Below are 57,671 nucleotides of genomic sequence, written 5' to 3' on the forward strand. Positions count from 1 at the left end.
AAATCGCCCGCTACGATAAACATGTAATGCCCTTATATTCCCCCACGTAATAGGCTCAACAGAACATTAATCGGAAGATATGCACGAAAATCCGCTTGGCTCTTGCCGTGAAAATCCTTCCTGTGAAATAACCCCCGCGTGACGAAAATGATCGATACGTCTGTTCTGGCTGCCTTCCTTGAGTACTCTCCGAATCCCACTTGGTTGGCAGATTCCGATGGCCGTTGTATCTACGCAAATCAAGAGTTGAGAGAAATCGCAGCCCTGAGCGCGGCTCAGCTTGGAAACTTGAATTGGCTGGAACTTGTAGCGGAAGAGGACAGACAAATGTCTTCCGGATTGTGGCAGGAAGCGAGGATTCATCATCAGCCCTATCGCGCTCGCTTCACTCTCCGTGCCAGAGATTCTGCACGAGGCGGTGCGGCAGATGTTGTTGGAACGGAGCATATAGCTCCCGACGGCTCCGAAGCGTGGCTCTTCACCGCCGTCGTCTCAGCATCGTGCGGCAAAGCGCTTCCGTCTGTCGAGGCTAATCTTCAAGTGACACTGAATGCTCTTCCGGCTCAAGCTTGGTACGCTCGAGCCTCGGGGGCTCTGGCGTTTGTCAATGGCGCTACGGCGGATTACCTGGGCCTTCCATCAGATCACCGGCTTCGGTTTGCTGCAGATTTCGAAGCACCGTGGGACGCACATTTGATCTTTCTGCATCCTGAGGATCACCTCAGCTCAAGCAAAAATTGGGCAGAACAAATGCAAACGGAACGCCCGCGAGATGATCAGTTCCGCATATTGGGAGCAAACGGAAAATACCGTTGGTTTCTAACGCGAGCGGAGCCTCTCAGGGATTCGGATGGTCAGGTTAAGTACTGGGTTGGCGTGAACATCGATATCGATGACAAAAAACGAGCGAGCGAGGCTCTCGACGAAGCGCGGGAGCGAATCGGTCGTGCTACACAGTCCGCAGCAATTGCCGAACTCTCGGCGTCCCTTTCTGACAAGATTGTGCAGCCACTAGCGGCTGTCGTAGCCAACGCGCGAGCAGCGCTCAATTGGCTTTCCTCTGACAACCTCAACATCTCCCAGGCAAATGCCGCACTCGAAGGAGTGGTTCGAGATGGAATGTCCGCTGGCAATATCGTTCACGAAATGCGTCAATTCTTCGATAATCGTCGGCCCAGACCACGAGCAATCGATCTAAAGATTTTGATTGAGCAGGTGCTAAGCCTTCAGGCCCCGGACGTTCGAAACAAGGGAATTGAAATTGAATGCGAATTGAATCCCGATCTTCCGGCCGCCTTCGCAGATGCTGCCCAGATTCGCCACGTGCTGTTCAATTTGGTGGTGGACGCCTGCGAAGCCATGTATCGATTTGAGGAACCGAAGAAGCTAACTTTGAGAACTGGTTTCACCGACGATCACGTTAGCCTCGAAGTCGAAAACAACGGTGGTTGTATCACAAGTGTGGAACATATGCTTAAAGCGGTTGTTGCGGATGGGTCAAGGGGGGCAGTAGTTGCCTTAGCAATCAGTCGTTCCATCATCGTGGCACAAGGGGGCACGCTCGAAGCTATTCGACGAGAAGGAGGAGTGACATGTGTCCGCATCGAGCTACCTCGCTTCAGCCCGCTGCAGGCCGCGGCCCCGTCACGTCACGGCAGCTAGAGACATGGAAACCTCAAACCGAACCTGGGACATGGGAATTCCTGCATCTCGGCTGTGGATCGGACCTGGGCAGGCAGGACTCATCAGAAAAATCGGTGCCTTGCGCTGAGTCCGTCAATCAATCCCCGATTGTGTAAAGTCGATGACGACGGACCTGACACGCGCGATCCTGGAAGGAACTTTGAAGCCTTCGCCGTTCCATCTCGCTTTTCGCACGGAGGACGATCGGGGGACTTATCTATCGGAGCTGTATAGTTTGCCTTTGAAGAATTATGTGCCCCTGAACCAATACACGAATATGTAATGGTTTCTGAACGCTGCCATTTCTATGATGGCAGGATGTTTGAGCTTCGGCGTGGAGCGAATTTCCGAACTGAAGAGAAGGCAATGATGTGGATTGACATTGCGGTAGCCGTGCTGCTATCTCTCCGCATAACCCTGTTCAGACCGGTGCTTCCGCAGCTAGTGGATCAGGATCATGTTGCCTGGGTACCAGAGGAAAAAGATGAAGGGCAGGACTGACTCTTCGTTGTTGCTGAGAAATAAAGGGACATTCCCCTCGAAAGTTCTGTCAGGAACGCGGGATTTCGCAATTACATATTTATGTAATCAATGATTTGATCGTGAGTCAATGACTTAGGCGTGCCTTGTCATTATAATCTCTCACAAAGGTGCGCTTATAAGCGGTGCGCCGTGCACTTTGAGGTTTGGGAACAATGACGCGCGCAGCTATCAGTAGCCCACTCTGGGAGGGGATCGTGCCGTCAACCGAAATGATCTACATCGTTGATGATGATGCCAGTGTTGTAAACGCTCTCTCATCGCTCCTGCGGGCCAATGGCAAGCAGGTTCAAATATTTACTTCAGGACAAGCTTTCCTTGACTTCAAGCGCCAGGACTCCTGCGCGTGCCTGATTCTCGATTTGAGAATGCCAGGATTGAATGGATTGCAGGTGCAAGAGTCGATAGGCGCCCAGACGACAATCCCCGTCATCTTTATTACCGGACGCGGCGATGTTCCGTCCACTGTCACAGCGATGAAGGGAGGAGCGATGGACTTCCTCACCAAGCCTATTGACGAGGCGGTACTACTTGCCTGTATCGAAAGAGCGCTCGAACAGGATCGGAAACTTCGATTGGCCGCATTAGAACGGAATAGTCTACTCGCACGTTACGGATCGTTGACTCCAAGGGAACAACAGGTGTTACCGCTGCTGACACGTGGTCTTTTAAACAAGCAGGCCGCCTGGGAATTAGGAATCACGGAGTATACCGTGCAGATACATCGTGGGCACATAATGCGGAAGATGGGAGCCGATTCTTTCGCGACCCTGATTAAACTAGCCAGCAAGCTAAATCTCGAGTCTTTCAGAGCATCCTAGATTGCAGGGAATGATTTTCTATGGATCGTACCAGAGGGGCGGAGGTTTCAATGGGCATGCAGGCCCGAACGATCGCAGTCATTGATGATGATCTCCGAGTTCTCGAGTCGCTGATAAACTTACTGGCCTCTTCCGGATATAACGCTGAAGGCTATGGCTCGGCAGAGGAGTTTCTCGAGTCAGACGGTCTGCAAAAGAGCTCTTGCGTCATCACGGATGTGGAGATGCGGCAGATGAGCGGTCTGGGCTTGCTTCAACACATTAACAGTACTGCTAGCTCATTGCCAGTCATTATCGTCACTGGAAAGCCTTCTGAGAAGTCGGAATTGTTCTACCTTGAAAAGGGAGCAGTCGGCTTCTTCCGCAAACCGGTTGATGGCGATGCCCTGATTGACCTTCTAAAGGGAGTTTGTGAAGGATAAATCTCGGATTTATCTGCGCCACGTCGCTCGTTCGTAGACTTCGCGAAGTTACGCCCTGCACTTCAGCGCGAATCGTTCAGGCGATTCTGCATACTGCTCCAAAGTAACTGATTTGATTTGGTCAATGCTCTTATTCTGAGCTTTGCCTCAAAGCTCTTCTTGTACTCCTGATCCCAGCCAACTCAGCGGCAAGTCTTTCGCCAGTAGACGCGTTAAAGGAAGAGGAACTGGACGTTGACGTTAAGGGATGCTAAAGCGCCACGAAGAAAAGAATGTGGGGATTACTCTTGCGGTAGCCATCGACCTTTAAGGGTGAACTAACATTTAAATGCAAAGTCAATATCTTGTTCACCGTATTTCTCTACAAGTTTCTTTACAAACGCTCGGCTCGCTCTAAAGACGCTGGCAGATGCAAATAGCCTGATCCGATTCACTAGCGATACATCGCAACAGTCTCATCAAGTTTTCCAGACTTCGCGAAGGAGGCTGTTGCGTAGCAAACCGTTCCTGACGTATGAACTCTGAGTATTGATCTTCGCGCTGAACCATTCGCGATTGCTCAGCTCTCGCTGAGGCAGACTTCGTTGTAGGACGAAGTTGTTAATGACCGGAGTTGTAGCGCAGATTACGGACCCGCCGAGCGCAGTCAAATACTGATTAGGTCTTATCCATGGAGTTCATACCTGCTTTGATGTCAGAACCGTTTGGTACTGACATTCTATTGCGGCATCTGGCCGAGCGCTCTCTTCAAGTCTGCCTCGGCCAATGAGAGGCCGCAACTTGCTTCCACCAAGGATGCGGTAGCGCTCGCGAGGTCAGCGTGACTTTGATTGCGGACGGAACTGAGCGTCGCAGTCTGCTCAAACTGTCGATCGGCAAGCCTGGCTGCTTCTGTTCGGACCTTCACGACTTGTCCGGCAACATCAACCATCTGCCTGAGTTCGTCGACTCTGTCGTAAATGCCTTGCACCTGAATATCAATCTCAGACTGCACCTTGTCCAAGGCAACTTCCGCAGAGCGCACTTCGCTCTGCGCCTCCCGAACTTTGGCTTCGCGCCGGCCGCCATCGAAGATGTCGTAGCTGAGCGAAAACCCGAATGTTCCGAAGTTATGGACGAGAAACGGCACTCCACTCTGGTAACTGTACCGGGAGAGCGCTGTCACATCGGGGATGTAGGCATCCTTGGCCGCGGCGAGTCCCGCTCGGGCCTTAACGAGAGTCTGTCGAGCCGCTCTGATGTCCTGGTTGTGTTCGAGCGCGATCCGTATCGCGTCAGCCCGTGTTGGAACGTCAAGCGCAACAGGGGCCGCTCCAGGATCCAGATCAACGGGGGTATTGACTGGGAGTCCAAGAATGTCCGCCAGCTGACGCCGAAGGTCGTTTCCTTGCAGGCGTAAAGTCAAGCTCTCCTGCTGTGCCTCCAGGATGGTTGCTTTGCTCTGAAGAGCCGATATTTCAAGGGCGTTTCCCCTTGCCACGTCGCTCCGGTTTTCCTCATCCCTGATTTGGGCTGAGGCCAACTGGTCCTGAGATGCCTTCAGCTTTTGTTGGTTGATCAAAATGTTGTAAAAGAGCTGGCGGACTTGCAGCGCAATCGCATCCTGCGTTTGATCAAGCTGTGTTTTCGCGACAAGCAGATCCTGCTTTGCTGCAACGTTAGCTTGGTGGATGCGAAACAGCTGAGTAAGGGGCTGCTCTAAACCCACTCCCCCTATATACCAAGTGGCAGAGCCTTGATCGATAAAGAGCGGCTTCGATGGTACTGGTCCGGTTGATGGTGAACTCCCAAATGCGCCTGCTGGTATTGCAACGCCTTCTAATTCGGTCACGTGGAGAACACTGCCACTCGTCTTGATTTGAGGCAGATAGTTGGATCTTGCTTCGTCTTTTTTGCTTTGCATCTGCTCGACGGAAAGACTGCGAAGGCGAACAGAATGATTTTGCTTCAGAGCAAGACTGATCGCCTGCTCAAGTGTTAATTGCATCGGGTCCGCAGAGGATTGTTGTGCCACTGAAGTCGCAATGAACGTCGAGCCCAGGAGTGCCAAGGGCAGGCACAGCTTGGCTGCTGCACGAAATTCTCGCCGTGCGGCGGGGGCTGATGTCATAATCTGTCCCCCTTCATGGAGTGTGCTTCTCATTTAGCCTCCACTGGTGCAGCAGTGACCTGCCGATACTGAGTTGGCACTGTTCGACGCTTCATACCATCCGATCCGTCCGCCAGAACGATCAAGCGACCAATGCATGTCGCAATCAGTGCGTAAAGGAGCCCGCCGGCAACTCCAAGCACCCGGCGTATTGTCGCTGCCGGGCGACCATCTTGCGTGTTGGCATCAGGACCTGTCATTGATCGCCATCCTATCGTCCTCCAGCCTTGCCGGTACGAACCGTAACGACTGCCGAGAATCCAGGCCGGAGCCGATCGAGATAAGGCTGTCCCGGAAAAAACACAATTTTGACAGGTACTCGCTGAACGACCTTGGTGAAGTTTCCAGTTGCATTGTCAGGCGGCAAAAGAGCGAACTGAGAACCGCTGGCGGGAGAGAGTTGCTCGACCCTCCCGTAAAACACTCGGTTTGGGAAGGTATCGATCCGAACATCTGCTGTGTCGCCAACTCGCATATTGGTGAGTTGTGTTTCTTTGAAGTTTGCCAGCACCCAGATTTCGCTCTTAACCAGATCAATCACTTGTGTTCCAGGACCGACCAATTGCCCGGCAAGGGCGTGACGTTCCCCGACTGTTCCATCCGTCGGGGCCGCGATTCGCGTGTACGCCAAATTCACTTGAGCGACGATAATAGCGGCCTTCTTCGCCGCTATATCAGCTTTGTAAACATCATCTTTTGTGTTCAGCGCCTCCCGTTGGCGCCTCGAAGCCTCAAGTTGACTTTGGCTCGTGGCCAGGGCTCCCTCGGCACGCGCAAGATCCGCTTTACGCCCGTCAACCACGCCGCTGAGCTGGCCCTGCTGAGCGGTAGCCGTTTCCAATTGCTGGTGAGTTGCCGCCCTCGAGTCAAACAGAGCCTGCTGACGATGCAACTCAGTCATAGCACGATCAAGTTCGGGTGAGGCCGAAGCAATGGCGGCTTTGGCAGCGTTGATAGCAGCCTCTGCCTGGAGGATCCCCGCCTTCGCTCCGTCGATTTGTGCATCCTGTATTCTCTTCGCCGCTTGATTGTCCGCCAGCGAGGCTTCAGATGCGGCGAGGGTAGCCTGGGCTTGACTCAAAGTCGCCCGATAATCGTCGTCGTCGAGCTCGATGAGAATCTGGCCCGCCTTAACGCTCTGGTAGTCATTGACGTTCATCTTGCGGACCGTCCCGGAAATCCGCGTGCTCAAAGGCGTCATGTCCGCTCTCAGGTAGGCGTCGTCCGTTACCTGGTCGTGACGGTTTCCTTGCCATCCCGTCAAGTGTCCGGCGATGGAGAAGAGTAGACCCGCAGCGACGAGCACGACGATCAACGGTATGATCAAGGATTTTTTACTCATCCGTAAAGCCTCCGAAGCCTAGATTAATTTCGACTGAAATACTCGCCGCTCTCGACCGCCCGCTCAATGCACGCCGAGCACGCTGCAGGGAGCTTCCTGGGCGAGGTCATAGACGGAACTCCAAAGGCGGGATAAATAGAAGTCGTGCTGATGAAGGCCAATGACAAGCAGATCGGCGCGTTCCTCTTTGAGGAAATGAAGTATAGCCTGCACCTCCCGCCCCTCTATGATCGAGCCCTTCGCGTGAACTCCATGCTCATGGGCTAACAGCGATGCCTTCTGATGCAATTCACTTTGGGTTCGCCGCCGGTCTTCCATCATTGCGTTGGGAACAGTTGGATCGACGATGATGGTAAACGAGCTGTAGGCGGGAAGATCTCCCAGGATAGACACCGTTGCGAGTTCCGCACTGGTGACTCGCGCGAGTTCAATCGCTGTGCGTAGCGCACGCTGCGACTCCGGTAAATCATTCAAAGCAACAACGATCTTGGAGAACATAAAGCCATTCAAGTGGAATCGACACGGATTTATCGTATTGTTTCAACTCGAATAGCCGCTATTACATATTTCTGGTAGCTCTCGTATGTCCTTGAAGAATGGACGAAAATAGCGGCACGGAAGATGGCCATTTCATCTAGGTCTGGCCTAAGCGTCCATATACATCTGATCCGCGAAGTCCTAAGTATCTCCCGCCGAAAGAGCATCACCTATTTACAGGACGAAGTGGCGTTTCTTTCATGTGAAGCGAAGAACAACCTGACTCGGTGCACGATTCACTCAACCCGCCACTGGCAAGAACGCTTGATCAACCATGACGAAAAAAACGTGCGATCGTGCCGCAGCTCTCATCTATAAAGGATATGTAATTTGTCGGGGACCTGTTGGATTGTTAGGATAACGTTGTTCGCCGGCGGGAGTGGCTCTTGAATAGTAAAAACTGTCTTAGCTCGCCACCATCAAAATGGTAAACGCATCGCAGAGGCCACATTGATGGTCTCTGTGTAGGTCTGGCATTTGGACAGGATGCCGCCCGGGATGTAGACAAAGCTGCAACCAAGACCGGTGATGCTGTCAAGCATGGGGCTAAGAAAGCCGGCAGAGCCACGAAGACTGGCGCCAAAGACGCTAATCATGGAGTTGAGGTTACGGCCAAAGACGCCGGGAAGGTCTCAAGACCGATACAGAAAAGACCGGCGACGACGAAAAAGGCGGCTACCAAGTAGTCAAAAAAATGATTGCCTGCAACCCGGTGAGAGCAACTTGGCCCATCAGGATTTTAAATGTAAATTCAATGCCGAGAATCGTTGGACGTGGAGCTAGCGAACCTCGGGTTTTGACAACATGGGCAACGCTACATTGAAAGTGGCACCGTCGCGGTCAGGATTGTTCTCTGCCCAGAGTCGCCCACCATGGGCTTCGACGATAGATCTTGAGACGGTCAGACCAATGCCCATGCCTTTTTCCTTGGTTGTCATAAAGGCATCGAATATCTTTTCGGTGTCTACGAGTCCCGGGCCACTATCGATGACCTGGACTATGACCTCGCGTTTCTTTGCGATAAAGGCTTTCAGCAGAATCTTGGCTGTATTTGCACTCCCTCTTGTTGCTTCAATGGCATTTGAAATTAGGTTGATCAATACTTGCTGAATTTGAATACGGTCGATACAAATTGACGGCAGACTACCTTCGATGGACAGGTCAATTTGAACCTCGCGCTTGTTGGGGTCTTCATGGATGAAACGTAGAGACTCTCGAATGACGTCCAGAACGCTCTCGTCCCTCTTCTTATGTGGTTCGCTTTTAAAAAGAGCACGGATACGCTGCATGGTCTCATCGGCTGAGCGGATATCTCTTAAGATTCGCTCAATCGAGGCGTTTGTTTCGCTTAGATTGGGCGGATTGGCTGCCAACCAACGCTTGGCAGCTTGAGCATTTCCAAGCACAGCCATAAGCGGCTGGTTAAGTTCATGAGCAATCGATGCTGATAGCTCAGCTACGGTTGCGATCTTCGATGCTCGGCTAAGCTCTACACGCGTATCCCGAAGGTGGTCTTCTGCTCGTTTCCGCTCGTCGATGTCAATTGAGAGGCCGTACCACCGCAAGATTCGGCCGTGAGGATCACGCAAGGGTTCACCCATTACGTGATGCCATCGGTACTTTCCATCTGCGCGTCGCGTGCGGTGTACTGAGGTGAACGAATCTCCAGTTTCGATTGCACGGAAGAATATCTTCGCGAGCTCTTCTCGATCATCGGGATGAATGACGCTCATCCAGCCGCGATTAACGAATTCTTCGAAGGGAGCACCAAAATATTCAAGAAATCTTTTAGAAAGATGCGCTGGCTCCCCTGTCGGCAATAATGACCAAAGCATTGAGGGGATTGTTTCGATAATGTCAACGAGCTCACGCTCTCGCATCTGAAGAGCGTGTTCAATCTCCTTCAATGCATCGATGTTCGTAAGAGTCCCGTACCACTTAACAACATTTCCCCCATCATTACGGAGAGGGAGACTACGATACAGGAACCAGTGATAGGTTCCATCCGCGCGCCGGCAGCGCAGTTCATGCTCGACGGGCGCTTCGGCGGCCAATGCTGCCCGCCATTTGGCCACCACTCGATCAAAGTCTTCGGGATGTATCGCGTCCCCCCACCCCCAGCCCGTCCCCTGTTCTCTGGAGAACCCCGTGTAGTCCAGCCAACTTTGGCTTATGAAATCGACCGATCCGTCGGGCATAGCGGTGCCCACAAAGGCGGGGATTGCCTCAACGAGAGCCCGAAGCTCTCTCTCGCTGAGCCGGATTTTCTCTGCCGCCGTTTTTGCCTCGGTAATATCGATGACCGCTCCGGCGAACTCGATGTCGTTGGAGTCGGCTCTCAAAGGCCTCGCCAGAACGTGAACATACTTGACGCGATTGTCGGGGAAGAGCAAACGATACTCGTAGTCAATAGCGTCGCCGCTTGTAGAAGCTCGTTCTACAGTTTGAAGAACGAAACTACGGTCTTGAGGGTGAACGCGGTCCACGATCATGTCGAGCGTGATTTTCACCGCCGGATCATATTCGAAGATGCGATAGGTTTCGTCCGACCACACATGCTCTTCGCAGCCTGGCCTCCAACCAAAGCTGCCGGTGTGACTCAGCCTTTGAGCTTCTGCCAAATAGGCTTCGCGACGCCGGAGTTCCTGGGTAAGGAGTTCGTGCTCTGTTACGTCTATGGCGCTGCCTACGATCCGTTTCAGAGATCCGTCTTCTATAACAGGGGCTCCTACACAACGAATATGCCTCACCTCGCCGTCAGGTCGCACAATACGCTTGGTGACATCGCATCCCAATCCTTCGACAAGCATTTTCTTGATCAGCGATGCCATGAACTCACGATCGTGCTGATGAATGCGTGCCAGGTATTCCACAAGGGTAGGGGGAGGCTTGCTGGGATCAAGACCATATATCTGAAAGAGCTCGCGCGACCAGTGGCCGAAACATCCTGTAGGCTCGAAAACCCAGCTGCCAATATGCCCTAGACGTTGCGCTTCTGCTAGGTAGAGTTCATTTCTCTGTAGCAATTGGGCGCGGATGTGAAGTTCTTCTTCGGCCTGCTTGCGTTCCTCGATCTCGATGCTCGATCCAACCCACTGGACCACAACTCCATCAACGTCACGTCGTGGCACCTTGCGATGGAGCATCCAACGATAGGCCCCATCAGCTCGCCGTACTCGTACGGCTGTTTCGAAGCGCTCTCCTGTAGCGATCGACTCTCGCCACCTCTGCACAAAACTATCGGCATCTTCAGGGTGAATCCAGGAAATCCATTTCCATCCCAACAGACTCTTCGGCGGCTGCCCAACGAAATCCAACCAGGTCTGATTGAAGAAATCGAGGTAACCATCCGGCCGTGCGGTGTGGATCATCGCAGGAGCCGAGTCGATGATCTGGCGAAGATTCAAGTCTTGATCGTCCACGGAAGTATTCTCGGCTGCTCCCATGGTGCAGATGGTACACCCAGAAGGATTCAACTATAAAGGCGTAAGCCAGACTGCGCGAATGGAGGGCACAGTCTGATCAAACCGCGGGGATTGGATGTTCAGCCGGTGCGACGACGATTCTCCTGATATACCAGAAAGATGTAATGGACGCTGAGGCAATGGCCCACTACATTGAATCGCAGAATAGGTAACTGTAATTGGGCGATTGAGGCTTACCAGCTTTTGTAAGTCTGCGGAACCGCTGCAATTTGAATCGTAAGTCCACCTTCGGACATATTTAGCTGATCGAGCGAGCTTGATTTGGAACTGGTCACTCCGCAGCTATTTACGAGGAATCCGGGGAGGCAATTGTGATGGGAGGATTTCAACATTGGAATTTTAGAATCTTGGGTTAGCCTTGGCACCCGCGATTTTCGCCGCACTTGGCGCCACGCAAGGCTCGATCTCGATGGGTCATTTTCCGCAGCCGGGCCAGGCGGTGGGAGAAGCAGTAGGGTTTGGGAACCACTATGGAAGGAGGGCTATTTATGAAGTGGGCGGATGCCGGACCCCGAAGGGATTCTCACGGCTAACGAAAGGTCCGGAAGGCCACAGGCGACATTATGGACTTCACGAAGCCCTAAGTTAGGGGGAACTCTCACTGGAGATCGATTAAATCCAAGGTATCGAATAGATGCAAGACGCGGTGAAAAATCTACTCTTGGTTCTCGTGACACTCTTCCCCATTGTGGATCCACTCGGAGGTAGTCCTTTTTTCCTGGCGCTGACTAGAGAATACTCGCCGGAAGAGCGAAAAGCATTGTCCTGGCGCATTGCAATCAATAGTTTTTTCTTGCTGGTTGCGACGTATTTTGTCGGTACTTATGTGCTCGCCTTTTTTGGGATTTCGCTGCCCGTGGTGCAGGTCGGCGGAGGTTTGATCGTCATCGCGACAGGATGGACGTTGCTGAAGCAGCGAGACGACGAAAAACAGGAGGTACAGAAAACCGTCCAGCCCCAGGACTCAATCCGTCGGGCGTTCTATCCCTTGACATTGCCACTGACCGTAGGCCCTGGATCAATCTCTGCGGCGATCACACTGGGTGCGAACGCCGCTCACCATCATGCATACCATCCTTTGACAATTTTGGCGGCACTCATTGGATTGGTATTGATAGCAATTAGCATTTTGCTCTGCTATGGATTTGCCGACCGGGTGGCGCGAATCCTGGGAGCAACGGGGATGACAGTGATCACACAATTGTCGTCTTTTTTCCTGGTTTGTATCGGGGTGCAGATTGCATGGAACGGGATTAAAGCATTGTTGGAGTCAATGACGCTGCACGTTGGCTGATCAAAGACCGGAGCGCTCAAATTCAGCGACTATGATTGGGGTGTTCGTATGATCGAGGATGACAGAGGAGGCACGACGAACCTCTTAGATCGTAAAAATGCATGGACCGATGCGAGCGGCGCGCTCCGCATACAGATCAAGAAGAAATCGGGTATGTGGTCGTGTGCAGAAATATTCTTAAATCGCGCTCTCGGGTACAGCACATACTCGGTAACAGTACGTGATATTTCTCATCTAGAGCCTACTACGGTCTTCAGTATGTTTAGCTTCGACGAACCCAAGCGGCACTTTCGCGGAATTTACGTTGAGGTCGGCCGCAGGGGTGACGTTGGGAGTAAGAACAATGCAGAATATGTAATTCAACCGTTCTACAATAAGTCAGAAGTCACCAAGCGCGGACGGGCACGACGCGTTTTGGTGTTGCTGAGCTTGCTGCTCGTAGCGCAGCTTCCCTCGGATCGTGACGGAGATCGATGATGTCGCGCCGGCACTTAATCGCACACACCACAACATTGTCGGCGCTGCTAGCGTACTTTGTGCTGACCGGATGTCGCTCTTCATCAAAAAATCCAGTTCCGACAGTTGCTTTCAGCAAGGTCCCCGCCGCCTATCAAGAGGATCCCTATAAGACAGACATATTCGAACGTGATTACAAGACAGGCACAATCGAAGGTCGTGCCATAGGAACTCGCCCAGCGCAGCGAATAGTGGTATACGCAAAGACGGATGGACGATGGGGCGTGTGCCGGCAATCAGATCAGCCGTTTACGAATATCGAAACTGACGGCAAGTGGAAAGCCGCGGTCCACCTGGGAATAGAATATGCGGCTCTGCTGGTTGATCCAACCTACAGTCCGCCTGAACAAACTGAATCGTTACCGGTCATCGGCAACGGCGTGGTGGCGCTGGCGGTCGTGAACGGAGAAGGTCCAGCGCCGGTACTCCCGCCGCCCAAGACATTGGACTTCAGCGGTTATGAGTGGACGGCGAGCAGCGGGCCAATTTTTCACGCTGGGTCAAGAAACTTTTTCGATCCAGCGAACGTTTGGACAGACGAAAAAGGAGCACTGCATCTTCGCATCTCTGGGAGCCCGGGAAAGTGGAATGCGGCAGAGTTGAAGCTCACGCGCAGCCTGGGATATGGAACGTACCGGTTCCAGGTGCGCGACACCTCTCATCTCGAACCTTCTGCTGTTCTAACGCTAGTCACATGGGACGGCGCTGGCACAGAGAGCAACCGGCGCGAGTTGGACGTTGAATTCGGTCATTGGGGATACCTTGATAATGACGACGTACATTATGTTGTGCAGCCTTACTATGTTCCAGCTAACATTGTTACCTTTCGGGCGCCGCCGGGTGCCTACACTCACTCCTTCCGCTGGGAACCAGGGCAAGTGACATTTGCGACGGTGGCAGGATCGAGCAAAGCTGGTGGTGGCCGAGTCATCAACCAGCACGTCTTTACCTCCGGTGTGCCTTCTCCGGAAAGCGAATCGGTGCGCATCGCCCTGTATGTATTTCATCAGGGGCATATTCCCCTAAAAAGCGAAAATGAGGTCATAATCGACAAATTCGAGTACCTCCCGTGATCCGCTGGTTGAAGCAAACTCGATGGACCCTTATTGGCATTGTGCTAGCAGGCCTTGCCGCCGATGCACGTGCACTCGATCCTAATCGTCTGCCTTCGCAGTACGTACGCGAACAATGGACCACCGACACCAGGTTTCCCGGAGGCGCGGTCAACGGAATCGCGCAAACCGCAGATGGATACCTCTGGATTGGAACCGAGAGAGGTCTGATACGTTTCGACGGCTTTAATTTCAGTCCTGTCTCTTTTCCTTTTATCGACACCGCTTCGAACGTTCCCATACTGCAACTGCTTACGGATGCTGGCGGAAACCTGTGGATTCGTCCACAGGGCGCCGATCTGGTACGCCAAAAGGATGGCAAGTTTGAGAGTGTCAGACATGGTCAAGACGCAATTACCGCTTTGTCAAAAGATAACAACGGCGGAGTACTGGTTTCGAGCATTGACCAGGGTACATTCCGTTACATGGCGGACGACGTTCAGAAATTGGGGCCCTCTTCGCCGCCAGTGATCTCCATGACAGAAACAGCCGAAGGCAAGATTTGGATAGGCACACTCGGCGATGGCCTCTTTTTTCTTTCGGGCGGTCGAGCTACCCAGATCAACGCAGGATTGCCCGACCGAAAGATAAATTGTCTGCTGGCGATCGGTAGTGACGAGTTGTGGGTCGGCACCGGCACGGGCTTGTATCGCGGAAACGGCACAGGCTTTAGTCGGCTCGAATTGCCGTCGTTCCTGGGTAATGTCCAGGTTTTGAGCCTCCTGCGTGATCGTGACTCGAATGTCTGGGTGGGTACGACGCGCGGGCTACTGCGCATCAATGGAAAAGGCGTTTCGTTCTCCGAAGAAATTGAGCTTCGCGGAGATGGCGGTATTAACGTTCTGTTCGAGGACCGCGAAGGGAATCTCTGGGTCGGAGGTGGGCGCGGGCTAGGCCGCATTCGGGACAGCGCGTTCGTAACGTATTCCTCTGTCCGCGATCGTCGTTTCGAACACAATGGCCCCGTATATGTCGACCCGGAGGGCCGCACCTGGTTCGCTCCCGCTCAAGGTGGGTTGTATGTTCTCCAGAACGGCCGCCTTCAACCCGTTACATCGATACCACCACATGAGGTCGTCTATTCCATCAGTGGACGGGCAGATGTTGTGTGGGCCGGACGTCAACGCGGGGGACTGACCCGTATACGATTTCGCAACGGTGCGACAGAGAGCCAGAGTTATACAGAGGCAAACGGACTGGCCCAAAACAGTGTCTATGCTGTCTATGCGGGCCGCGATGGCTCTGTGTGGGCCGGCACACTAAACGGCGGCGTCAGCAAATTCAAAGATGGGCACTTCACCACGTACACGACGACCAACGGCCTCGCTTCGAATACCGTCTCGTCCATCCTCGAAGCCCGTGATGGTGCAATGTGGTTTGCCACACCTGGCGGGCTGAGTTCTTTTTCAACCGGCCAATGGAGGACCTATACAACGGCGGAGGGTTTGCCTTCGTCAGAGGTGAATTGCCTTTTTGAGGATTCATACGGAACTCTCTGGAGTGGAACATCTGCTGGTCTTGCCTCTTTTGTCTCTGGTCATTTTAGAGTTCCTAATGAGTCGCCCGACCTTTTGTGCGAACAAATCTTCGGAATGGCGGACGACAAGAGTGGAAGGTTTTGGATCGCGACCTCACATCATGTTTTGCGCGTTCAGCGCGACAAACTGGTAAGTGATGTTGTAAAGGCTGTCGATGTTCACGAGTATGATCGGGCCGATGGTCTCGCCAGCACTGAAGGGGTGAAGCGGAGCCGATCGGTGGTCTCGGATTCAGCGGGTAGGATCTGGTTTTCACTCAGCAGTGGCTTGTCGGTTGTTAATCCATCCCAGATCAATGACAATTCCGCTCCCGCGTTGCCACACATCGAGGCGATCACCGCCGATAACAACATCGCAAATCTCGGGGGCGTCGTTAAGATTCCTCCATCTCCCAGGCGAATCACATTTGAGTACACGGGGCTGAGTCTCATGGCTCCCGGGCGGATTCGCTTTCGATATCTTCTCGAAGGTTTCGACAGTAGCTGGAGCCAGCCGGTTGCAGCGCGAGAGGCTGTTTACACGAACCTTGGGCCCGGCCCCTATCGATTCCGGCTAGTTGCCAGCAACAGCGAAGGGTTGTGGAACGGACCAGAAACTGCAATCGCTTTGAACGTCGCGCCGGCCTACTATCAAACCTACTGGTTCCGGCTGTCGTGCGTAGCTGCGTTTTTGGCGTTCCTTTGGGGGCTGCATCAACTCCGAGTGCGACAGTTACGGCGTGAGGAAAGAAAACTTAGCGAAGCCATTGAGACCATTCCTGCGATGGCGTGGATCGCTGGACCCGATGGGAACGTTCAGTTTGTGAATCGACGGTGGGTTGACTATACCGGCCTGTCCCAGTTAGGAAAAGCGGAAGAAATTGGTGAAATTGCCATTCATCCAGAAGATTTAGATCGAATTGTACGGCGAACGAGGGCGTGCTTTGCCAGTGGTGAGCCGGTTGAGGTGGAGATTCGCTTTCGCGGCACCAACGGGGAGTATCGATGGTTTTTGGGCCGCGCCGTGCCGCTGAGGGACAAACGCGGAAAGGTCATTAAATGGCACGGTGCTGCGACCGACATTCAAGATCGGAAGCGTGCGGAACAGCTACAGACCGACCTTGCCCACACGAATCGGGTTAGCATGCTCGGAGAACTCGTTGCCTCCATCTCGCACGAACTCGCACAGCCCATCACGGCCACAACGAATCATGCCAAGGCATCCTTGCGATGGCTTCAACGCGACCCACCCGATCTGATGCAAGTTCGCAAAGGGACGGAACGAATCGTCGAAGCGGGCACCTTTGCCTCGGAAATCATCAACCGTCTCAGATCGTTGTACAAGAAAGCCCCTTCCAAACGCGAGTTGGTCTCGATAAATGAGGTCATCGGCGAAATGGTCCTACTGCTGCGGGGTGAAGCCAATGAGTATGCCGTTTCGATTCGTACGGACCTTGCCGCCGATCTTCCCAAAATCACGGCAGACCGGGTGCAACTGCAGCAGGTATTGATGAACCTCATGCTCAATAGTATCGAAGCGATGAAGGAGACAGGCGGAGTGCTCACCGTCAAGACGGGACAAGGCGAGGGCAGTCATTTGCTGATCTCAGTCAGCGACGTCGGAGTAGGATTGCCGGCCGAAATGGCGGACGAGATATTTAATGCATTCTTCACCACCAAACCTCAAGGCAGCGGCATGGGGCTGGCGATCAGCCGTTCTATCGTGGAATCGCATGGCGGCCGTTTGTGGGCCGGTTCTCACCACGGACGGGGCGCGACGTTTCATTTCACTCTGCCAACCGCAATCATGGAAGTATCTGCGGCGCGATTCTAGCGCCCAACTGAGAGCTGGGCGACACTAGTCAGAATTGTTTCCGTCACGTGCGGATCGTACGCAGCACCTAGCGGTTCGGGACGGCGCGCCTCATCCGAACAATCACGAAACTTTTCTTTATCGGCGCACAATCGACTGAACCGCGGCATCAAGAGAATCTAGATTTTAGTAGTCATCAGAATAAGGTTTTGAACTGCGCGTCGCCCGGTAGCGACGGCTTTCTTACTATTGGGTACCGGCGTCTTCATAGGTGTACGCGAAGGTCAACTCGTCTCCAATCGGGTCTTTTTTTAAAAAGCCTAATGTATGACTGATGCCATCCCATAATTTGCTCGCGCTAGCAGTCCTGGGCGATCAAAATCCGACCCAATTCCAACAAACAGATCCGTGCTCGTCCCACTGGGAGCTTCGCCCTGCTTGGCTGATGACTTGGTAGCTCCGCCCTCATTTTGAGCGTGGGCCCATGATGTCACACATCCAAGAACAATCGAACAGATCCACAACGCGATCGCGTGACCTGGCCGCCGATTTTGCCGCGTCATTGATTCATGCCTTCCTCGCACAACTTAGCTGGGGAAGTTGAGTTATGTGAGAAAAAGCCCATCCACATTGCCCGGCAGATGCGACCGCTAGTGCCAGATAGCACCTGACATTAGTCTCTGGATGAACTTTATAAGCAAGAACATAGCCGTGCGATACCAGCTTTATGTAATTGGCGGCTCTTAAGCCGATGACTAACATCACGACAAGCTTGAAACGTAGCGAGAAGTCGTCGTTCTACGTGATTGGCGGGAACCCACTATGGCCGACCCGATAGGAGTCATACAAAAATGGCGCTCTACACCGCGATTACTCAAGAAGGTACTGTCTCTTGAGACAAGGCCGGACTGGTATGTGATAGGCACAGCACGATCAGAACCTACGATTTACACCCGCTGAAGGTGCAAAGAAAGGCCGGATGAACAATCTAAGGGGCGGAACGACCGCAACCCTGGATATAGGGATCGGATGTTTCGTAAATGGAACTGATCGGTGACGGAGACTTCCTAAATGACGACTTCAGAGACCCCAGCTCAATCTCCCCCCCAAATATCGGTTCCGCCCCAATCCACCACGAACCCCTATGTGGGAATTTTGGCGGTCTTTCTGGGCGCGGCCCTCGCTACGCTGACCAGCCGATTACTGAGCGTCGGTCTCCCCGATCTGCGAGGCGCTCTCGGCATCAGTTTCGATGATGCATCCTGGCTTCCAACCGCGTTCAACATGGCGACGATGTTCAGCGGCGTATTTGTCGTGTTTCTCAACGCCTTTTGGGGTCCGCGCAGAATTTTGCTACCCGCTGCCGCGATTTTCACGACCGCATCTTACCTGCTACCGTTTGCGCCGAACTACCAGGTGATGATGGCGCTGGTAGTCGTCGCAGGTCTCGCGTCAGGCACCTTCTACTCACTCACGATGACCTTCGTGTTGACCAACCTTCCGAAGCGGCTGGTCATCTTTGGCATCGCAGCCTATGCCGCGGACATCGTCTTCGTCAGCAACATTGCCTCGTTCTTGGAGGGATGGTACATCGACCATCTTTCCTGGCATTGGATCTTCTGGACTGCCGCACTGTTCACTCCATTGATGATGGTCTGTGTTCACTTCGGAATTCCGCGCCGGACCAATGCAGACCCCAAGCCGAGTTGGCACGGGTTCATTTACTTCAGCTTAAGCCTTGCTCTTTTATACGGGGCTCTGGATCAAGGACAGCGGCTGGACTGGCTGAACTCCAGTACTATCGTCGGCATGCTCGTCGCGGGACTCTTTCTGTTTGGGGCAGCCATACTGAGACGTGTCGTCCAGCCCAATCCAATCGTAAACCTCAAATTTCTGAGCACTCGGAACATCATCATTCTCGCCACATCCATCTTCGTGTTCAAGTTCATGCACCTGTCCACGATTGTGCTCGTACCAGGCTTCCTCGGCAACATCCAACATTACCGGGCGCTGGAGACCGGACAAACGCTTGTCTGGGTGGCCCTGCCGATGTTTACGGTGGTGTGGCTGGTGGCCACAATCATCATCTACACGAGCTCGCGGCTGGTCCTGGCGCTTGGGCTCACTGTGGGCGCGATATGCTGTTGGATTTGGTCCCACGTGGATACTTCTTGGTCGGGAAATACCTTCGAAATAGTGGAGCTTCTGCTGTCCCTCGGCTTGGCAGGCGCATACATCGGTTTGGTGAGCAGCATTGTCCTGGAAGCGCTCGAATCGGGCGCCCTCACAAGCGCCTCTAACATCGCCACATTCTCCGGATTCATGCACCTGATGCGAATCTTCGGCGGCCAGATCGGCGTAGCTGCTATGACTCGCTTCATTGCCGTGCGGGAGCAGTTTCACTCCAACATGCTGGGGCTCTACGTCCAAAGGGGCAGTTGGCTCACCGATCAGCGACTGCGGATGCTGGCAGGCGGAGTACGGTCGCGGTCCACCGACGGGCTAGAGGCACAGCAACGTGCAGCCGCTATTCTGGGCCTGCAAGTGCGGGCGCAGGCGTACACACTTGCGACTTCAGATGGATTCGTCCTCATCGTGTGGGTGGTGATTGCTTATCTCCTCCTAATGCTGCTTCTAAGGCCAGGCAAAATCACCTTCAACGACCTTAGCAAGATGCAATGAATTCGAGCATCGATATGACCGAAACACTTAAGGCGAGCGAGTTGCTCCGTCTGCGTTGGCGGTCCCTCGATCATCCAGACCGCTCTGCCCCTTAGGGATCGAGAAACCTAAATATTTGCCATGACAGAAAAAGTCGCTCGACACCTTCTTTAACTGGTTGTACGAGGACGTGCACGATCAGGTCACTATGTATTCGGGGCCTGATTTCAAGAAGTTCATCGAGATAGATGTCCCATCTTGGTCAAGAAGGGGTGCAAAGGATGGGCTGCGGTGGGGTTCGGTCGAGGAGCGAGCTGTTAGAAATACGGCGTTGAATGCATCCAGCTTGAGTTCAAAGAGAGCATCACGCCTAGGCGACTCGGATCTAGTAAACGATGTAGCAGATTTCAACAGCGCAATATAGACCGCAGCGAAATTGCTTGTCTTACAACCTTGACAAAAACCGTGACAGTAACAAAAAGTGAGGCCAGCCGATTAGGGCTGGCCGTCTCGTATCTTATTGAATCTAAGGATTGGTGCGGAGGAGGGGACTTGAACCCCTATGCCTTGCGGCGCTAGCACCTCAAGCTAGTGCGTCTGCCAATTTCGCCACCTCCGCGCTATCTCTCAACGCCTGGTGAGCGCGAGGTGCGGTAAGCAATCCGAAGGTAAGTATAGCATCCGAAGGCGGTTCTTGTAGCTGTGGATTTGGGCTGTGTCCAAGCAGTGTTGCAGGAAGGAGGCGAGCGGGCAAAAAGAAACTGCCTCTTCTGATTGAGAAGAGGCAGTTTGCGGTTTCGTTCCGGTGACTACTGAATACGTTTCGGTGACGCCTTGGTGAGGACGCTGTCGAGTGCTTTTCCTGAGGCGGTGATGGTAACCGCTCCATCCCGGACGATCTGGGATGCGGTGACGGGTTTGCCATACACAACAGCGTTGGCGTCATCGTCAGTGTCCATGGATGCGCTGGCGATTGAAGCGCCGGCGAACAATCCACCCTTGGCTCGGGAGTATGTCAGGACGTCGACGTTCGGATCGTTGGCGGCGACTGCCTTCGCTCCGGTTGGGCCGGCGACAGCGGTTGCATCCGCACCGAGCTTGAGTTTGCCCGAGAGGATCTTCGAGGCACCCACATTGGTCTCGACCACGAGAACATAGTCTGTGGAAGAGCTACCGAGCTGCACGCCGAGGCTGCCGACGTCCAACTTGTACATCGCAGGGGCCGACCACTTGCCGTTAAAGTCGGCGCCGGAGCGGCAGGCGATCACGCCGCGACCATAGGTTACGCCGAGGCCGATTCCGACCTTCTTTACGGCGGGGAAGACCAAGACGCAAGCTGATTTATTAAGGAGATTTTGAGGTATCCCGTCGGTTTTGGCGAGGAACTGTCTCAGGACTTCGGCCGAGTCGCCCAGACGATTGTCAATTTTGTTTTGGGCAACGGCCGGTAGGGCCACCGTAGCGCACGCCAGAGCGAGAAGCAGGCATTTCTTCATCGTAACGACCTCTTTTGGTTTGTTTTCAGGGCGCAGCAGCGGTTGCCGCGTGTCAAGTTTGCTGCAATCAAGTTACCGTTCATTCGGCGCAAACGGTACTAGTAGAAATACTAGGCATGGGGTTAAAAATGAGTTGGCCACCAATGCCATTAGGAGAGAAAACGGCCTCTACTATAAAGCAAGAAGAGGCCGTTCGGGTATACGTTTTTGAACAGTCAAGAGATTACCTCTCTGAACCGAGCCCGTCCCCGGGACTGACCGGCGTGGTGGAGGTGGTGGCGCGCTTTTTCTTCTTGACCGGCGGTGCTGCATTTGGTGGACGCTGCTTTCCGTGGCCGTTCCCGTTCTTCTTCTTCCCGGTGGACTCGATGACCGCGCGCATCCAGTAGTTGCCGTCGGAGTCGACCTCGATGCCGTGAACCTCACGCTCAAAGCCGGGGAAGCGCTTGCCGAACTCTTCCATGGCGAGGATGAGCTTGATAACTGGGCTTTCGGAGCTGCCGAGACGTTCGCCAGGCATGGACATGGGAATGCCTGGTGGGTAGGGAACCAGCATGACTGCGGCGATGCGGCCAGCCATCTCGTTGAAGCGGATCTTTTCGGTCTCGTGACGCAGGAGTTTCTGGTAGGTCTGTGCCGGGGTGAGGATAGGATCGAAGTCTTCGTCACAGGCGTCGTTGACGAGACCCGAGAGATTGAGCTGAACCATGGCCGCGTGCATCTCGTCCGAGAGTTCTTTGAGGGTGACATTGCGGTAGCGGGTCGGGTAGCGAGAGACGAGCTCGGGGAGGGCCTCTTCGAGCTGGGCTTCGGAGTCGTAGAGGCGCTTGAACTCGAAAAGGTTCTCGAGCAGGGCGCCCCATTTGCCCTTGGAGGTGCCGACCGAGAAGAGAACGAGCACCGTGTAATCGCCGGTGCGGGCGATTTCGACGCGGCGACCGTCGAGGAACTCGGTGACGATGGCTGCGGGAATGCCCCAGTCGCTGATGACGCCCTGGGCATTGACGCCAGGGGCAAGGATCGTAACCTTGGTGGGATCGAGCATGCAGTAGTCGTCTGATATGTCCTCATCCTGGTAGCCATGCCACTCCTCGCCGGCCTTGAGAGTCCAGGCACTGGAGCGGTTGGTGAGGAGGCCGTCGGCGGCTTCTTCGAGAAGGTAGGTCTGACCGTCGAGGGGATCGAAGACGTACTCGGGCTGGTAGAGGCGGAAGAACCAGCCCTGCTCGGCGGCTCGGAGGCGGTGGCCGATCGACGACATCGCTTTGCGGAAGCTGATAGCATCCTGCAAGGTCTCGCTCATCAGAGTGGGGCCAGCCGGTTCGTCCATCATGGCTGCGGCAACGTCGAGTGATGCAATGAGGGGATAAAAGGGCGATGTGGTCCCGTGCATCATGAAGGATTCGTTGAACTGATCGAAGTCGAGGTTCGCGCGAGGGCTGAGCTTGACGTGGATCATGGAGCCCATGGAGAACGCGGCCAACATCTTGTGCGTCGATTGGACGGCGAAGATGGTCGGGCGATCAGGCATGTCATCTGGAACGCCCATGGCGAAGCGGCCTTGATAGATCTCGTGAAACTTGGCATAGGCGTACCAGGCTTCGTCGAAGTGGATGCGCGGGACGGACTTTGAAAGCTCAGTGACGACACGATTTACGTCGTAGCAGAGACCGTCATAGGTGGAGTTGGTGACGACGGCGTAGGTTGGATTCTGGTTGGGGACACCGGTGGTGAGGGGGCTCTTGTCGATGATGCCGCGGATGAACTCGGGGCTGAAGCGTTTGATTGGCACGAGGCCGATCATGCCATAGCCGTTGCGCGTGGGCTTCATGTAGACGGGGCGGGCGCCCGTCACGGTGAGGGAGTGGCAGATGGATTTGTGGCAGTTGGCGTCAGCGAGGACGATGTCGTCCTGGGCGATGACACCGTGGCCGACGATCTGGTTGGAGGTCGACGATCCACCGAGGACGTAGAAGGTCCAGTCGGCGCCGAAGATTCGGGCGGCGTTGCGCTCGGACTCGCCGGGAGGTCCGAGGTGATCGAGCCACGAGCCGAGCGGCGCAGTGGAGATGCCGAGGTCCGAACGCATGATGTTTTCACCGAAGAACTTGTGGAACTCCATCCCGACGGGGTGCTTAAGGTAAGCGACGCCGCCCATGTGGCCGGGGGCGTCCCAGGAGTAGGCGCCTTGATCGTTATATTTCTTGAGCTCGCGGAAGTACGGGGGAAGGAGTTGCTCGTGGTAACGCTCGACGGCGAAGTCGACGCGGTTGGCGATGAAGGCGGGGGTGTCGCCGAAGAGGTGAATGTACTCGTGCACTTGTTTTACGACTTCGAGGGGAAGCTCGCTGACGAGGGTGCGGTCAGCGATGAGGAAGATTGGAATTTTTTTATTGCGGCGGCGGACGGCGCGAAGAATGGCCAGTGCGGCACCCTCGGCGAACTGGTTCTCCCCTTCGAGGTCCCAGTCCAGAAGGATCGCGCTGTACGACGGATCGGATGTGACCAGAGAGAGACCATCCTCCGGCGTCGAGGTGCGGACGACCTCGTAGCCTTCAAGACGGATTGCCTCGACCAAACGCTCCATGGCGCGATCCGAGACCGAATCCGTGCCACCAACTTCACTCGCAATCAATAAGACCCAACGACCTTCGCTCATACACCTCTCACGACTTCTTTATTCGACTCTTAGATGTTACAGGGAAGTTTTGCGGGAGGTTTTTGGGTTGTGAATGTTCTGCGAAATATGTCAGGAAACTAGAGATTTGTCACGGGCAGGTGCAGTTGACGCAGGTACGTTTGGCGCAAATGCCACAAACCAGAGCTTGCTCGCTTTCCGAGTGCCTTACGAGCGCGGTGGATGCGGACTGCTGGTCGGTTGGTAGCTCCGAACATACTTTTACCCGAGATTTTTAGAGATTGCTAATACGCGAATCTTGGCGATGGCCATCCGTATGCAGATTGCATCGTGACGAGGGGGCGTGCTTTGGCAACGATTGGGCTGTCGATGATCGTGAAGAATGGCGGGGAGGACCTTCGTTACTGTCTTGAGAGCGTACGATCCCTTGTCCATCAGATTGTCATCGCAGATACGGGATCGACAGACAACACGGTGGAGATTGCAACAGAGTTCGGCGCGACCATCACTCGAATCCCGTGGGCCGATCATTATGCCGAAGCGCGCAATGCCGCACTGGAAAAGGTGACGACGGATTGGGTATTGTCGCTCGATGCCGATGAAGAACTCTCAATCGAAGCCGCCCGAGGCATTCCGCAGTTGATTGAGCAGAGCGGCGCGGACATAGGTGGATATCGGCTACCGATACGAAATTACTTTGCTGACTCCCTCGCCGGCGTGAGTGGGATGCTTTCGCGCGTGAACAACGACAGCAACCCGCGGGCAAAGAATGCGAAGTCGTACGCGGAACACATGCTCGGTCGCCTGTTTCGCCGCGAGCCGAGGGTCAAGTTTTCCGGGCGAATTCATGAGAGCGTTGAGCTCCAGATTCTTGCTGCAGGGTATAAGTGCGTTGATTCGAATCTGAGGATTCTTCACTTTGGGACTCTCGCTGGGCAGGAGAGTTATCGGGGGAAGCAAGCCTACTACCGCAAGCTTCTGTGGATGGCAGTGAAGGAGACTCCCCATTATCCGCATCTGTGGGTGCAACTGGCGCTTGAAGAGGCGAAGTACTTCGAAAATCCGGATGTGGCGCTGCGATGCGCGGAAGAGGCTGTAACGATTAACGCGAATGAGTATGAGGCGTGGTCGATGATTGGTGCGATCCATCAGGGACAAAAGCGCTATGAGCTTGCAATCAAGGCGCTCAACCACCTTCCGGACTCAGGCGATTGGGGAATTACCAAGATGCGTTCGCTTGGGGATCTACTGTATCAGCTTGGACGCTTGCATGAGGCGCGGACGATGTATCTGCTGGCTCAGGAGAGAGTGGAGATAAGCAGTTGCGCGTACCCGGATGCTTTGAAGGCGTCCGTAGAAAGCCGATTGGGCTATATCGAAGTGCAACTTGGGTTGTGTACGGCGGGATTTCGCAAGCTTCACCATGCTGCAGATATATCTCGTGACGGGATGGAGAATCACGAACGGCTGGTGAATGCGTATGTCCTGCGAGAAGACAATCGTTCAGCCGCTGATGTGGCTGAGTCAACGTTACAGTACATCGCGAATGAAAAACTATTTCGACGTGCGGTGGCCCTGAGGGCGCGGCTCAACGAGTATGACCGCGCTGCAGCTTTAGCTGATGCCGGTTTGCAGATGTTTCCTGAATCGATCGAGCTCCAGAAGATGAAGATGGAGATCAGAACTCGATAGCTGGGATCGTTCGCCACCCGTTTTTTTCGGCTAATGCGGTTCCTCGTCCTCACTGTTTTTAGAGATGCTTAATCTTCGCGCGAGCGCATTGGGCGTTGACTTGCAGACTGATCTATCGCGAAGGGAGGTGTGGATTGGCAACGATCGGTCTGTCGATGATTGTGAAGGATGGTGGCGAGGGCCTTCGTTCGTGTCTTGAGAGCGCGCGGACACTCGTTGATCAGATTGTTATCGCCGATACCGGATCGGCTGACAACTCCGTCGCGATTGCGAGAGAGTTTGGAGCAACCATTGTGAATTTCCCATGGTGCGATGACTTCGCGGCAGCACGGAATTCGGCGTTGACGCCTGTCACGACCGATTGGGTTCTGGTGCTGGACGCAGACGAGGAGTTGCCTCCGGAAACCCTGGTGGAGATAAGGCGTCTGGTGGATTCGGGAGAGGACACAGGCGGATACACGCTGTGGATCCGCAGCTATGTTCACACCCCTTTTGTTTATCTGGAAGGGACTTCCAGCCAAAAAAATCACGATGATGCTGAACGCGCGAGATCGGCACCTTTTTATAAGGAATTTGCATGCGTGCGACTCTTTCGGCGACATCCCCAAGTCTTTTATACGGGGTGCGTCCATGAGATCGTCAATGAGCAGATTCGTGCGCTCGGTATGCAGATAATGGAATCGGCCGGGAGGATACGGCACTACGGACGTCTCTGGGACGAGCAGACCCGGACGCGCAAACAGACCTACTACCGTGAGCTTGGGCATCGCAAGGTACAGGATGAGCCGCTGAATGTGAATGCGTGGTATCTTCTCGGACTTGCTGAATTTCACGAGGGCAATGACGAAAAGGCGCTGCGCTGCATGACGGAGGCCTTCACTCTGTCGCATCTCGCTCTGCCTCTCTACTTCATCGCTGCGATTCTTTATCGCCAGGGGAAGCTGGAAGATGCGCTCAAGGTGCTGTCCAATCTGGACGACGTCGGAGATATCGGGATGCAGAAGAATCACCTCAAAGGAAAGATTCTTCACGACCTGAACCGCCTTGCCGACGCACGAAGCTCTTATCTGAAAGCTCTTGAAGTCTGTGAGAGAGACCCAGCTCTTAGCGTGTGGCGATCATCGTTGGAGAGCCAGCTGGGATATGTCGAGGTACGTCTTGGAAACCACTCTACCGGCATGGAGTTGCTGCGCCGCTCCATCGCCACGGCTCCTGACGTGGTCGAGTCTCACGATCGGCTGGTAAAAGCATGCCTCGTCGCAGGAGATGAAGTCGCTGCGGCAGATGCAGCGGAGGCAGTGTTGGAGAACTTCGTTGGGGAGAAGCTATTTGCTCGCGCAGCGGCTTTACGCTTTCGAGTTAAACAACCACATCAGGCCCAGAGACTCGTCGAGTCCGGCCTAACTCTATTTCCGGAGTCGACTTCGTTGCGAAAGATGCAGGCGTAGCCGGAAGAGACACGCCAATCCCAGTTAGATAAGGAAGAACATGCAAAATTATGTCATTACCGTCATTAAACCTGAAGGCTACATCCATAGTGAATGTTTTCGGGAGATCGCAGAGACATTGCAGTTCGGATTGCGCAGCCTCGGACATGAGGCTCTAATACTGGACAATCTGGTGGATCCGAATGCAATTAATATTATTCTTGGGGCTCACCTGCTGGAACCACATGAGGAAAAGCTGCTGCCTGCTGGCTCGGTCATCTACAACCTCGAACAATTGGGCGCTGCACCGCTCTCTGCAAACTACTTGGATCTAGCGAAGAGATTTAAAATCTGGGACTACAGTCCGCTGAATATCGTGAAGTGGATTGAGGTCGGCTGTTCATCTCCTCCGCAATTGGTGGAGGTTGGATATGCTCCGGAGTTGCGGCGAATCGTATCGCGGCCGGAACAGGATATTGACGTCCTCTTCTATGGTTCGATGAATGAGCATCGGCTGAGTTTACTGAAAGAGCTGCGGAAGGCAGGCGTTAAGGTGCATGCGGCCTTTGGTGTCTATGGACGAGAGCGCGACGAGCTGATCTCTCGGTCCAAGATTGTCTTGAACATTCACTGCCTTGAGACGAAGCTCTTTGAGATCGTTCGAGTCTCGTATCTGCTGGCCAACTCGAAGGCAGTCGTCTCGGAGCCCTCGCCGGACATGGGCGCCTATTGCAATGCTGTCGCCATTTTTCCCAGCGAGACCCTCGTTGAAGGATGTCTGGAGCTTCTTCGTAACGATGAGAAGAGAAGGGAACTGGAGCAAAGAGGGTTTGAATACTTTTCTGGACGGAGTTTAGCGCAGATCCTTGGCCGGGTGATTCCGGCACAGCAGTTGATAGACAGTTCTGCTGGAAAGACGAAAGAGCTGCGACGTTTGTATCTGGATATGGTGCAACGGTGCGTCATCAATCTCATCTATGAAGATCCGAACCAGGACCATTGGTCGCCTCATCAGTTCAACAGGGCACTGAGGGAGCTGGGTCGCGACTGGCCGCTGCAGGCTCATAGCATGATTGGGAATCGGAGGATGTCGAACCTGCGCCAGATCTCGGAGTTTGTTATTGAGAACGAAGTCCCGGGAGATTTAATGGAGACTGGGGTGTGGCGCGGCGGGGCTTGCATCATGATGCGCGCCGTGCTGCAGGCACATGGCGTGAACGATCGCAACGTCTGGGTTGCGGACTCATTCTGTGGATTGCCAGAACCTAAAGCGGAGATCGCGGCCGACTCCGGAGACAAGCATCATACCTTTGCTGAACTTGCGGTCTCAATTGAGAAGGTAAAATCAAACTTCAATAAATATGGTTTGCTCGATGGGCAGGTTCGGTTCTTGCAAGGCTGGTTTTCTGATACGCTTCCACACGCGCCAATTGACAAGCTGGCTGTGCTCAGGCTCGATGGGGATATGTACGAGTCCACGATGGACGTTCTCAGAAACCTCTACGATAAGGTCTCTGAAGGTGGGTTCATCATCGTGGATGACTTTGGGGCCGTACAAGGGTGCCAGACAGCCATTCTTGAGTTCCGTGCGAATCGAAAGATTACTGATCCTATCCATCCGATTGATGGATACGGCGTGTTTTGGCGCAAGTCCGCGTCGCTGCAAGGGACAAAGGCATAGCTCTAGGAGATGAGGATGGCGACGATCGGTCTCTCTATGATTGTGAAGAATGGTGGAGGGAATCTGCGCTCCTGTCTTCGAAGCGTGTGCTCTCTGGTCGATCAGAGTGTGATCGCAGACACCGGTTCAACCGACGATACTGTGGAGATTGCCAGGAATTTGGCGCGCTTGTCGTTACATGTCCGTGGACGGATCACTACGCCGAGGCCAGGAACGTGGCTCTCGCGCCGATCAGCACAGATTGGGTGCTTGTATTGGACGCGGATGAAGAGCTCACCGTTAAGGCGAAGCGGATGATTTCCACATTACTGGAGTGCAGCGAACGCATCAGCGGATATACGTTGACCTTCCGAAATTATTTCAAAGACCGCATCACAGGTATGCTCGGTTCCTTGTCGCGAGAGAATAAGGACAGCAGCCAACGAGCGAAGGTTGCTCTGTCCCACGCGGAACATTGCAACTGTCGGCTCTTTCGTCGCCACCCGCAAATCTATTTTGCTGGACGAATTCACGAAGGGGTCGAGTCACAGATTCTTGCTGCTGGTTTTGAGTATCGTGATTCTAATATCGACGTTCTTCACTTCGGTACCGAGGTTGCGGCGAAGCAGGAGTACTACTACGCGATAACGAAACTGGCGGTAAAAGAGGCTCCGAACAACCCGCACTTATGGCTTTGAAGCACGACGCGACCGAGGCAGGCTGCGGCATTGCGATTGAGCCTTCAGCAGTCGAAGGTCGCGAGACAGATTGCTGTGACGGGCATACTGCGTTTTCCGAACTCCGACATGCTTCTGAGGGTGCATGCTTCATCGGCTTAGGGCGAAATCGCTGGCGGCATGGCGGTGCTATTCAAAAATGACTTGCCAAATCGGCGAAGGTGGCGAGTTCGAGTAGATGCCGCCCTGCAGGAGGCTGGTTAACGATCTCGTGTTCGAGGACCCACGTGAAGTCGTGAGGGATGAAGATGGCGTTCAGTCCTGCACTGAGGGCAGGGTTTATGTCGGAGCGTGGGCTGTTGCCGATCATCCATGTATTGCACCCGTCGCATCCGTGGTTGGTTGCGAGGGATAGGTAGGCTTCGCGATGTTTTTCCGGAAGTACCTCTACCGCGCTGAAGTGCGGGGCGAGTCCGGAGCGGTGCAATTTGTCGATCTGCTCGTCTTGGTCTCCCTTGGTGACGAGAATAAGGCGATGGCGAGTGGCGAGGTTGGCGAGTGTGGTGTCGACGTTCGGCAGAAGCTCTATCTCCTGATCCGCGATGGACTGGGCGAAGCTTTCGATGCGCCTGTGCTTTTCGTCGGTGATTGGCGCGTCCGTGAGTTGCTCGAAGCAGGTGACGAGGGAGCGGCGAAAGCTCTGGAGGCCATAACCGTGTGACTTGACCGTGTCGTGCTCGACGCGATTGAGATGTTCGCGAACCTCTTCTGCGGTGTGAATGCGGTGATCGAGATAAGAGATGAAGCTGGTAATCGCTCGCTCGAAGTAGATGTTGTTTTCCCAGAGAGTGTCGTCAGCGTCGATGAGCAGTGTCTGGCGTGCGTGCCGACGAGTAGTCTCGGAAGATTGGGCGGTCTGGTCTGGAGCGGTCACAGGCTGATTATAAGTTGTGCGGGGAAGCCATGTATTAAGGCGTTTTGGACGACGGTTGGCATACAGGTATGGCACGGTTGGGGGATGTCTCCCTGTTCTTTGGTATGCCAGATTGATAAGAATGGGTAATGGGTACGACTCAGCATTCGTGTACCGGATGCCAAATCCATCCCAATAATCTACGGGCCCAAAGTAGTGTGGTTGTCGAGTGTGGAACTTTGCGATGTAGTTCTGCAAACCTGCAGGTGTTGCCTTTATGATGAAGTTATATAGAGGTTTATCCGCTTGGAAGCCACTCAATAAAGTGCCGGATAGAAGGCGAACCAGAGGCATGATTCCAGAAGCTGGCCAGAGGTTCGGACCGTACGAGATCCTGGGCAGACTGGGCAGCGGAGGCATGGGCATTGTCTTTCGTGCGTGGGATGAACGTCTGCATCGCGAGGTTGCGGTAAAGATTCTGCAGGACAGCTATAAGATGCCAGGCATGCGCGAGCGCTTCCTGCAGGAGGCCAGGGCCGCTTCGGGATTGAATCATCCAAACATCTGCACGATCTTCGATATAGGCGAACAGGATGGTGATCCCTATCTTGTGATGGAGCTGCTTGAGGGTGAGACGTTGAACGACCGCATCGCCCGCGGAGCATTATCGGCCGACGAGATCGTCCGGTATGCCGTGGAGGTTACAGATGCACTGACGGTCGCGCACGCTAAGGGCATTGTGCATCGAGATATCAAGCCAGCAAATATCTTCCTGGTGAAGATGCCGAATGGAAAGTGCCAGGCTAAGGTGCTGGACTTCGGGCTGGCGAAGATCGGGCTCGAGATGCGTGGGGGATGGGAGTCTCGTTCGCTGGATCTGACGCTGGCGGGTGCGACCGTGGGAACGGTGGCGTACATGTCACCGGAGCAGGCAAGAGGCGAGCCCCTGGATCTGCGGTCCGATTTCTTTTCACTTGGCGTTGTGATGTATGAGATGGCAACTCGGCGGATACCGTTTGAAGGGACAACCAGTGCGCTTGCTTTTGTGCAGCTCTTCAATCAGATACCAGACCCGGTGCGTGACTGGAACGATTCGATCCCACGTGATCTTGAGCGGCTGATTCTGAAGTTGATGACGAAGGATCGGCGAGCAAGATTTCAGACGGCGCCGCAGTTGCACGATGCATTGATAAGAGTTGGCGAGAAGGTTGCGCGCGGAAGATGGCTTCACAAAGGAGTGATTTCAGCGGTTCCCCTGGTTCGCACAGCCGATCCTGTGGCCCGCCGCCGGAGACGCAAGGCTGGGCGGGCACTCGGTGACGCGCAAGGAGAGAAACAGTCCGCGATGAATGCCTCCGCTTCGAGTTTCGACCGTAGAGATCGGTGGGAGGCCGTGACGGAGAGAGACCGTGGCGCGGCCGAGCGAAGAAGTTCGTCTTCGGCGGTAGGGTCTGTAAAGGTCGAGAGTGGCGAGACACAGCCGCATATATTTAATCCCGCCGCCGGAAGTAGCGATCCTTCTATCAATGCCGCAGAGGAGGATACCGATGGCGATCCTTTGGTTGCGGGGCAATCGTGGGGTTCGCGATCTCTCATCAGTCAGGTTGAGTATGGTGTGAAGGATGGTCTGCATTTTGCTTCACCGGGGTCCCTTGCGGATGCCGATGAAATCAGAGAGTTGGTCGAGGAGCACGCCGGAAGAGCGCGGGCGCGGATACGCATGGGACTTGCTGTATCAGCAGCTATCGTCGCCGTTGCTGGAGTTTTTTTACTGGCACGTAGCGGATTCTTTCGACCTATTGTATTGGAATCGAACGATCGTCTGTTGTTGACGGTGATCCAAAATAAGACGTCCGACAAAGCTCTGGATGGGACGGTAATGGAAGGGCTTGAGATTGCGCTGCGACAGTCTAAGTCTCTGGATTTGCTTGGCGGCGAGGCCTACCGCGCCGGGCTTCGGCAGATTAAGGCCGAAAGCGGCAATGTGACAACGATGCCTGAACAGCGAGTTGCGCAAAAGGTGCGCGCAAGAGCATACCTTTATGGTGAGATCACTGGTCCCCAGGCGCCATACACGATCAGCGTCGAAGTGTTGGAGGCCGACTCGAACGATCAAGTTGCGAGCCTGGAGGAGACGGCTGCCAGCAGGGAAGAGATTCCAGCAGCGATTGGCAGACTGGCAAAGGCGGTGCGAGCGGAGGTAAGTGAGGATAGCAAGGCAGACCTACGGAGGAGCGTTTCTTTGGAAAGAGATGCGTCGCCGAAGGTCGATGCACTGCACGCATACGCGATGGGCGAAGTCGCGATGCGAGACGGACGATGGCGCGATGCTCTGATGGCATATCAACAGTCTGCAGTGCTCGATCCAGGTTTTGTGCAGGCGCAACTGCGTCTTTCATGGCTTTATCACGATGAGAAGGCCGAGGTGGCGGCGGCGAATGCGGCTACTGCGGCACGAGACGCGTCAGTACATGCAGACGAAAAGGTAAAACTGCTGGCAAAGTTCAGCTATGAGATGAATGCCAGTGGAGACACAGACCAGGCTGCAAATACGATTCGTAACTATATTGCACGATTTCCTCTTGACGTTGACGGGATGAAGGGAGGCGCGCTGGTTCTGCGTACACAAGGCGATCTGCTCAAGGCATTGAAGATGGCTCAGCAGGGATATGGGAGAGATCCATTCGATGCGCAGACTTACGCTGAGGCCGAGCTTGCTTTGATCGGACTGGGCAGGTACGACGATGTGTTGAAACTGGAGGCGGAGGCTAAGAGAGCCGGAGTCTTTGGAAGTGCAAATGCGTTGACGGCTGGGTATCTGGTAGGGAGAGACGACTTGGTCGCTGGACAGGTCGATGGGATGCGGCATGCTCTTAAAGAAGAGGCGCCTGCTGAGACAGGCGCGCAGGTTTCGTACGCTGAATGGAATAGCTACGGTCTTTACATGGACAACACGGGGAGACTGAGCGAAGGAAGGGAGATCTGGAGAACGACGGCCGCTTCAGCAAGTGTTGTGCACGATCTCGCAGGAACACAAGCATATCTGTTAGCACAGGGAGCGTTAGATCGAGCACTCGCGGAGAGTTGTACCGCGGCATTGCAGATGGCCGATGAGGTTAGAAGCCTGCCGAAGGGCGTTGTTGCGAGCTTCAATGCAGGAATGGCGGCTGCTCTCTGCGGCGATGAACCGTATGCGGAGAAGACGATAGTCGCGATGACGCAAAGTTTTCCGCAGAACACCGCAGTGGCTCAGTATTACGTGCCGGAGTTGCAGGCTGCCGCTAAAATTGGAGTGAACGAGCCGGCAAGAAGTATCCAGACTCTGAATGATCTAAGTAAATATGACGCGATATCAATGACACCTTATCTGAGAGGGGTGGCTCACGCGGCGTTGGGACAGACGTCGCCGGCCATTTTAGACTTTCAAGTTGTGCTGGCACGCCATGGTAGCGCGTGGGCTCTGCAGGGCAATATCTTTCCAATGGCTGAGCTCGGAGAAGCGCGTGCTTATGCAGCAAGTCGAAATAAACCCGAAAGCGTCAAGGCGTATCAAGAGTTCGTGAGGTTCTGGGACCACTCGGATCGAAAGCAGGCGCTTATGAACGAGGCATCCGTTAGAAGCAAGTAGCTCTAGCGATCTTGTTGCTAATCCTGGCGATAGTTCAGTGAGCAGACACACCTTTGGCAGGTTGCGTTGGTTTCAACATCGAGTGATTGGCGAAACTCCCGAGCCGCGGTTCCATTGACAACCTCCTCCAGTGTTGAGGCAGTTATATTACCGACGGAGCGGTGAAAAAAACATGGCCGCACGGAGCCGTCGATCTCAACAACAGAGGAGACCCAGGGAGCGTTGCAGACCGGAGCTTCCGGATGGATTTGTCCCAGGTGTTCGCGGAAGTGCCGCGAGATTCTCCTTAGTTTTGCAGGAGATTCGACTATGAATTTGGATCGAATGTCGGTTTCGTATCTTTCGATGAGTAGTTCGATTTCAATTTCAAGAGCGGTCGCCTCCTCATTACTTAGACCTATCTGACTCTGCTTTTCGCCAGGCCATAGGAGCGGGCGGTTGAAGGCCTCTGATGTGAGATCGGCGGCCAAAAAAGAGACAGAGTCCAGTCCTAGCTCCTTTACCGCATCGACGGTCGCGAGCAAGTGACGATGGTTGGCCTTCTGTACGGTAGTCCGGCAGGTCATCGGAAGTGACGGGTTGTAACTGCGGACGGCAGCCACGCCTCTTCGGATAAGATCGTAGGCTCCGTTGATGCGACGGATACCGTTATGAATCTCCTCCGGCCCATCGATAGAGACAATGACATCGTCGAAGAGTGCGGCCACCTCCTCGGCACGCTTTAAAAGTAGAAGACCCGTGGTCAGGAGGGTCAGGTGAATCTTCTGATCGCGAAAAAAGTTACAGAGCGCTGCAAGATCGTTGTGCAATAGAGGCTCACCACCGGTGAGAACTACGTGTCTGACTCCAAGGTTCTGCATGGAGGCGCGATGCCGCTTGAGATCCTCCGCTCGAATCTGCTCCTTCTTCTCGCGCTTCCAGATATCGCACATGACACAGCGGCAGTTACACAAGCTGTGGGCATTCAGGATGAGAATCGGCAATGACGCGATAGTAGACGCAGGCCTTGTTGGCGAGGACGCCGCGGCTGTTTCATGCAGAACCGGCATGATCCACCCTCTTTCCTCCAAGACGGAGATCTCTGCCTATCGATTTTCTAGCCTGAGCCAGTAGATCTTCGACTGGAGCGCGGAGCCATCGCTCGTGACCCTCAATGACGAGTAGCTGTAGCCCGGCCTTCAACGAATCGGGAAGACGTGCATAGAGGGGCGCACTTGCAAGCTGGACTCGTCCACCCAGAATGACCAGCTCGACCTGGTCGAAGGTGAGGTGAGCAACGGTTTGAGCGGGAGTCAGGCCCTTGTCATGGACGGCAATGAGATCCGCTATTGCACCTGGCCTAAGGCGCCCTTCTCCACTGCGGAGACGCAATACACTGGCCGATCGTGCAGTGACCATTTCATACAAGGAGTCCACATCGACACCAATCTCGTTACGGGCGAACTTGATCTCATCGAGAAGGTCGCCTGCCGAAGTAATTGGAGAGTCGCTGCCCAGAACAACTGAGTTGAGCGTCTTAATCAAGGTGGAAGAAGGTGCGCTCTTAAAAAGAAATTGATTCGACGTTGGACAGACCACGAGAGCGGAGCGGCGCTGATTGAGCAGAGCCATAGCTTTTCTGTTCAACGCGAGGCCATGTACTAGTATTGTGCGGTCATCAAGTACCTGCATGCGGTCCAGATCGAAGATCTCCTGCGCACTCTTTGCATCAACACCCTCCGCGGCATGCAAGATGAAAGGCAGATTCGGCGGAGTGTGGTCGTAGTTGTGTAGAAGATCCGGATCCATCGCAAGCGAGTGTGCCCAGCCAAACCGTGAGAGTACGCGGACAGGAAAGTCATTCGCAAGTAGCTCCCGTGTGAGCGGGTTATGATGACAGACGGTCGTTACGCCGGAGACTAGATTACGGATCGCTCCCCACCACAGGCGAACAGGCTTTGGTACTTTGCGATGACGTGCGATGACCGCCGCACATGTTCGGTGAATCTCTTTTGCCCACTCCGTAGAGTTTTGATAGGGCCCGGCGCCCAAGTTGGGGAAGAGAGCAAACTCAAGATGATCGTGCGCATTAATGAGTCCAGGTAACAGGAGATATCCGGGTAGATCGATGCTGTCGCTCAAGGATGATGAGGTTTCTACCTGTTGGCCAGGTCTGCTTGAGATAGAACGAATGTGGCCGCGCTCGATCGCGATAGTTGCAACGGTAGAAGCTTCTGAACCGAGCGCGTAGCTGGCCCCGGAAAGACAAAGAGGCTCGGGCCTCTCGGTCTGATTTTGAGCGCGTGGAACTACTGTCACTTTCTTTCGTAGTTGGAGGATGTAGATGGCAGGGAGATCTACGGATGCCTCGTAAGATTCGATCCTTCCGTTTTGCTCGAAGACCTTCTTTTCCTGCGACTCGAAGTGCGGCTCTATGAGCGTTAGTAACTCGAATCCCCAGGCTTGAAAGGTCGCAATGATCTGTTGGATGAAGTGACGATTGGCAGGTATCTGCTCTTCTGTGGCATTTACCCTGAATGACCTCTTCCAATTACAGGAGATAGCAGTGTCGGGGTGCATGTCACTTAGAAACACGTTGGAACCTGGACGAGTAACTCGGTGAAGTTCGCGTGCGAACGTATCCAGATTCTCAAGATAGCTAAGAACAAAAGAGGCGATGATTAAATCGACAGTGGCATCCCGAACCGGCAAAGCGGTACAACTGCCGAGACGTATATCTGCTGCCGGACCAAGCTTGGTTGCAGCACGGTGCAGCATCTGGGCGGATGCGTCTACGCCAATTAGGCTCCTGGGGGCATGAGATGCCAGAAGCTGCAGCCACCGGCCAGTGCCGCAACCAACATCGAGCACGTCGAGGCCACCGACGTCTGGGAGCATCTGGCTGAGAAAGCGTTGCTCCAGCAGCAGCAGCGGATTCGGCTGCTCGTCATAGACCTGCGCCCATGTATCGAAGGCTTCTGAAGGAGAAACCGCAGCCGCATTCATAAACTTTCTCGCTTTGGTTTGCGGAGATTAATCAACTGGTTGGCCCACTGAAGTTCGACTGGAAAACGATAGATGCGCAAAGCGTAACGCCAGGAACTCAGGGCCTTCAAGAGTGCCCGGCTCCATTTTGGAGCGCGGATGTCCTGGACTGTGGGCCAGCGTGACCCAACGACAATCTCGAAGTTGTCGATAAGATCTTTTGTCTTGCGTTTCAGCCAGGGAGCCTGAGTGTCAATGCGCAAGGTGAAGTCCATCCATTGTTTGCTGGCCCATTCGGCTGGCGTGGATGGCCAAGCAATCTGGCCGTCAATATCGCCATACATGTTTCCTGGTTGAGGCACCGGCGTGTAGTGATAGATGATGATCTCAGAGTCGGGATTGATCTTCTTCAGCTGGCGGATGAAGGCCAGGGTCTCGCGTGTGTCTCGTTCAGGGTCGCCGGGATTTCCGATGACGAAGGAGAACTCTGGAATGATGCCGAACTTTTTCGTTCGTTCCGCTATCGTCACGGTCTGATCTGTCGTGATACCTTTCTTCATCTCCTTGAGGGCCCAATCGGAGCCGGACTCCGCTCCGAAAAAGATCATGGTGCAACCGGCTCGCTTGAGGGCGGCGAAGGTTTCATCGGAGTAGCGTGACATCACATCGACACGAGCCTCGCACCACCATCGAAGATTGAGGTGTTCGATACGTCTTGCTAACTCGAGAGCGTGATCCTCTCTGAGAAAGAAGTTCATATCGTAAAACTGAACGGAGTCGGCACCGTAGTTCGTCACGAGATGGGTGAGAATCGCGGCGGTACGTTCCGGGGACTCCATGCGCTCTTTGTTCCCATAGGCTGCATGCACGCCGCAGAAGCTGCAGTTGAAAGGGCAGCCGATACTGGCATGGTGTACTGCGGTGCGCTTGCCAAAGAAAGACGGACGTAGATACTTCTCCACCGGAAGTTTATGGAAGGGCGACCAGGGGAACTCATCCGGCCCCTTCATCGGGCGTTCCGCGTTGTTCCTTGGCAGGCCAAAGATGTCTTTGTAGGACAGGCCGAGGATCGATTCAAAGGTGCGTTTTCCACGCATCGCGTCGAGGAGCTCGAGAAAGGTATCTTCCCCTTGCCCGCGAACGATGTAGTCGACATATTTTGCATTCAGCGCCGCGTCGGGATAGACAGAAGGGAAGTAACCTCCCCACACAATCTTGACGTGTGGATGAACACGACGAATCTCGCGCGACGCCTCCATCGCTGCGACCATCTGCGGGCCTGGCATTACGGAGACGCCGAGCAACTCGACATCGTGTTGCTCTATGAGTCGAAGAATAGTGGCGGTCGAGTTGTCATCAACGTTGCCGTCAACGATTTCGTAGTCTTCACGACCTTCAAGCACTGCTGCGATAGCCAGTACAGCGAGGGGGAGACGGCGGTTGCGCGGTCTAGTAGCACGCGGGTTATAGAGAAGGATCATTTTCGGACCTTGGCAGTGTAGATTCGGAATCGGGATGGCTCGCGCTTCCCGCGTAGCTTTGCAAGCAGCGGCCGCATTGACCAGCGAACTCCGTAGTTCGGAGTGAGTGTCTGCCAGCGGATGCCGAAGCATGCCTCGGTTCGCTGTAGTCGCTGATCCGTAAGGTATTCGAGGCTTTTGAGTCCGTCAGATGGAAAGCCATATCGCTCGGTGAAAACCAGACGACGTTCAGCGACCATCTGCTCGCCGCTCTCCTCATTGCTGTACCAGGGTGTATCAGCAATAAGAACCGTTCCACCAGCGCAGGTGCAGCGCAGGGCCTCCGCGACGGTCTTTTCATAGTTCTCGGAGTAATGAAATGAGGCGTTATAGATGACCAGATCAAATTCATCGTCGGTGAAGGGGAGTGTGTCCAATTCGGCTTGAAAACGTGGGAAGAGCGTTGGAAGATGCTTCCTGTAATGCGCAGCCGCGCCGAGGCCATCGCGGTCGTTGGTTAGCAGATCCACCGCAACTGGTGAGTGGCCATCGAGTGCAAGACGATAACTCATCCAGCCGTTACCTGCACCGAGATCCAGGATCTTCAAAGACCTCTTCAGGCTTGGACGCAGACTGGGCAGGATATTTCGTTTGATGTAGAGAAAGGTCTTGGCCCGTATCGCCCATTGCTGACTATTGCTACCCGATAAGTCACGATAGGGCAGGTTGAAATAGTATTCTGCATCCGCGCTACCGCGATTTTCGGCTGATCGTATAAATTGATAGTCCCTGATAAAGCGCGAGAAATGATCAGCGCGCTCGGGCAGTAGCGATCTCCAGATACCCTGCTCGCACTCTAACTTCAAACAGCAGTCTGAGCAGACAAAGGTTGTATCGGCAGCGTTTGTCTTTGGGAGATGGCCGATCCATCCACTGCAGCGTGGACATTGCAGACACAAACCTTTGTGCTGAACAATGGTAGCGGCGGCGGCTTCTGAATGACTTGTCATAATCATGCCTGCACTCTCTCAAAACGAAGGAGCATATGATCGCCAAGTACACGAAACCAAGGACGAGTTGCGACGATTGCGTCAGTTGCACGCAAAAAACCTAACAGTCTGGGATGCTTGCAAATCCAGCTCTCGACATAGGACGGCGGGACGGTAACGCCGATGCCCGTGACTGATTGAAGTGTGAAGCAAGGAGAGAATAACTCCCGAAGCTGCCGCACGGTTGGGTAATAGACATCCACGGTAAACTGGCCGACTGTAGCGGTAGCGTGGCCGAAGCATCTCCGAAATGCTTTGCGGAACTCTCCGTGAACAAGAAACCAGACGATCTCGGAGATGCAGAAACGTGTCGAAAGGCAGATCAAGAGTGGAGCACCAGCAGGTAACAAATTCGCAAGGTCCCCAGCTGTCTGTCTTAGATTAACGACACAGTTCAACCCCGAGAAGTTTGAGAAAGCGCCGTCAAACATAGTTGGACACTCAATCTCGCTGAGGTGCTCCGTCGGCAGCAGGCTGAACTGCACACTCGTATCCAGACCTTCCACAGAGAGACGTTGGCTGGCAACTTGAATCATCCGCTCGGACGCGTCACAGGCAAAAACAGAGATGCCGTTGCGTGCAAGGAAGAGAGCATCTTCGCCTGTGCCGCAGTTGAGCTCAAGGACGTGGTCACCACTCTGGAAGATCTGTGTAAGTACATTCCAGACGACAGTTCTCTGAGCGCGGCCTATCAGTGATTTCGTAAAAAGGTCATCATAACCTTCAGCTAGTTGATCAAATGCCTGGATAGCTTGCGGCTGAGCTGTTGCGGCAGGGCTCATGCTTCTACCTCCATGCGGGTAGAGTGCAGGCCTGAACGAGCGAGTTGGATCTCTCGGCGCAGGCTGGCTGCGACGTCGGATTCAGCCGCTGGTGTGCCAGCCAAGCGAGCCAGCTGAACTTCATCCTTCAGGAGTTTGTCTGCGTAGCTATAAAACTTTTGCGAGTGTCGTCCCTTGATCTTGATCTCGCGGTCGGAACTTGTTCCCCATGGCTTGAGTTGGACAAGTCGATCGGAGATTTTCTTGTAGTAAGGTGTGCCTTTGATGGGATAAGAGACAGTGGTGAAGAAGATGTCAGGCTTCGAGACGCTGACGTGCTTGATCGTTGCCTCGATATCGTCCAACTCTTCGCCTTCATAGCCCCACATGAGAAACATTCCGCTCTCGATCCCTCGTTCGCGGCTCATTGCGACTGCCTGTTGCACCTGCTCGATCTTGACACCACGATCCATCGAGTCCAGGATGCGTTGCGAGCCGCTCTCTGAGCCAATCCAAATACGGAAGCAGCCAAGCTCGGCAAGGACGTCGAGCATCTCTGCGTTGAGCCGATCGGCACGTGAGATGCACTCGAAGGGAATGCGCAGGCCGCGTCGGCGCATCTCTGCCGCGTAGTCTCGAAGCCATTTGTGGTTAATCGTGAAGACGTCGTCTGAGACCCAGACCATGTCAGGCGTGTAGGTTTGAAGCAGCCACTCCACTTCGTCTACAACGAGGAGCGGATCACGACGACGATGTGTCTGACCAAAGACTTGATGACTGCACCAGCGGCATTTGTAGGGACATCCTCGGGCGGTGATGAAGTTCACGGAACCTTTGCCGTGTGCATCGCGCCAGGTCTTGACATAACGTCCGACATCAATGGCATGACGTGCAGGCCACGGTTGACTATCGAGATCGGCTATCTGGCTGCGCGGCGCTGTTTCGTGCATATTTCCGGCTGAGTCGAGATACGCGAGTCCCGCAACACTAGTAAAAGAACTTGCATCACCGGCGCGAAAGGCTTCGAGTAGTTCCTGCATGGTGAGCTCACCTTCGCCAAAGACGACGTAGTGCGCTCCTGCCTGCAGATATTCCAATGCGTACGCGCCCGGTTCCGGGCCACCGACGATGGTCTTCCAGCCTGCTTCCCGCGCCACCTTCAGTGTCTCCACGACGTTGCTGCGCGTCATAAGGTTTGCGTAGATACCAAGGACAGACGGCGTCTCAGTGCGGAGATGTTTGAAGAGTGCTTCCCGGCTGGAAAAGGTAGTATCGAATACATCGACATCGAAGCCCTGTTTCCGAAGATGAGAGCACAGATACAAAATTCCAAGAGGGGCATAGGGCTTGAGGATTTGAAGCTCCTTCGGATCCTCGTAGAGAAAATAGCCGTGGGTGAGGAGAAGCTCGGCCATTTAGATTTGCCTCGCTGCTGAAGTTAAACTCTGGATGGGAACAAACGTTTGGTCGTCGCGGTCTTCTTTCGTTTCATCGAAGGAGATTGTGGTCGCTTCGGGGACTCTAGTTATCGGTTCGAGGTCGTATACCTGTTGCCAGAGAGAAGCTAGATCAGCGCTCTGGTATGAAGGGTCGCTGTTTTTCCATGAGTCGACTTCTGCATGGAGTGCGTTTCTGAGTGCTCTATAAAACTCGTCTTGATAAGCCGCAGAAAACATAACGCAGAGATCATCGCTGTCGGTCCAATTCCGTTTTGCGCCAATCTGTGCCTGAACTCGCTCGTAAAAAATGGTGCCGGGGAGTGGATACGAAAACGAGATGCCAATGTCGTCCGGTCGTGTATTCCGGACGAGTTCGATGGTGTGCTGTATATCTTCCCATGTCTCTCCCGGATAGCCGAACTGTAGAAAGTAGCATGCGCGGATGCTATTTTCAGAGAGACGAGCTCGCGCAACGATAACGTCGGGAACACGTAATCCCTTGTCCATCGCGTTAAGCACTTTTTGAGAACCAGATTCGACGCCCATCCAAATCTCCGCGCATCCCGCTCGCTTCAGGTTTGCCACGGTCGTTTGAGTCATAAGATCTGCGCGAGACTGGATTTTAAACGGCAAACTGCACCGCATCGATTCAATCTCATCGGCAAACTCCTGTACCCAATGATGATTTAGAGCGAATACATCGTCTCCAAACCAGATGTGCTGCACACCGTACACCTCTTTCAACTCGCGTATCTCAGCTGCGACAACATGTGCGGGACGGATCTGGAACTTGTCTCCGGAGATTGGCTTGGCGCACCAGTTGCAGCGGTAGGGACATCCACGACTGGCCACAACGTTGGTGGAAAAATGACCATGTGCCGCGCTCCACGCCTGGCGATACGGTTCGAGATCGATAAGTTCGCGAGAGGGCCTTGGAAGTGCGTTCCATGAGACGTTCTTTGGCGCCTTACCCTGACTCTGCACGGAGTTCCCTGCAGGGTCGAGATACACAAGGCCTGGGATGTCTGAATATGGACAATGAGAAAGAAGCGCGGAACAAAGCTCGACCAGCGTCTGCTCGGCCTCTCCCAGCAAAACAAAGTCGACTCCGTTGCGTAGATAGAGTTGAGCTTGATCGGTTGCGTCGGAGCCATGTGCAATAACGACGGCCCCGGCACTCTGCGCCTCGCGCGCAAGTTGCCATGCGAGCTCACGCATTCGAGTCAGGCACATCTTTGAGAGAAAGTTGAAGTCATCTTCGTAGATGACCACGAGTCGAGGCTGTTGCTGTTCAAGAGCCGACGCAAAGCGGACGTCAGGATCTTCGAGCATTGTGTCGAAAACGGAGACGGAGATGTTCCCAGCTTTTAGAGCGGAGGCCGCGTAAAGCGTACCCAACGGCGGATACGGTTGCATCTTACGTACCTGCTTGGGGTCGTAGGGGAGATGGTAGGAGTGGGTGATCAGTACATCTGCCACAGATTACCTCCTTCTCTTGTTGGGCTAGCAGGCACTGGCAGGCTCCTTTGGAAGTTCCTGGCCCGTTACCAGTGAACGACGAAGCACAATTCGCTCAGAGAGATTTGAGAGCCAAAGTTCCCAGGGAAACGCATAGTGGCTGGAGCGAAGGCGCCAGCGAATCGGGGTTTGCACAATAAAACGTACGGCGTGCCGGAGCCGCGAGTAGTTGTTTTGCTTTCGGTCAATCTGACTATTCAGCAGAAAATACTTAAGCATTCGTTGCAGTCGTGAAAGCTCTTTTCCCTTGAGCCACGGCAGCATATTTGCGCCTAAAGGCATATCCATCCACTCGCGGAGGTTCTTCGGCTCGGGGACGCCCAACTCTCGGAGTTGCGGCCAGATTGGGATGCCCGGATAAGGGGTGAAGATATTTGGTGAAAAGCTAACATTAGGGAACTTATGGCCGATGTCGCTCATTGTCTGAAAGGTAATGATGCGATCAGCCTCTGTCTCACCCGGGTATCCGAAGATCAGGTTGAATGTGACACGGATTCCGCCAATTTGCGCCTTGCGCGCCGTCTCGTACATCTCGTCAACTCGCTGGTGACGTTTGTTCATCAGCTTCAAAACCGACTCAGACGTAGATTCAGTGCCGAAGCCCATGTGCGATACGCCGCTTGCGCCAAGCAGGCGTACATCGTCTTCGCTCATACGGCAAAGGAAGTCGGTGGAGGCTTGAAAAGTCCATTTGAACTTCACGCCAGAGTCAATGATTCCGCGTGCAATCTCGAGCGCGCGTGGGAGCTGAACCGGAAAGTTCGAGTCAAGTAAAGCGACCTCATCAATGCGATAGCGGGTGACGAGGTCGAGCATCTCAGCGACAGTACGGTCCGCAGACAGCGCGTTGAATCTTCGCTTGTAGAAGACCATGTCCGTGCAATAGTTGCACGCGTAGGGGCAACCAACACTGGTTGCATAGGCGAGCTTTCGGATCCCGGAGAGCTTTTCGTACGCGTCGAAGTTAGTGAGATCAAATGCGGGAAGGGGAAGGGAGTCCAATGGCTCCACCTTGCGGTCCACATTGTGAGTTCGTTGCCCGTTTTTCTTCCATGAGAGCCCGGCTATGCCGCCGAGCGGCTTTTTCCCCGCCAGGGCCTGAGCGACTTCAACGATTGTAATTTCGCCCTGGCCGCGGACAACCATGTCAACAAAGCTTTCACTTAGAGTCTCATCGGGTAGAAGCGTGGGGTGCCATCCACCAAAGATGATTGGAAGCCACGGTGTCTGGCTCTTTACAGCTGTCGCCACCTCGATGGCGCCCCCGATCATAGGCCCTGTCAGTACGGAGATTCCGACACACAGCGCATCTACGCTTTCGCACTCTATTCGTGTCAGGTAATCGGGCTCAATCGCAGCGTCGATCATTACTACGTCGAAGCGGGCTTCTCGCAGTGATGCCGCGAGAGCGAGCAGGCAAAGCGGCGCCCCCAGAGGAGGGCCATCGTAAGCCGGGTAAAAAAGTACAACCTTGCCTTGGCTCAGCATGCGGCCTCAACTGGCTCAGGGTTGGGCTCCAGGCGACGTGCGTCCACAACAGGCTTGAAGCCGGCAGTTCTTTCCTTGAGCTTGTCATTGACCCAAAGTTCCACTGGAAAGCGATACAGACTATGATCAAGCCGGAAACGAGCGGGAAATGAAATACATTTTTGTGCCAGTCGGGTAATCCGAGTGCGCCGGTCTACACCTATCGGGATGCGATCGAAAGCTATGCGCAGGTAGTCGCGCATAATTTGTAACTCTTCGTGATCGCGTCCGTTCAGCCATGGCAGTTTCGTGTAACGCGGGAAGAACTCGGCCCACTTTTCGAGAGAGTCTGGGGCTTCGATGCCAAGCTCATCTGCCCGGTTCATAACATTTGTTCCGGGGTATGGAGTGAAGATATTGGTCCAGAATTCGGTGCCAGGAAAACGTCGGCAGACATCCATAATGAAGTTCATGGTCTCCCTCCGCTCTTTTTGGCCTTCTCCTGGATACGCAAAGATGATGTTGAAAGACGGACGCATGCCTGCTGCCAGGCAGCGCGCCGCGCTCTCGTAGATGTCCTCAAAGTTCTGAAAGGTCTTGTTCATTGCCTTCAGAATCTTAGGCGATCCCGAATCCACGCCCTGACAGATCTGATGTAGGCCGCTGCGGCGTAAAAGCTTGAGATCCTCAAGAGACAGTCGCGAGGTTAAATTTGTAGTTGCCTGAATGCTCCACTGAAACTCTGCTCCGGCACGGACCAGACCTTCGCCGATTGCGCGGGCGCGATCCAGATCGACAAGAAAATTGTCGTCCACAATCCAAAGCATATTGAGGTTGTAGCGGCGACTGAGATCGACAGTCTCCTCCACAAACTGCTCCGCCGGAAGCGCATTCCACTTGCGTTTGTAGACCGCTCCATTGGTGCAGTAGGCGCAATCGAATGGACAAGCCAGGCTGGAGGTGTACATCGCCCAACGCCTGCCGCACATACGCTCATACGCATCAAAGTCTGCGATGTGGTAGGCCTTCGGAAGTTGATCGACGATGGGTTTGAGAGCCCGTTCTGGAGTGAAAGTGAGTTTGTTATCTCGCTTAAAGCCGATGCCGGACACAAAGTCTGGCGCGGAACGATTCTCAATATGGCCTACCAGTTCGAGAAAAGAATCTTCGCCCTGTCCGCAAACGACATAATCGATGTAAGGTGCCTGTAAGGTCTGCGTGGGAAGAAGCGATGGGTGCCATCCGCCAAGCACGATAGGAAAGTCGGGATTCCAGGCCTTGATGGCCTTGGCAATTTCGACAGTCTCTCGAATCATCGGCCCTGTTACGAGCGAAATTCCGAGACAGAGTGCATCACGTACCTCTTCGAGCACACGCTTCTTGTAGTTCGGAGTGATGGTTGAATCGATCAAGACCACCTGATAGCCAGCACGAATCAAGGGCGTAGCGACGGCCAGAATGCCCAGAGGGGCCGTCGCATCGGAGCTTGCGAAGGACGGAAAGAAGAAGACAATTTTGCGGGACTTGGGCAATGCGATCTCCTCGCTCATTGTGGACGATATGACTTGTAGTGGTCGCAGTTGTCATGTCCATGTCAGCGATTTGTAAAGTTTTTTGCAGGCAGCAAAATTGCCCCTTTCATTAGGGTAGAGTGAAGCCCAACAGGTATTCTGATGTCATCAGTTTCGATCGATCGAACCGTTCTTCCCTATAGCAGGGAGCTGTGCTTCGCTGGCGCACTTTGCACGCTGGGCACCAACTCGCGCGATCTGGCCGACGTGCTCGAACTTCTATCCATTCCCGCAAATGGATTTGGTTTGAGCCAATTCGATATGCGGATTGTCGTCGATGAGTCTTTGCCTCAAGCTGCGGGGCGGCCTCATTTTCGGGGATTACGTCACATGGTTGTAGCGAGCTTCGGTAGTTCGAACGTCTTTATCTTCGATGTTTTGCGCCGGAAACTCAGCGCAAGTATCTCAGGCGTTGTTGCGCGGGACTATCAGTTCTGGAAGGAAAAGCTGATCCCGATGACTCTCGGCATTCTTGGCGCTGCCATCGGCTTGGTTCCGATGCACTGCGCATGTCTTGAGTCAGAGGGCGATGGCTTATTGATCGCAGGAGCGTCGGGCGCTGGTAAGTCCACACTTTCTGTAGCACTTTCACAGGGAGGCTTCAACTACGTCTCCGACGACTGGACCTATCTGTCCCAGCGGGACGAAAGGCTGGTCGCTCATGGCACATCAGCACCGGTGAAACTGTTACCTGATGCTGTCAACCACTTTCGAACCCTAAAGAATTTTAGTGTTCAGACATCAATGAACGGCGAACTTGCATACGAGGTCGATATTGCGGAGACCTTCGGCGTGCGGACAGAGCTCGGGTGCGAGCCCCGCTGGTTAGTCTTTTTGGAGAGGACGTCACGCCCTGGTGGTGACTTTACTCCGATGTCGCCCGCGGCGGCGCAAACCTACCTCAATTCCAGTGTGGAAAGACTGCCGGCTCAGTTGTCCGAAGCAGCAGCGACACGGGAACGGATCATCGAAAAAGTTTCACAACTGCCGTCTTGGCGCTTTAGTTACGGGGGCACCCCAAAGTACGGTACAGAGAAGCTTCGCGAGTTTATTGCGTTTCGCAGACGTGAGGTCTACGCATGAGGACTGAGACATCTTGGCATCCCGATCTACTCCGTAGATTTGTCGCAACTCCGTTTGTCTTTTGCAGTAGCAAAGGAGCAAATCAGATCTGCATTCAATCGAACGACCTGGAGATTGCGCTGAGCATCCGGCGCTCCTGTGTAGTGCAACACCCGCCTGATAAGTTCAATGTGCTGACTTGGAAACTTATTCGCGATGTGCCTGCGCCGGCAGAGGACACTCAAATCCTAACTGTCACCGATGGACCACTCCGAACGTTGTCCTATGGCACGGGAACTATCTTGATTCACGATAGGCAACGGGCCGAAGTCTTGGGATTTATCTCGGCACAGGTGAAAGCGGAGCAACTTATCTCGTCTTTGCTTCCAGCACTTTTTGACTCGCAGGCACAAGACTGATGTTCAGCTTGTGGCTTTTACAAAGAAGTGACAAACAGAACATTGCATAATGACAACTCAACTGCTCCTCTCCACTAACTTGAGGATGCGTTATGTATTCAAGTGATGTTTAGTGTGTTTCGACGAACAAAATATTCGAGATCTGGCTGCAGATCATAGGAAGGTGGAGTAAATGAGGCGTGGAATAATCGCAAAGGCAATTTTTGTTGGGGCTGTAGCTATTGGCTCTTATGCACTCTCCGGATCCTCTTTTGCTCAAGAAGCCCCTAAGAAAATTGATGTTTCGGTAAAGAAATTCGGCTATGCGCCTGCTGAAATCACCCTAAAAAAAGGTCAGCCCGTTGTTCTTGAGCTGACAACTCAGGATGTGGCTCACGGCCTCAAGTTCAAAGAGTTGAATCTCAATACGAAGATCGAGAAGGGCAAGACGGCCGAGCTTGCCTTCACGCCAAGCCAGGTCGGAGACTTTGTAGGTCATTGCTCGGTGTTTTGTGGCTCGGGTCATGGCTCAATGACACTTACACTCCACGTCACGGAGTAAAGAATGCAGCGACCCGGTTTCGTCTCGTTGTTGGCTCTCCTCGTGGTAACTACGGGGTGTAAGTCAACTCCACCAGGCAGGCTGGAGCGGAACGTTATGACTTGGAGTAAGCACTCCGTGTTTATACGTAATAAGTCGGAACATAACCCGCTCAGGCCGACCGAAGAAAATATCGCGTCGGGCAAAGAAGCCTTCACGCACTACTGTGTAGCCTGTCATGGATTGGATGGGCAAAACACAGGTGTTCCGTTTGCAGATGCCATGACGCCGCCAGTGCCCCTGCTTAGCTCCGCAGAAGTCCAATCGTACAGTGACGGCCAGCTGAAGTGGGTGATCGACAACGGCATAGCTCCTTCTGGCATGCCCGGCTCGAAGGGAATGCTAAGTGATGACGAAATTTGGGCCACTATTCTCTTCATTCGCCACCTGCCCCCAAAAGGTAGTCTTGGCGACCCATCTCTCTACGATAAGTAGTATTTCAAGAATCTACTAGGAAGGAGCAAATCACGAATGAATCGTCAGTTAGCACAAGCCGTGATTGCTACTTTCCGCGAAGCGGATCCCGAGAGCCACTTTCGTCGCCTATCAGGATTCCGCTATCGATCTTGGGTAGGAATATATGGTTGGCTTGACGCCAGTGGTTTAGCTCTCTATTTTCTTGCACAAGTTCAGGCGTTGGGTATTGAAGCCGCAATTCCCGTACAGGTGCTACAACGACTCGAAGGAAATACGGCCGATAATGAGAAAAGGACGGCCAGCATGTTCCGCGAGTTTGTGGCGCTCAACCAGGATTTTGAGCATGCTGGTCTGCTTTATGCCAACCTCAAGGGGTTTACATTAACCCCTGATTCCTGTGCGGATATAGCTCTGCGCTGTCAGCTCGATCTCGACTTCCTTATATCTTCAAAAGATGCTCAGCGCTGCGAGGGTATCTTGGCGGCACGAGGATATTCACTAGTCGGAACAGGGGTGGACATTAAAGAATTTAAGGCAGACAGCGAACGAGTGCCATCCGTGCGAGATCTTTACAGGGCAAAGCCTCAGCGTAGCGTGGAAGTTCATTTAGTCGATTGTGATGGAGGCGGTGACAGCCCCCGGAAGAACGAGCTCTCTCGCCTGCGATCCGGAAAATGGGAGAATTCGGAGTTTCCAGCCCTCTCGGATTTCGACAAATTTCTCGGACATGCGCAGCACTTGTTCAAACACCTAAAAAGCGAATGGACCCGCGCGTCATGGATTCTTGAGTATTCAAATTTCATCAGGTTTCATCAGGAAAACAAAGCACTGTGGTTTGAAGTAGAAGAACATTTGACACAGAATCCAGAAATGAAGGTTGCAGTCGGAGCCGTAACTTTGTTTGCCAAACAGAGTTTCGGCTCCGACTCTATCCCTGAAAAGCTGAAGGCGTCGGTTCGAGAACTTCCTGCACCAGTGCGGCTGTGGGTTGAGAGATATGGAAACAATGTGCTGATGGCTAAATATCCGGGAACCAAGCTCTATTTGTTGCTCTTGACGGCTCTGTCTCATGATGAAGCTGTGCTGCTCCCAAAAAGCAACAAGATCTTTCCCATCCATCGTCCTCCGAGAGTTACTGTAACGAGCGCAGAAATAAGTCTTACAGTACAGCTGGTTCAATTTTGGCAGCAGACACGTTTTTTTTGCGTCCGGCTAAAATTTCACGTCCGTCACGGATTCGTTTTGTTAGTGGAAAAATCCCGTTGGAAAAAAAGCATTACCTCATTGCAGATGTAGTCAGCTTTGAATTTGTCCTACTTAATAGGTGTGGTACGAGGTCCATTAATGCTGAACGGGGAGGCCACGATTACCTAAGTGACAGGGCGAAGCTATAAATTGGCTTTTCAAATCAGCTCAGCTTTCATTTGTCTAAAGCGCACGGCAGTTAGGAATTTCAATGATAGACACGAAGACATCCTCGGATACAACCTTGAATTGGTATGCTCTGCATACTCGATCAAGACACGAAAAACGAGTCGCAGAACGGCTCGGGTTGCAGGAGCTTGAAACATTTCTCCCTGTCCATCGCACAAAGCATCATTGGAAAAATGGTGTTCATGCGGAGGTAGAGCTACCTCTGTTTCCTTGCTATTTATTTGCGAGAGCATCCATTCAAAACCGGACCCGTCTGGTGCAGCAACCAGGAGTGCTCGGCTTTGCCGCGTCCACATCAAGACCGACCATCATATCTGACGAAGAAATCACGGTGCTGCGAGTCGCTGTCGAAAATCTAAAAGCAGAACCACATCCCTACTTAAATAATGGTGATGCAGTCCGAATTGTGGCGGGTCCGCTCGCCGGCATGGAAGGTATTCTGACGCGGCGCAAGCAAGAATATCGTGTTGTTCTGTCCATTGATGCCATCATGAGATCGATCGCCGTTGAAGTGAGTGAGTTTGAGATTGAGCCAAAGGGTGAGAAGCGTTGAAAGATCTGAGTGTAGTCGCAAAGCGGTCTAAGGACGGGACACCCAGACAGGTGGAAGAGTTACCTAACAAGTATTTCCGCCTGCAATGGATTGGATATAGAGCAGTAGTAGGCGTCATATCCATGCTGTTATCGTTTTGTGCATTTGGACAGCAATTGCAGGTGCCGAGCCTGCCGTCAGCGATTCCGTCGCCGTCATCCTCATCGCCGTTGTCCCCAAACTCGTCTACGACGTCCAGCGATGATGACGAAAGTGATCGCGCAAAAAGCAGCAATGGTATGACCCACCCGAACCAAGATCCATCCAGCGTCTTAACAGCGAGTCAAATCACCACAATTGTCCAAACTCGGCCGGAGTTGGTTGTTGATCTCAAACAAGTGATGTCAGATTATCTGGAGCAGCAAGGAACATCAATCCAAGCGGATTCCATCAGCGACGATATGTTGTACAAAGAGATATCGTCGGATCCAGGATTTCGTGGTGCGCTTAGTGTCTGGTTGCGGGCACGTGGATATGTGTCAGATTCAGATTTTGACAGATCGGATTCAGACTCAAAAGGAACCGATGACATCCGGAGCGGCGACGATGTTGCGATCTCTTCACAAATTGGGGATGGAGCGCTGATAGGTCCAAATAAGATAGACGCTAGCTCACCCGATAACAACTCCGGGGACCTACAGAAAAAAGGAGTATCTCAACAGACTGGAAATAGGGAACCACAGTCAATAAAAAAAACGGATCGAAATAATGGCAGCGCAACCGAAGTGGTACATCAAACAGCCCCATACAATCTCCAGTCCCTTCGTGATCTCTATTCTCAGGTGCCAGAGCAAGCCTCGAAGGTGAAGCGCTTTGGCTCAGATATGTTTCTCGCTCGGGGCTTAGCTACCAAGCAGATGTCCATCGATGTACCAATCGGTCCTGACTATATTCTAGGGGCAGGCGATGGGCTCATCATTAATCTTTGGGGTGGGATCTCTCAAAGTTTTGCTCGGACTGTTGATCGCGAAGGCAAGATAGCACTCCCTGAAGCTGGAACAATCGTTGTTGCAGGTCTGTCCCTCGACCGTGCCCAGAATCTGATTCAAGGTGCGCTGAGTCAACAGTATCGAGATGCGAAAATTGCTGTAACGGTAGCGCGGCTGCGTACTGTAAGAGTGTATGTAGTAGGCGATGTGCAGAGGCCCGGAGCATATGACGTAAGCTCACTGTCCACTCCTCTCAATGCCCTCTATGCTGCGGGTGGGCCTACCAGTGTCGGTTCTCTGCGAATCGTGCGCCACTACCGCGGAAAGGAACTGGTCCGCGAAGTTGATCTTTATGACTTTCTGCTACATGGTGTTCGTCCAGACGAAGAGAAACTGGAAGCCGGAGATACCATTCTCGTGCCTCCGGTTGGACGTCAGGTAGCAATGGCAGGAATGATCAAACGACCAGCCATTTATGAATTGAAAGACGAGACGAAGTTGACTGATGTGCTCAGTGACGCTGGTGGTGTGTTGGCGTCTGCAGCGCTGGCGCATGTCACCATCGAAAGAATAGAGTCACAAGGACACCGCACCACCCTGAACTTGAATCTTCCGGACGGAAGCACAACAGAAGCATTCCGAAAAGAAATTGACGCATTTTCTATCCAAGATGGTGATCGAGTAATCTTCGCTCCGATCCTGCCTTACAGCGAAAAAGCGATTTATTTGGAGGGACATGTAGTCAGGCCTGGTAAGTTCCCTTATCGCGACGATATGACGCTGAACGATGTGCTTCATTCCTATCAAGATTTGTTGCCAGAACCAGCCGACCATGGTGAGATCATCCGTCTGATGCCTCCCGATTTACGGCCAGAGGCCATTGATTTCAGTGTTCCAGATCTCTTAGGCGGAAACGAAAAGATCCGTCTTCAACCTTTCGATACGATTCGTATCAGTGGTCGTTATGAGGCTGATGCTCCCAAAGTTCAAGTGCATGGCGAGGTGCTGCACCCTGGTGAGTTCGCCCTCTCACAAGGGATGACTGCATCAGACCTCGTCCGCATGGCTGGCGGTTTCACGCGCAGCGCGCTAATAGCCGATGCTGATCTCGCCAGTTACGAAGTGAACGACGGGAGACAGGTCGTAAGTCAGAGGGGAACAATTCGAATTGGCGCTGCCGTCAACAGCTTTGATCGCAGTGCAGATATGGTTCTTAAGCCTGGGGATGTACTCACCATTCATCAAATATCAGGGTGGAATGATATAGGGGCTTCTGTATCTCTGAAAGGTGAGGTGACTTATGCTGGCTCCTATGGGTTGCAAGAAGGGGAGAGGCTAAGCTCTGTGTTGAGACGTGCAGGTGGATTCAGAACAACGGCTTACCCGTCTGGAGCAATTCTCATTCGGACTCAAGTGAAAGAACTCGAGGATAAAAGTCGAAATGAATTAATACGTCAAATCGAGACGACTTCAGCTGGCGCGCGGCTAGCCCCAAGTCTGTCGGCTCAGGACGATGCGGCGACTTTGCAACTACTAGTTCAACAGCAAAAGGAAGTAGTCGCTCGCCTGCGAAGCCAACCTGCAATTGGACGTCTCGTCATCAAAATCAGCTCTGATATCTCGAGTTGGGAAGACACGCCCGCTGATATCGAATTACGCAATGGCGACGTTCTCACCATTCCTAAAAGACCAGGTTTCGTCCTGGTCAGTGGTCAAGTTTACAACGCATCCGCAATTACTTTCGTACCAGGAAAAACTGCTGGCTGGTATCTCCAACATGCTGGTGGGAGCACTGAAGGAGGAAACAGAAAAGAAATATTGGTTATTCGAGCAAATGGTCTGGTTGTAGGACATCGATCGGGAACTTGGCATGACCCGAGCGTCCTCGACACAAAGCTCGATCCTGGTGATGTTGTTGTCGTACCCCAAAAAGTCTTCGGTGGATCCGCTCTATGGCGAAATCTGTTCGCGTCGGCACAAGTCTTCTCTTCCGTCGGCTTCGCGGCTGCTCTCGCGCTCCACTAGACATCTTTCATGTATTTACCTATTCAATTCGACCTTAGTGTCTATCCCGATTTGATTGGCTTCTCTGTGGCGATTCGGAGTGAAGCGATCCAGAGGGTCAAGATCTTATGCGGCATCGGCGGAGTTTCACCCGCAACCTGCATTCGGTCGCTGCATGCGAACGACCTAAAAGAAACTCGCCGGTCATTATCGAGGTTTTATCTATGCAGATAAATGCACCGGATCAGTTGTCTCGACCACAAGTGCAGACGGCGCGCGACACGCGACCGGCCGTGTCTAACGAGGCAACATGGGTCGCAAATGCATCAGTGCTCTGGAACCACCGACATACCCTGCTACGCATAGTCGGAACAGTTTTTGTGCTGAGTGTATCCTGGGTGTTACTACTGCCAAAAGAATTTAACTCAAGTGCCCGAATTATGCCCCCTGAATCGGGAAGTACTAGCGCTGCTATGCTTGCGGCGTTAGTGGGGAAGGGCAGTAGTGCAGGTGGTTCTGCCGGCGGCCTGGCCGGCCTGGCCGGGAGCTTGCTGGGCGCAAAAAATAATGGGGCGCTGTTTATTGCATTGTTACATAGCGGAACAATCTCTGGACATCTCATCGACCGATTTGATCTACAGCGCGTGTATCACAAAAAATATCGTGACGCGACGGCTAAACAGTTGGCCCGTCTGACCAAGATAACCGAAGATACAAAAAGTGGTGTGATCACAATCGCTGTGACGGATGAGAAGCGAGAAAGGTCACGTGATTTGGCCCAAGCTTATCTGGACGAATTAAATAGTCTGGTAGCCAGAGTTAACACCTCATCCGCACATCGTGAGCGCCAGTTCATAGAGCAGCGGCTAGCTACCGTGCAGACAGAGCTTCAGCGCGCCCAACTGGAATTGAGTTGTTATTCGAGTGAGAATACTACAATCGATATCAAAGAGCAGACTCGTGCATCGGTGGACGCCGGCGCAAAGCTCGAGGGGCAACTTATAGCAAATGAGTCAGAGTTGGATTCGCTACGTCAGATCTACGGAAACCAGAATGTGCGGGTGCGAGCGGCACAAGCACGAAATAGTCTCCTGCGAAGTGAACTGCAGCGTGCCAATGGTCAAAGTGGACAGCAGTCAGAGGACGTCGCCGCCGATGCGACCCATCCTTACCCCGCTCTGCGGCAGTTGCCTCACCTAGCTGTGCAGTGGGCAAATTTATATAGAAATGTTCGTATCCACGAAACAGTCTTTGATCTCTTATCTGAGGAGTATGAGACTGCGCGAATCGAAGAAGTGAAGTCAATCCCCACAATTAGTGTGATCGATTCCCCAGGGCTACCCGAAAGAAAATCGGGACCGCATCGAACATTGATTGTTCTGGCAGCCACGCTCCTTTCTTTCATAGGAGGGTCGTTGTTTTTACTTATGAAGCGTTCATGGTTGTCAATTGATCAATCGGATGCACGGAGAGTTTTAGTAGCCGACATTAACACGACGCTAGGTAACCGATGGCACAGCCTGCTAGCGGGAGACGCCTTTGGACGGCACCGTCGATGAAGCCGCTTTTGTGAAAAGTGATTTTCGAAACCGAGCGTTTTGGTAGTCGTCTAATGCAGATCATTCACCGCATCAAATAGGAGCTTTTCTACAGCATCACTCATGGCCGCATTTACAAATAATCTCAAGACGATGTCTGGATGTTAGCGAGGCAGCACGGTCAGTGGCATAGAAGCAGGCTAAGGAATTGCGTGAGTCACTTTAATAAATATGTAGGTCAATCAAATAAAATCCCGTCGAAATACTCAATGTATGTCTGAGTGAAAGATGATTACGAAATCTAGTAGCGAAAGTACGGAAATAACAACGATTGAACCTGACGGTCCATCTGCAATGATGCCGTTAATTTCGATCGTGACACCATCTTTTAATCAAGCAGCGTTTATTTACGAAGCGATAAAGAGTATCCAGAGTCAAGACTATGCAATGTATGAACACCTGATAATCGATGGTATGTCGACCGACGGTACGGTTGGGCTACTACAAAAACTATCTGGTGTTGCAGAGTACAACAAAATGTCATGGGTGTCCGAAAGGGACAAGGGACAGAGTGAAGCATTAAACAAAGGATTTCGCCGAGCTAAGGGAGACATCATTGGTTGGCTAAACGCGGACGATCGCTATCTCCCGGGATGCTTTGCACATATTGTAAAAGCGTTCGAACAAAATCCGGATGCGGATATCATCTACGGCGATTACACAGTTATAGATGAGCTTGGAAGCGCGATTCAGACCAGGCGCGAGATCGAATTCAGCAAATTCATCCTCTTCTACCATCATGTTCTATACATACCCACAACAGCTACATTTTTTCGCAGTCGAGTGTTTAGAGAAGAGAACTGGCTTGAAGAGCGGCTTCAATACGCAATGGATCTAGAGTTGTTTATACGTCTTGCAGTTAAAGGATACCGCTTTATGCATATCTCCAAGGTGTTGGCGGATTTTAGATTGCAGCCTAATAGCAAGACATGCAGTTCACCTGACAAACAGCGTTTGGAACACCAGGAAATTGTGTACTCAGCCGCTCCGATACTTCGAGCCATTGAGTCACGACGCATCCAGAGTCTGGTGCTGTTCTTGTTGCGATCGGTCGCTTTTATAAGAAGAAGCTCGGAGAAGATGCTCCGAGGTCACTACTGGAATCAAGAGGGAATCTTCCCGCACTTTCGTTTTAAACGCGTTCGCTGATGGCCTTCGTTGTATTTACGTGTAGGTAATCTTAGAAACACCAATAATAAAGCATCGTATTGTGTTTTTAAGACTGCCAAGCAGAACCGGACAGCATATCTACCAAATTTCAGAATGACATACGAGAGCGGCGGTTAGATGAATAGACTGATGTCAGTGCTGGCAAACAGCAAGGTAAATGTATTAGGAGTGGGCGTCCATGCCGTCAATATGCATAGTGCTGCAACTATCTTAAAGTCTCATATCGATACGAATGGGAAAGGTTACGTCTGCCTAACTGGAGTCCACGGTGTTATGGAGGTGCAACGTGACCCGAGCCTGAAATCGATTTTTGCGGAAGCTCTTCTTGTTGCTCCGGATGGAATGCCAACTGTATGGATGGGGCGGTTGCAGGGTTTTCACACGATGGAGCGAGTGTTCGGCCCTGACCTGATGCTTGAGATCATCGGACGCAATGAGTTTCGTGATTGTGTGCATTTTTTCTGCGGTGGAGCGCCTGGGGTTGCTGAAAGTTTACGTGAAGAGATGACACGCCGCTTTCCATGGGTAAACATAGCCGGGACATTTGCGCCTCCTTTTAGGCCGATGACAGTCGAAGAAGAGTGTGAATTGTCAACGCAAATTCGATTGCTGCAGCCGGACATCATCTGGGTTGGACTGAGTACTCCAAAACAAGAACTGTTTATGGCGCGTTACCTGCCTATGTTAGATACGAAACTGATGATTGGCGTTGGCGCTGCGTTTCTCTTTCACACCGGTGCAATTCGAGATAGCCCTGCGTGGGTTAAACGGGCCGGTTTACAGTGGGTGCACCGTTTTATACAGGAGCCTCGACGCCTCTGGAAACGCTATCTCTTTAATAATCCATGTTTTATCTTTTTTGCTCTTTTGCAGTTCGGCGGTCTAAAGCGTTATAAGCTCGACTTAAAATCAGAGAACACACGCTCGTACGTTTACGAATCGCAGTAGCTGTCAGTTTCATCGCAGTTCTCTTGGGCTTATGCATAATTATTTTCCAGGTGGGACTGGACAGCTAACGGTTTGAGGGATATGGTGATATGCGATTACTAGGGGATCGAGGCTCGATATTCGGTGGTTCCTCGAAGGCTTTATATAAAGATCCCGCTCACAATCAATCTCGCGCACCAACAAGTAAACGTGATAGTGGATTGTGGCTGTTGTATGGTGTCTTTACGAAATACGACACTTGGGAACGATTCGACGCATCACCTCGGA

At 53.2% G+C, this 57,671-nt stretch carries 37 protein-coding genes, 1 tRNA gene and 1 pseudogene (1 of these 39 cut by a window edge); 22 read left to right on the top strand and 17 right to left on the bottom strand.

Annotated elements, in window-relative coordinates; all coding sequences use genetic code 11:
- Window positions 1-147: 147 nt before the first annotated feature.
- The 3 genes from RBB82_RS20050 (at window position 148) to RBB82_RS20060 (ending at window position 3,466) form a co-directional block, all read left to right on the top strand.
- Window positions 148-1,662, top strand: a complete 1,515-nt coding sequence (locus RBB82_RS20050; protein ID WP_433972508.1) for a PAS domain-containing sensor histidine kinase — start codon at window positions 148-150, stop codon at window positions 1,660-1,662.
- Window positions 1,663-2,420: 758 nt separating this feature from the next.
- On the top strand, window positions 2,421-3,044 hold the full coding sequence (locus RBB82_RS20055) for a response regulator transcription factor (RefSeq protein ID WP_433972509.1): 624 nt from the start codon (window positions 2,421-2,423) through the stop codon (window positions 3,042-3,044).
- A gap of 50 nt (window positions 3,045-3,094) precedes the next feature.
- Window positions 3,095-3,466 carry a response regulator transcription factor gene (locus RBB82_RS20060; RefSeq protein WP_433972510.1) on the top strand — a complete coding sequence of 124 codons (372 nt, stop codon included), beginning with the start codon at window positions 3,095-3,097 and terminating at the stop codon, window positions 3,464-3,466.
- 718 nt (window positions 3,467-4,184) lie between these two features.
- On the opposite strand, the gene RBB82_RS20065 is transcribed toward RBB82_RS20060, so the two are convergent.
- The 4 genes from RBB82_RS20065 to RBB82_RS20080 form a co-directional block, all read right to left on the bottom strand.
- Complete coding sequence (locus tag RBB82_RS20065; protein WP_433972511.1) at window positions 4,185-5,609, bottom strand: TolC family protein; 1,425 nt, start codon at window positions 5,607-5,609, stop codon at window positions 4,185-4,187.
- A 217-nt stretch (window positions 5,610-5,826) separates the two neighbouring features.
- Window positions 5,827-6,957: an HlyD family secretion protein gene (locus RBB82_RS20070; RefSeq protein WP_433972512.1), complete on the bottom strand. Its 1,131-nt coding sequence runs from the start codon at window positions 6,955-6,957 to the stop codon at window positions 5,827-5,829.
- A 63-nt stretch (window positions 6,958-7,020) separates the two neighbouring features.
- Window positions 7,021-7,455, bottom strand: a complete 435-nt coding sequence (locus RBB82_RS20075) for a universal stress protein (protein ID WP_433972513.1) — start codon at window positions 7,453-7,455, stop codon at window positions 7,021-7,023.
- 818 nt (window positions 7,456-8,273) lie between these two features.
- Window positions 8,274-10,940 (bottom strand): PAS domain-containing protein, encoded by a 2,667-nt coding sequence (locus RBB82_RS20080; protein WP_433972514.1) that lies wholly within the window; start codon window positions 10,938-10,940, stop codon window positions 8,274-8,276.
- A 673-nt stretch (window positions 10,941-11,613) separates the two neighbouring features.
- On the opposite strand from RBB82_RS20080, the gene RBB82_RS20085 reads away from it, so the two are divergent.
- The 4 genes from RBB82_RS20085 (at window position 11,614) to RBB82_RS20100 (ending at window position 19,912) form a co-directional block, all read left to right on the top strand.
- Window positions 11,614-12,273, top strand: a complete 660-nt coding sequence (locus RBB82_RS20085; RefSeq protein WP_433972515.1) for a MarC family protein — start codon at window positions 11,614-11,616, stop codon at window positions 12,271-12,273.
- Window positions 12,274-12,746: 473 nt separating this feature from the next.
- Window positions 12,747-13,862: a hypothetical protein gene (locus RBB82_RS20090; protein WP_433972516.1), complete on the top strand. Its 1,116-nt coding sequence runs from the start codon at window positions 12,747-12,749 to the stop codon at window positions 13,860-13,862.
- 41 nt (window positions 13,863-13,903) lie between these two features.
- Window positions 13,904-17,251, top strand: a complete 3,348-nt coding sequence (locus RBB82_RS20095) for a two-component regulator propeller domain-containing protein (protein WP_433972517.1) — start codon at window positions 13,904-13,906, stop codon at window positions 17,249-17,251.
- A gap of 1,050 nt (window positions 17,252-18,301) precedes the next feature.
- Window positions 18,302-19,912 carry an MFS transporter gene (locus RBB82_RS20100; RefSeq protein ID WP_433972518.1) on the top strand — a complete coding sequence of 537 codons (1,611 nt, stop codon included), beginning with the start codon at window positions 18,302-18,304 and terminating at the stop codon, window positions 19,910-19,912.
- A 513-nt stretch (window positions 19,913-20,425) separates the two neighbouring features.
- Here the strand turns inward: RBB82_RS20100 and RBB82_RS20105 are convergent.
- The 3 genes from RBB82_RS20105 to RBB82_RS20115 all read right to left on the bottom strand — a co-directional run bounded on the left by RBB82_RS20105 (window position 20,426) and on the right by RBB82_RS20115 (window position 24,046).
- Window positions 20,426-20,510 (bottom strand) — tRNA-Leu (locus tag RBB82_RS20105).
- 190 nt (window positions 20,511-20,700) lie between these two features.
- Complete coding sequence (locus tag RBB82_RS20110; protein ID WP_433972519.1) at window positions 20,701-21,387, bottom strand: lipid-binding SYLF domain-containing protein; 687 nt, start codon at window positions 21,385-21,387, stop codon at window positions 20,701-20,703.
- 223 nt (window positions 21,388-21,610) lie between these two features.
- Window positions 21,611-24,046, bottom strand: a complete 2,436-nt coding sequence (locus tag RBB82_RS20115) for an Orn/Lys/Arg decarboxylase N-terminal domain-containing protein (RefSeq protein WP_433972520.1) — start codon at window positions 24,044-24,046, stop codon at window positions 21,611-21,613.
- 327 nt (window positions 24,047-24,373) lie between these two features.
- Here RBB82_RS20115 and RBB82_RS20120 point away from each other — a divergent pair, with 327 nt between their 5' ends.
- The 4 genes and pseudogenes from RBB82_RS20120 to RBB82_RS20135 all read left to right on the top strand — a co-directional run bounded on the left by RBB82_RS20120 (window position 24,374) and on the right by RBB82_RS20135 (window position 29,502).
- Window positions 24,374-25,717 carry a tetratricopeptide repeat-containing glycosyltransferase family 2 protein gene (locus tag RBB82_RS20120; protein WP_433972521.1) on the top strand — a complete coding sequence of 448 codons (1,344 nt, stop codon included), beginning with the start codon at window positions 24,374-24,376 and terminating at the stop codon, window positions 25,715-25,717.
- A gap of 134 nt (window positions 25,718-25,851) precedes the next feature.
- A complete protein-coding gene (locus RBB82_RS20125; RefSeq protein ID WP_433972522.1) occupies window positions 25,852-27,165 on the top strand; it encodes a tetratricopeptide repeat-containing glycosyltransferase family 2 protein in 1,314 nt (437 codons plus the stop codon).
- Window positions 27,166-27,205: 40 nt separating this feature from the next.
- Window positions 27,206-28,825, top strand: a complete 1,620-nt coding sequence (locus RBB82_RS20130) for a TylF/MycF/NovP-related O-methyltransferase (protein ID WP_433972523.1) — start codon at window positions 27,206-27,208, stop codon at window positions 28,823-28,825.
- 36 nt (window positions 28,826-28,861) lie between these two features.
- Window positions 28,862-29,502: pseudogene (locus RBB82_RS20135) on the top strand (glycosyltransferase).
- A 172-nt stretch (window positions 29,503-29,674) separates the two neighbouring features.
- Here RBB82_RS20135 and RBB82_RS20140 read toward each other — a convergent pair.
- The gene (locus RBB82_RS20140; RefSeq protein WP_433972524.1) at window positions 29,675-30,490 is read right to left on the bottom strand and encodes an HAD family hydrolase; all 816 of its coding nucleotides are present in this window, start codon (window positions 30,488-30,490) and stop codon (window positions 29,675-29,677) included.
- Between the two features lie 256 nt (window positions 30,491-30,746).
- On the opposite strand from RBB82_RS20140, the gene RBB82_RS20145 reads away from it, so the two are divergent.
- On the top strand, window positions 30,747-34,022 hold the full coding sequence (locus RBB82_RS20145; protein WP_433972525.1) for a protein kinase domain-containing protein: 3,276 nt from the start codon (window positions 30,747-30,749) through the stop codon (window positions 34,020-34,022).
- A 17-nt stretch (window positions 34,023-34,039) separates the two neighbouring features.
- On the opposite strand, the gene RBB82_RS20150 is transcribed toward RBB82_RS20145, so the two are convergent.
- The 9 genes from RBB82_RS20150 to RBB82_RS20190 are packed head-to-tail and all read right to left on the bottom strand — an operon-like array spanning window position 34,040 to window position 46,212.
- Complete coding sequence (locus RBB82_RS20150) at window positions 34,040-35,071, bottom strand: radical SAM protein (RefSeq protein WP_433972526.1); 1,032 nt, start codon at window positions 35,069-35,071, stop codon at window positions 34,040-34,042.
- Window positions 35,055-37,007, bottom strand: coding sequence for a methyltransferase domain-containing protein (locus tag RBB82_RS20155; protein ID WP_433972527.1), 1,953 nt, complete (start codon window positions 37,005-37,007; stop codon window positions 35,055-35,057). The genes RBB82_RS20150 and RBB82_RS20155 overlap by 17 nt, the downstream gene beginning before the upstream one ends.
- Window positions 37,004-38,467, bottom strand: coding sequence for a B12-binding domain-containing radical SAM protein (locus tag RBB82_RS20160; RefSeq protein ID WP_433972528.1), 1,464 nt, complete (start codon window positions 38,465-38,467; stop codon window positions 37,004-37,006). Before RBB82_RS20160 ends, RBB82_RS20155 begins: the two co-directional genes overlap by 4 nt.
- Complete coding sequence (locus RBB82_RS20165; RefSeq protein ID WP_433972529.1) at window positions 38,464-39,462, bottom strand: class I SAM-dependent methyltransferase; 999 nt, start codon at window positions 39,460-39,462, stop codon at window positions 38,464-38,466. Before RBB82_RS20165 ends, RBB82_RS20160 begins: the two co-directional genes overlap by 4 nt.
- Complete coding sequence (locus RBB82_RS20170; RefSeq protein ID WP_433972530.1) at window positions 39,459-40,277, bottom strand: class I SAM-dependent methyltransferase; 819 nt, start codon at window positions 40,275-40,277, stop codon at window positions 39,459-39,461. The genes RBB82_RS20165 and RBB82_RS20170 overlap by 4 nt, the downstream gene beginning before the upstream one ends.
- Window positions 40,274-41,671 (bottom strand): B12-binding domain-containing radical SAM protein, encoded by a 1,398-nt coding sequence (locus tag RBB82_RS20175; RefSeq protein WP_433972531.1) that lies wholly within the window; start codon window positions 41,669-41,671, stop codon window positions 40,274-40,276. The genes RBB82_RS20170 and RBB82_RS20175 overlap by 4 nt, the downstream gene beginning before the upstream one ends.
- Complete coding sequence (locus tag RBB82_RS20180; RefSeq protein ID WP_433972532.1) at window positions 41,672-43,174, bottom strand: B12-binding domain-containing radical SAM protein; 1,503 nt, start codon at window positions 43,172-43,174, stop codon at window positions 41,672-41,674.
- Between the two features lie 24 nt (window positions 43,175-43,198).
- The gene (locus tag RBB82_RS20185; protein WP_433972533.1) at window positions 43,199-44,701 is read right to left on the bottom strand and encodes a B12-binding domain-containing radical SAM protein; all 1,503 of its coding nucleotides are present in this window, start codon (window positions 44,699-44,701) and stop codon (window positions 43,199-43,201) included.
- Window positions 44,695-46,212 carry a B12-binding domain-containing radical SAM protein gene (locus RBB82_RS20190; protein WP_433972534.1) on the bottom strand — a complete coding sequence of 506 codons (1,518 nt, stop codon included), beginning with the start codon at window positions 46,210-46,212 and terminating at the stop codon, window positions 44,695-44,697. The genes RBB82_RS20185 and RBB82_RS20190 overlap by 7 nt, the downstream gene beginning before the upstream one ends.
- 141 nt (window positions 46,213-46,353) lie before the next feature.
- On the opposite strand from RBB82_RS20190, the gene RBB82_RS20195 reads away from it, so the two are divergent.
- From RBB82_RS20195 to RBB82_RS20240, 10 genes are all read left to right on the top strand, one after another.
- Window positions 46,354-47,334 carry a hypothetical protein gene (locus RBB82_RS20195; RefSeq protein WP_433972535.1) on the top strand — a complete coding sequence of 327 codons (981 nt, stop codon included), beginning with the start codon at window positions 46,354-46,356 and terminating at the stop codon, window positions 47,332-47,334.
- A 570-nt stretch (window positions 47,335-47,904) separates the two neighbouring features.
- Window positions 47,905-48,273 carry a cupredoxin domain-containing protein gene (locus RBB82_RS20200; protein WP_433972536.1) on the top strand — a complete coding sequence of 123 codons (369 nt, stop codon included), beginning with the start codon at window positions 47,905-47,907 and terminating at the stop codon, window positions 48,271-48,273.
- A gap of 96 nt (window positions 48,274-48,369) precedes the next feature.
- Entirely contained in the window at window positions 48,370-48,747 is a 378-nt protein-coding gene (locus RBB82_RS20205; protein WP_433972537.1) for a c-type cytochrome, read from the top strand.
- A gap of 36 nt (window positions 48,748-48,783) precedes the next feature.
- Window positions 48,784-50,025 (top strand): nucleotidyltransferase family protein, encoded by a 1,242-nt coding sequence (locus tag RBB82_RS20210; protein WP_433972538.1) that lies wholly within the window; start codon window positions 48,784-48,786, stop codon window positions 50,023-50,025.
- Between the two features lie 160 nt (window positions 50,026-50,185).
- Entirely contained in the window at window positions 50,186-50,716 is a 531-nt protein-coding gene (locus RBB82_RS20215; RefSeq protein WP_433972539.1) for a UpxY family transcription antiterminator, read from the top strand.
- A 50-nt stretch (window positions 50,717-50,766) separates the two neighbouring features.
- The gene (locus RBB82_RS20220) at window positions 50,767-53,709 is read left to right on the top strand and encodes an SLBB domain-containing protein (protein WP_433972540.1); all 2,943 of its coding nucleotides are present in this window, start codon (window positions 50,767-50,769) and stop codon (window positions 53,707-53,709) included.
- 452 nt (window positions 53,710-54,161) lie between these two features.
- Entirely contained in the window at window positions 54,162-55,247 is a 1,086-nt protein-coding gene (locus tag RBB82_RS20225; protein ID WP_433972541.1) for a GNVR domain-containing protein, read from the top strand.
- A gap of 267 nt (window positions 55,248-55,514) precedes the next feature.
- Complete coding sequence (locus RBB82_RS20230) at window positions 55,515-56,435, top strand: glycosyltransferase family 2 protein (protein WP_433972542.1); 921 nt, start codon at window positions 55,515-55,517, stop codon at window positions 56,433-56,435.
- 138 nt (window positions 56,436-56,573) lie between these two features.
- Window positions 56,574-57,404 (top strand): WecB/TagA/CpsF family glycosyltransferase, encoded by an 831-nt coding sequence (locus RBB82_RS20235; RefSeq protein WP_433972543.1) that lies wholly within the window; start codon window positions 56,574-56,576, stop codon window positions 57,402-57,404.
- Between the two features lie 89 nt (window positions 57,405-57,493).
- A protein-coding gene (locus RBB82_RS20240) for a sugar transferase (protein WP_433972544.1) crosses the window boundary here: on the top strand, window positions 57,494-57,671 show its 5' portion. It continues 602 nt past the right edge of the window; only the first 178 of its 780 coding nucleotides appear in the window; the start codon lies at window positions 57,494-57,496; its stop codon lies beyond the right edge, outside the window.

This window comes from Tunturiibacter lichenicola (genome assembly GCF_051013355.1).
Classification (GTDB): Bacteria; Acidobacteriota; Terriglobia; order Terriglobales; family Acidobacteriaceae; genus Edaphobacter; species Edaphobacter lichenicola_F.

Coding starts and splice junctions, on each gene's coding strand:
- RBB82_RS20050 (WP_433972508.1), top strand. CDS start 148: ATGATCGATACGTCTGTTCTGGCTGCCTTCCTTGAGTACTCTCCGAAT.
- RBB82_RS20060 (WP_433972510.1), top strand. CDS start 3,095: ATGGGCATGCAGGCCCGAACGATCGCAGTCATTGATGATGATCTCCGA.
- RBB82_RS20065 (WP_433972511.1), bottom strand. CDS start 5,609: ATGAGAAGCACACTCCATGAAGGGGGACAGATTATGACATCAGCCCCC.
- RBB82_RS20070 (WP_433972512.1), bottom strand. CDS start 6,957: ATGAGTAAAAAATCCTTGATCATACCGTTGATCGTCGTGCTCGTCGCT.
- RBB82_RS20075 (WP_433972513.1), bottom strand. CDS start 7,455: ATGTTCTCCAAGATCGTTGTTGCTTTGAATGATTTACCGGAGTCGCAG.
- RBB82_RS20080 (WP_433972514.1), bottom strand. CDS start 10,940: ATGGGAGCAGCCGAGAATACTTCCGTGGACGATCAAGACTTGAATCTT.
- RBB82_RS20085 (WP_433972515.1), top strand. CDS start 11,614: ATGCAAGACGCGGTGAAAAATCTACTCTTGGTTCTCGTGACACTCTTC.
- RBB82_RS20090 (WP_433972516.1), top strand. CDS start 12,747: ATGATGTCGCGCCGGCACTTAATCGCACACACCACAACATTGTCGGCG.
- RBB82_RS20100 (WP_433972518.1), top strand. CDS start 18,302: ATGACGACTTCAGAGACCCCAGCTCAATCTCCCCCCCAAATATCGGTT.
- RBB82_RS20110 (WP_433972519.1), bottom strand. CDS start 21,387: ATGAAGAAATGCCTGCTTCTCGCTCTGGCGTGCGCTACGGTGGCCCTA.
- RBB82_RS20115 (WP_433972520.1), bottom strand. CDS start 24,046: ATGAGCGAAGGTCGTTGGGTCTTATTGATTGCGAGTGAAGTTGGTGGC.
- RBB82_RS20130 (WP_433972523.1), top strand. CDS start 27,206: ATGCAAAATTATGTCATTACCGTCATTAAACCTGAAGGCTACATCCAT.
- RBB82_RS20145 (WP_433972525.1), top strand. CDS start 30,747: ATGATTCCAGAAGCTGGCCAGAGGTTCGGACCGTACGAGATCCTGGGC.
- RBB82_RS20150 (WP_433972526.1), bottom strand. CDS start 35,071: ATGCCGGTTCTGCATGAAACAGCCGCGGCGTCCTCGCCAACAAGGCCT.
- RBB82_RS20155 (WP_433972527.1), bottom strand. CDS start 37,007: ATGAATGCGGCTGCGGTTTCTCCTTCAGAAGCCTTCGATACATGGGCG.
- RBB82_RS20160 (WP_433972528.1), bottom strand. CDS start 38,467: ATGATCCTTCTCTATAACCCGCGTGCTACTAGACCGCGCAACCGCCGT.
- RBB82_RS20165 (WP_433972529.1), bottom strand. CDS start 39,462: ATGATTATGACAAGTCATTCAGAAGCCGCCGCCGCTACCATTGTTCAG.
- RBB82_RS20170 (WP_433972530.1), bottom strand. CDS start 40,277: ATGAGCCCTGCCGCAACAGCTCAGCCGCAAGCTATCCAGGCATTTGAT.
- RBB82_RS20175 (WP_433972531.1), bottom strand. CDS start 41,671: ATGGCCGAGCTTCTCCTCACCCACGGCTATTTTCTCTACGAGGATCCG.
- RBB82_RS20185 (WP_433972533.1), bottom strand. CDS start 44,701: ATGCTGAGCCAAGGCAAGGTTGTACTTTTTTACCCGGCTTACGATGGC.
- RBB82_RS20195 (WP_433972535.1), top strand. CDS start 46,354: ATGTCATCAGTTTCGATCGATCGAACCGTTCTTCCCTATAGCAGGGAG.
- RBB82_RS20200 (WP_433972536.1), top strand. CDS start 47,905: ATGAGGCGTGGAATAATCGCAAAGGCAATTTTTGTTGGGGCTGTAGCT.
- RBB82_RS20205 (WP_433972537.1), top strand. CDS start 48,370: ATGACTTGGAGTAAGCACTCCGTGTTTATACGTAATAAGTCGGAACAT.
- RBB82_RS20210 (WP_433972538.1), top strand. CDS start 48,784: ATGAATCGTCAGTTAGCACAAGCCGTGATTGCTACTTTCCGCGAAGCG.
- RBB82_RS20215 (WP_433972539.1), top strand. CDS start 50,186: ATGATAGACACGAAGACATCCTCGGATACAACCTTGAATTGGTATGCT.
- RBB82_RS20225 (WP_433972541.1), top strand. CDS start 54,162: ATGCTTGCGGCGTTAGTGGGGAAGGGCAGTAGTGCAGGTGGTTCTGCC.
- RBB82_RS20230 (WP_433972542.1), top strand. CDS start 55,515: ATGATTACGAAATCTAGTAGCGAAAGTACGGAAATAACAACGATTGAA.
- RBB82_RS20235 (WP_433972543.1), top strand. CDS start 56,574: ATGAATAGACTGATGTCAGTGCTGGCAAACAGCAAGGTAAATGTATTA.